This window comes from Thermoanaerobacter brockii subsp. finnii Ako-1 (genome assembly GCF_000175295.2).
Taxonomy (GTDB): domain Bacteria; phylum Bacillota; class Thermoanaerobacteria; order Thermoanaerobacterales; family Thermoanaerobacteraceae; genus Thermoanaerobacter; species Thermoanaerobacter pseudethanolicus.
In genome coordinates, this window is record NC_014964.1 from 1071886 (window position 1) to 1129556 (window position 57671).

Consider the following 57671-nt stretch of genomic DNA (forward strand, 5'->3'; position numbering starts at 1 on the left):
TATTAGAAAAAATAAGGCAAATGGGAGTAAAAACTGTTTTTATTACTCTTCACGTAGGGTTAGGTACTTTTAGACCTGTAAAGGAAGAAGTAATTGAAAATCATAAAATGCATGAAGAATTTTACATTGTTACAAAAGAAGCAGCTGAGGAAATAAATGAGACTAGGAAAAGTGGAGGAAGAATCATAGCAGTCGGTACGACTTCTACTCGAACTCTTGAAACAGTTGCTGATGAAGATGGTTATATAAAAGAAAAAAGTGGTTGGACTGATATTTTTATATATCCTGGTTACAAATTTAAAGCTATTGACGGCATGATAACAAATTTTCACTTACCTGAGTCTACTCTAATTATGATGGTGTCAGCTTTTGCTGGTAAGGAAAACATAATGAGGGCTTATAAAATAGCCGTTGAAAAGAAATATAGATTTTTTAGCTTTGGAGATGCAATGCTTATAATTTGAGCAGAATAGGAGGATATAATGGCAGCGATTAAATATCGGCTCATCAAAAAAGATAGCAGAACAAATGCGAGATTAGGAATATTAGAGACTCCACATGGAATTATAGAAACGCCTGTGTTTATGCCAGTAGGAACACAAGCAACTGTAAAATCTATGACTCCTGAAGAATTAAAGGAAATTGGAGCGACGATTATTTTAAGCAACACTTATCATCTTTATCTAAGGCCGGGGCATAAGATTATAGAAAAAGCTGGTGGCCTTCATAAATTTATGAATTGGGATAGAGCAATTTTAACAGACAGTGGAGGATTTCAAGTTTTTAGCTTGAATTCTTTAAGAAAAATTACAGAAGACGGTGTAGAATTTAGGTCTCATATAGATGGCTCTAGGCACTTTTTTACTCCCGAAAAAGTAATAGAAATACAAAATGCTTTAGGTTCGGATATAATGATGTCTTTTGACGAGTGTGCACCTTATCCTGCAGATTACGATTATGTAAAAAAATCTATGGAACTTACTATTAAATGGGCTGAAAGGGGAAAAAGAGCCCACAAAAATACTGAAAAACAAGCTCTTTTTGGAATTGTCCAAGGAGGGACCTATGAAGATTTAAGAAAAGAGTGTGCTCAAAGATTAGTAGATATGGATTTTCCTGGATACTCTATAGGTGGATTAAGCGTAGGAGAACCAAAGAATGTAATGTACGACATTGTAGATTTAACTACAGAATATTTACCTGAAGACAAACCGAGATATCTTATGGGGGTGGGAAGTCCTGATGACCTTATAGAGGGAGTAATACGAGGAGTTGATATGTTTGACTGCGTGCTTCCGACGAGAATTGCTAGAAATGGGACAGTTTTTACCAGCAAGGGCAAATTAATAGTAAGAGATGCTCCTTATGCGGAGGACTTTTCTCCTTTAGACGAAGAATGTGATTGTTATACTTGTAGAAATTATTCAAGAGCCTATATAAGACATTTATTTAAGGCTAACGAAATTTTAGCAGCAAGGCTTGCAACTATACACAACCTATATTTCCTTATTAAATTGATGGAGAGGATAAGGGAAGCTATAAGGCAAGACCGGCTGCTTGAATTTAAAAAACAATTTTTTAAAAAATATGGTTATAAGGAGGAGTATTGATGAATCCCGAAACGACTTACGTAATTGTTCAGATGCTTATTTTTGTTGCAATCTTTTACTTTTTATTGATTTTACCTCAACAAAGGCGACAAAAGAAAGAGAGAGAAATGCTGGATTCTTTAAAACCAGGTGATGAGATTATTACAAAAAGTGGTTTTTATGGTAAAATTCTAAACATAAAAGATGATGTGATAACATTAGAAATGGGTGCAGATAAGGTAAGGCTCAAGATTGCAAAGTGGGCAGTAGGTGGAGTTGTAAGTTCTGCCAGTGACAAAAGCGATAAAGAAGAGAAATGATAAGATGCGGTTTGCCGCATCTTTTTTATGTACTATGTTTAAGATAAAAAGCATACATATTAGTAAGAAAACTGTGGGGGTGAGACTTTGAAAGGAAGGTTTGGTGTGGAAAAGGGAACTGGCATAAATATTACTGGAATTTTTACAGGGGTTTTAATAGCATACATTATCACTCTTAGTTTTTTCATAATTTACGCTTTGCTTTTGACTTTTACAGCCGTATCTGAACTAACTTTACCTACCCTTACTTTGTTGATAACTATAACAGGCATAGTTTTATCAGGTGCTTTATCAGCAAGGCATACTACTAGCAAAGGATGGTTAAATGGAGGAATTGCTGGTATTTTATATGTAACTGTTATGTTGATTTTGGGAGCATTTTTTGTAAAAGAATTAGAGCCTACTTCTTCTTGGGCAGTAAAATACGCTTGGGGAGCTATTTTAGGAGCTTTAGGTGGTATGATAGGTATCAATTTATAGCTTTAATTCCTTCTCTTTATGTGTTATAATAAATCAGGAAGAGGAGGGAAGAAAAATGAAGCGTGTTATAACAATTAACAGGCCAACGTTAAAAAATAGCTTAAAAAAGCCAGGTTGCGGCGAATGCCAGGCATCCTGTCAGTCTGCTTGTAAAACCTCTTGTACTGTAGCAAACCAAGAGTGTCAATATTAATACATATTACTCAAATGGCAGTAAAGTGTAATTACTGCCATTTAAACTTGCAATGGAGGTTAAAAAATGTCAGAGCTAATGCATAAATTTAAAAGACTGGGAATGAATATTGTAGTAGATCCGGTAAGTGGCTCTATCCATGTGGTAGACGATATTATTTATGATATTTTGGACTTTTATGAAAATCACTCAAAAGAAGAAATTGTAAATTTACTTCAGCATAAATATAAAAAAGAAGATATACTGGAAGCTATTGCAGAAATTGATGAATTAAAAGAAAAAGGGTTATTATTTTCAGAAGATATATATAAAGATATTCCAGTGTCGAGAAATGATTCTGTTATAAAAGCGATGTGTTTAAATGTTGCTCACGATTGCAATTTAAGGTGCAAATATTGTTTTGCTTCTACTGGGGATTTTAAAGGTAGCCGCAAGTTGATGGATTTTGAGACGGGCAAAAAAGCAATTGATTTTTTAATAAAAAGTTCTGGGAAAAGGCGAAACATTGAAGTTGATTTTTTTGGCGGTGAACCCCTTTTAAATTTTGAGGTAGTCAAGCAGTTAGTAGAATATGGAAAAGAAAAGGCGAAAGAAAATAAAAAAGTAATTAAATTTACCATAACAACCAATGCGGTTTTGCTGGATGATGAGAAAATAAAGTATTTTAATAAAAATTTTTCTAATGTGGTACTTAGTTTGGATGGAAGAAAAGAAGTAAATGACAGCATGAGGATACGTGTAGACAGCAGTGGAAGTTATGATACAATAGTTCCAAAAATAAAAAAATTCGTTGAATCAAGAGGGAAAAAAGAATACTATGTGAGAGGGACTTTTACAGCAAAAAATTTGGATTTTGCTAATGATGTGTTGCATATTGCTGATTTGGGAGTTTATGAAATATCTGTAGAGCCGGTAGTTGAAAAAGAAGATAAAGACTATACATTAAAGGAAGAGCATTTAGAGAGAATTTTAAATGAATATGACAGATTAGCAGAAGAATATGTAAAGAGATACGAAGAAGGAAGGCCTTTTTCTTTTTATCATTTTAAAATAGATTTAGAAGGAGGGCCTTGCATTAAAAAAAGACTTCAAGGCTGTGGTGCTGGTTTTGAGTATATAGCGGTGACTCCCGATGGGGATATTTATCCTTGCCATCAATTTGTGGGTATTGAGGAATTTAAATTAGGGAATCTTGAAGAAGGTATAACTAATAAAGAATTACAGCAAAAATTTATGGAAAGCGATATTTACAAAAAAGAAGAATGTACGAAATGTTGGGCGAGGTTCTATTGCAGTGGAGGTTGCTTTGCAAATAACTACAACATAAATGGAGATATTAATAAACCTTACGAGCTGGCTTGTGAAATGCAAAAAAGGCGTTTTGAAAATGCGATTGCCATAAAAGCATATCAAATGCTAAAGGGTGAGGAAAATGATAATAAAGGAATATAAAAGTATGAAGCCCAAAATAGATGATGAGGCGTATATAGCGGAAACAGCAGAGGTTATTGGAGATGTAGAAATAAAAAAAGATGCAAATATATGGTATGGGGCTGTGCTGAGAGGAGATATAGATAAAATAGTTGTTGGAGAAGGAACTAATATACAAGATAATTGTGTTGTACATGTTACAGAGGGACATCCCTGTTATATAGGAAATTACTGTACAATAGGACATGGGGCGATAGTTCATGCTTGTAAGATAGGAGATAATGTACTAATAGGTATGGGAACGATTATATTAGATGATGCAGAGATAGGAGATGATTGTATAATTGGAGCTGGTTCATTGGTAACAGGAGGTAAAAAGATTCCAGAGGGCAGTCTTGCTTTTGGAAATCCTGCAAAAGTTATAAGGAAACTTACTCAAGAGGAAATTGAAAATATTCATCGCTCCTATGAACATTATGTAGAATTAGCAAAATTACATTTTTCCAACTTTGGGAAATTGACCGTTTACAATAAAAGTAATATAATAGAAAATAGTTGAATTATGAAGGAGGATTCGAATGAGAAGTAGAGGTTTTATCAAATTTTTTTCTGTTGTTCTTATTGCAGCAATAGTTGCATATGTAGCATTTTTTGGAATAAATGTGGGTAATTACTCTATAAGTCCTGTGCAAAAGCACATAAGATTAGGGCTAGATTTAAGAGGTGGCGTTTATGTATTATTAGAAGCTCAGGGGGATGTTACACAAGACGCGATAGATAAAGCGATTGCGGTTATAAAAAACAGGGTGGATGCCCTGGGTGTAACACAACCTGTGATAGCTCAACAGGGTTCAAATAGAATTCGTGTAGAATTACCTGGTATGAAAGACCCTGACAAAGCAATAGAAATAATAGGTAAAACTGCTCAATTAAAATTTGTAGGTCCAGATGGACAAGTAATACTAACTGGTGCCAATGTTAAAGACTCTAAAGCAGTATATGGTCAGAGTCAAACAGGTGTGCAACAACCAGAAGTTACACTTGTACTTGATGCGGAAGGTACAAAAAAATTTGCAGAAGCAACACAAAAGTTTATAGAGCAACCAATCGCAATACTTTTAGATGATAAGGTAATTTCCGCTCCAACTGTGCAAAACGTTATCACAAATGGAAATGCAGTCATTACAGGCTTGAAGGATTTCCAAGAAGCATCTGAATTAGCTACTCTTATAAGAGCTGGTTCTCTACCTGTTACATTAAAACCAATAGCCTATAGTTCTGTAGGTGCAACTTTAGGCCCTAGTGCCTATAATGCTAGTGTAAAAGCTGGTATATATGGTGTACTACTTATTTTACTATTTATGGCAGTTTTTTATAGATTGCCAGGAGTAATGGCAGATATAGCCCTTTTAATATATATATTGATAGATTTAATAATTTATGCTTTATTTAATATAACCTTAGATTTACCAGGGATTGCAGGCTTCCTATTGTCAATTGGTATGGCTGTTGATGCTAATGTTTTAATTTTTGAAAGATTTAAAGAAGAACTATGGGCTGGTAAAAGCATAAGAGCTGCTTTAGAGGCAGGTTTTGCAAGGGCCTTCAGAGCCATTTTTGATGCTAATATGACTACTATTATCGGTGCTATTATACTTTTTTACATGGGCTCTGGAAATGTGAAAGGTTTTGCTTTAACACTTCTAATAGGTGTCATATCCAGCTTGTTTACAGCTATAACTGTAACGAGATTTTTGTTGCTTGCACTTGTCGATTTGGATTTGACAAGAAATATAAAATTTTACGGAGCGTAGGAGGGAAATTGAGTGAATCAACACAGATTTCATATAGACGTCATTGGTAAAACTAAGATTTGGTTTGCGATATCAGGAATTGTAATCTTAATTGGTGTAATAGCAATGTTTGTAAATGGATTTAATTGGGGTATAGATTTTACTGGTGGAACAATAATGGAATTCCAAATTGGCAAATCTTTTGATACTGCTGACATCATAAAAATATTAAACAATTATAAAGTCAAAGACTTTCAAGTGCAGAAAATAGGCACAAAGGGAGATACTGTTTCAATAAAGACAAGCCCAATATCTAATGAAACTCGACTTTCTATAATAAAAGATATAGAGTCAAAATATAATTTAACGGAAAACGATCTGATAATGTCACAACAAGTAGGACCTTCTTTAGGCGCAGAAATAAAATTTGGAATGATACGTGCTCTATTGCTGGCTTCTGCTGTAATGTTTATCTATTTAGGATTTAGGTTTGAATTTGAAATGAGTGGGGCTGCAGTTATTGCTTTACTCCACGATGTGATTATATTAATTTCTATATATGCTATTTTTCACATAACAGTTAACGCTCCTTTTATAGCAGCAGTTTTAACTGTATTTGGCTATTCTGTGAATGCTACTGTCGTAATTTTTGACAGAATAAGGGATAACTTAAAAATCATGAGAAGATCGGATTATGCAAAAATTGCAAATGTTAGTGTAAATCAGACTCTTACAAGGTCAATAAATACAACTTTGACTACGTTGATTATCCTTGTTTTAATGTATTTCTTAGGACCCAAGGCATTGAAAGATTTCGCATTGCCTTTGCTTATTGGGATAATTTCGGGAACATATTCTTCGATATTTATCTCTACTCCTCTTTGGGTATTAATTAAGAATAGAGAAAAGAGAAGAAAAACCTCTAATAAACCTATAAAAGCCTAAGTTTTAAATAAATACAAAAAATCTAGTGGCATAATATCTCTTTTTAGAGATAATGCTACTAGATTTTTATTGAGGTGAAAAAATGAATTTGCCTTTTATTTTTAGAAATAAAAATATTACCAGAAGATATAAAGAGATATTAAAGATTTTAACTAAAAATGGTTTTGGTTTTATTTCTGATATTTTATTAAAAGGTGGACATATACCTTTTCATATACTGAAAAGTCATGATTACATGGGAGCAGGAGAGAGGATTCGGAAAACATTAGAGGAATTAGGTCCTACTTTTATAAAAATGGGACAGCTTTTAAGTACAAGAGGGGACCTTATTCCCCATGATATTTTATTGGAACTTGCTAAACTTCAAGATGATGTAGAACCAGAAGACTTTGTAACTATAAAGAATATTTTAGAAAGTGAATTAAAAGGCAAAATATCGGATTTTTTCATTTATTTTGATGAAACTCCTATTGCTTCAGCTTCTATTGGACAAGTTTATAGGGCAAAAATTAAAGAAGGGAAAGATGTCGTTGTTAAAGTACAGCGTCCAGAAGTATCCCAAAAGATAAATGCTGATATAATAATTCTAAAGAATATTGCTAAAATTTTGAATGAGCGTATAGTTGATGCTCCTTTGGATTTTGTAGAAATTGTTGATGAATTAGCCGAATCTCTTCTCAATGAATTGGATTACACACAAGAAGGGAATAATGCCGAACGCTTTAGAGAAAATTTTGAAAAGGAAAGTTATATCTACATACCTAAAGTATATTGGGGATACACTACAAAGCGCGTTCTTACAATGGAGTACGTAGAAGGTATAAGTGTAAAAAATAGAGATTTACTTGTTAAAAAAGGCTTTGATTTAAAGAAAATTGCAAGAGAGGGAGCATGGGCTATATTTTTACAAGTTTATGAATTTGGTCTTTTCCACGGAGATCCCCATCCTGGCAATATCTTAATTACAAATGATGGCAAAATTTCATATATAGATTTTGGAATTGTAGGCTACCTTGATAAATCCTCAAGGGAAATGATAATTGACCTTTTTAAAGCTTTTGCTGAGAATGATATTGAGGAAGTAATAGAAGTTTTGTCGGACATGGGTGCCATAAGGCCTGATACTAACCTTAGAACTCTTAAGTCTGATTTGAGCCATATAATAAATTATTTTTACAATACTCCTCTAAAAAATATCAGTGTGAATGATTCAATGAGGAAAATAATGTCAACTGTTTATAAGCATAAGCTGATTTTACCTCCAGGGTTTACTTTACTTCTCAAGTCCTTAGCTACAGTAGAAGGTGTAGGCAGAAGCTTAGATCCCGATTTTAGCATTTCTAGTGTGGCAAAAGATTTTATAAAAGAGGTATATTTGAGAAACATCAGTTTAACTAAAATATTAAAAGAAAACTCGAAAGATTTACATAAGGCAATAATAGTATTGAGAAAGCTTCCTTTTAAAATCCAAAGTATAATGACAAAGCTTATAAAAGACGATATAAAAGTTAGAATAAACCTTGATGAAAGTGAAAGCTTACGTTATGACTTAAATATTATGGTGAATAAAGTTATTATAAGTATCATAGCATCAGCATTAATTGTAGCTTCTTCATTGGTTTTGACATTTCAAGGGGGATATAAAATTTTCGGCTACAATGCATTGGGGCTTTTTGGCTATGTGGTTGCTTTACTTCTGTGCTTATGGGTCTTTTATCGAATCTTTATAATTGAGAGGAGAAAAAAATAGGAGAATTTGTGGGTGATTTGATGTCCAAAATTTACAGGTGGATTTTGAAGGAGAATAAAGATTCTCGATTGTCTGAAGAAGTACAAAAAACTTATGGGTTACCCAAAATAATTGCTGATATGCTTTCAGCAAGATTAAACCTCCAAGAAGTTAAGAGTTTTTTAAATCCTGATTTGAAAGATTTGTACTCTCCTTATCTTCTAAGGGGAATAAAAGAGGCAAAAGATTTGATACAACAACATATTGCCTCGAAGGATCTAATCACCATTTATGGGGATTACGATGTAGATGGAATTACTGCTACCTCTATCCTATATTTAACCTTAAAAAAATTAGGGGCAAAAGTGGATTATTACATACCAGAAAGATTAGTTGAAGGATATGGTATAAATGAAGAAGCGATAGACAAAATTGCACAGAGAGGAACAAAACTTATAATTAGTGTAGACTGTGGTATAACCTCTGTTAAGGAAGTGGAAAAAGCTAAATTTTTGGGAATAGATGTAATTATAACTGACCACCACAGTATCCCTAAGGAGATACCACAAGCAGACGTTGTGATAAATCCTCATTTACCTGATAGTGAATACCCTTTTTGTGACCTGGCAGGGGTGGGAGTTGCTTTTAAACTGTCACAAGCTCTTATTGGAGAAGAAGCTTATGAACTTTTGGATATTGTTTCAATAGGAACTATTGCAGATATTGTTCCTTTATTAGGAGAAAACAGAATAATTGTAAAAGAAGGGCTAAAAAGACTAAATGAAACACAAAATATAGGTTTAAAAGCCATCATAAAAGCTTCTGGATTGGAAAATATTGAAATTGATGAATATCATGTGGGATTTATCTTAGCTCCTCGCCTCAATGCTGCAGGGCGATTAAGAAGTGCAGAAGCGGCTGTGAGGTTATTGATAAGCCAAGATGAAAAAGAAGTAGAAGAGATAGCAGAATATTTAAATCAAGAAAATTTAAATAGGCAACAAATAGAAAATCAAATACTTCAGGAAGCAATCAAAAAAATAAAAGAGACGGTTGATTTAAATAAGGAAAAAGTAATTGTACTGTGGGATAAAAATTGGCATCCAGGTGTTATTGGAATTGTGGCATCCCGGATAACAGAAAGGTTTCATAGACCTTCTATACTTATAAGTTTAGGAGAAGGGGAAGGAAAAGGTTCAGGGCGAAGCATAGAAGGCTTTAATTTGTATAAAGCATTAGAATACTGTAAAGATTATTTGATAAAATATGGCGGTCATGAAATGGCTGCTGGAATAAATATTGAAAAAAACAATTTGGAGATTTTTAAAACTAAGATAAATGAATACGCTGATACGGTGCTTAGTGATCTTGATTTAATTCCAAGTTTAAGAATAGATGCAAAGGTTAAAAATGAAAAGATAGATATAGAAATAGCTAAACAAGTTCAAAGGTTTAAACCTTTTGGCAGCAATAATCCTCGGCCTAATTTTTTATTTGAGGGTTTGACAGTTACAAAAGTATTTGACTTAAATGGTGGAAAATACAAAAAAATCATCGTCCAAAAAGACAAGTTTGTGTATGAGCTTATGCTATTTGATGCATCAGAAAAAGGAAACGATGTAAAAATAGGAGATGTAATAGATGTTGTGGGAAGCATTGAAATAAATAGCTGGAACGGTATAGAGTTAGTAGTGATAAATGTAAAAGATTTAAGAATTAAGTTGCCTTTGTTTTCCTACTATAAAAACTTGAGCAAAATCATGGTAGAGTATAAGCCCGACAAAAAAGAGATAGACAAAAAAGTTGATTATATAATTGACCAAAGAGGAATTAATAATAAGTGGGAATATGTGCTGAAACTTTTTAAAGGAGAAAGCAAAACAGTTGTCATAGTAAATACAATTGTAGAACTTAGGTCATTACTTAGATATCTCAAAAAAGAAAAGTTTTTGGATTTTTCTTTATGCAATGTGGATTGTAAAAAAGAAAATGGTATACTATTTTTCCCAAATTCTTTAAAACCATTAAAATACTACGATGATATAATTATTTATGATATACCCTTTAAAAAAGAAATCTTTTACCACATTCTTTCTCATTCACAAGGAAAGAGGATTCATTTAGTTTTTAAAGAAGCAGATATATATTATAACTTAAAATCCTTTGACGAAATTTTTCCTCAAAGAAAGGACTTTATTAAACTTTACAAATTTATAGAAGAAGGAAACAACATTTTATTTAAAGATCATTTGCATCCACAACTGAATTTAAATCCAATAAAATTTTCATTTTGCATAAAAGCAATGAAAGAAATAGGATTGATAAATGTAAAAGAACGTGATAATATTTTTATGTTAAGTAAAAATTCTGTGTCACAAAAGGTTAATATTGAACAAACTCAAATAATGCAACAGATATTTTCAGCTAAAAAAGAGTTTATTGAATTTGCCAAGTTCATTGTCAGCCAGAAAATTTAAGGAGGTTTTTGTAATGACGCTGGAAGAAATTAAAATGATGATTAGAGAAATACCTGATTTTCCTAAAAAAGGAATAAAATTTAAAGATATTACACCTGTTTTAAAAGATGCGAAAGCTTTTAATTATTCTATAGAAATGCTGGCTAAGGCATTGGAAGGGAGAAAATTTGATCTCATTGCTGCTCCGGAAGCAAGAGGCTTTTTGTTTGGAGCGCCACTGGCTTACAGATTAGGAGTAGGATTTGTTCCTGTAAGAAAACCGGGTAAATTGCCGGCAGAGACTTTAAGCTATGAATATGAACTGGAATATGGGACAGATTCTCTTGAAATACACAAAGATGCTGTTTTAGAGGGACAAAGAGTAGTGATAGTCGACGATTTGTTGGCGACAGGAGGCACAATTTACGCTTCTGCAAAATTGGTGGAAAGCTTAGGGGGAATTGTAGATTCTATTATTTTCTTGACTGAATTAACTTTTTTAGATGGTAGAAAAAAGCTTGACGGATATGATATAATTTCATTAATAAAGTTTTAATCAAAAGTGGCTTTGAGCCACTTTAATTATAAGGTGTGATAACTATGTTGGACAAAGTGATAAATAGGATAAAAAAATACATGGGTGATGATGCAAATTTAGAGTTAATATACAAAGCTTATGACTTTGCTGTAAATGCCCATGAGGGCCAAATGAGAAACTCAGGAGAGCCATATATTGTTCATCCCATAGAAGTTGCATTTATTTTGGCTGACCTGGAATTAGATATTACCACTATTGCAGCAGGCCTTTTACATGATGTAATAGAAGACACAGATGTAACTTATGACCAATTAATGGAAAATTTTGGAAAAGAAATTGCTGATTTGGTTGATGGAGTTACAAAACTTGGTAAAATAGAATACAAGAGCAAAGTAGAGCAACAGGCAGAAAATATGAGAAAAATGCTTATAGCAATGGCAAAAGACATTAGAGTGATACTCATAAAACTGGCTGACAGGCTTCACAACATGAGAACTCTCAAATATTTACCTCTTGACAAACAAAAAGAAAAAGCGGAAGAGACTTTAGAGATTTATGCCCCTATTGCTCATCGCTTAGGAATATCTAAGATAAAATGGGAATTAGAAGACTTGTGTTTGAGATATTTGCATCCGGAGGAGTATTATGACCTCGTAGAAAAGGTTGCTGCCAAAAGAAAAGAAAGAGAAGAGTTTATACAAAATATCATAACTACAATTAAAGAGAAATTAAAAGAAATGGGAATACAAGCAGAAGTAGATGGGCGACCTAAACATTTTTACAGTATCTACAAAAAGATGAAAACGCAAAATAAAACTTTCGAGCAAATTTACGATTTGTTAGCAGTGAGGATAATTGTTAACACCGTAAAAGACTGTTATGGCGTATTAGGAATTGTGCATACTTTATGGAAGCCAATTCCTGGAAGATTTAAAGATTATATCGCTATGCCAAAACCTAATATGTATCAATCCCTTCATACTACAGTAATAGGTCCTAAAGGAGAACCTTTTGAAATACAAATAAGAACATGGGAGATGCACAAAACGGCAGAATACGGTATTGCAGCCCATTGGAAATATAAAGAGGGTAAGACTACAGAGGACGAATTTGACCAAAAGCTTTCTTGGCTTAGGCAGCTTTTAGAATGGCAGAAAGAGTTAAAAGATGCAAAAGAGTTTATGGAAACATTAAAAATTGATCTTTTTACAGATGAGGTTTTTGTCTTTACTCCTAAAGGGGATGTCATAAATCTTCCAGCGGGGTCTACTCCTATTGACTTTGCGTACAGCATACACACTGAAATAGGTCATCGATTAAATGGTGCTAAAGTAAACGGTAAAATAGTCCCTATAAATTATCAATTAAAAAACGGTGATATTGTTGAGATATTAGTAAGTCCAAATAAAGACAGAGGTCCAAGTAGAGACTGGCTCCAGATTGTCAAAAGTTCTCAAGCGAGAAACAAAATCAGACAGTGGTTTAAAAAAGAAAAAAGAGAAGAAAATATCGCTCGCGGCGAGGAAATGTTAGAAAGAGACCTCAGGCGTCATGGAATACAACCTGCTATGATAAAAAGTGAGATATGGGAGGAAGTGCTTAAAAAACTCAACATTCACACAATAGAGGATTTATATGCAACAATTGGTTATGGAGGGTTAACTTTAAATCAGGTAATACCGAGAATTAAAGAAGAAATCAAAAAATCTCAGAAAGAAATAGGTTTAAAGTCCGTTCCAATTGATAAGGCTGGAAAGAAAAAAGAGAAAACAGGCGGAACGGGGGTCATTGTAAAAGGTGTAGACAATGTAATGGTCAGGTTTGCAAAATGTTGTTCTCCTGTTCCAGGGGATGAAATAATAGGTTATGTTACTAAAGGAAGGGGAATTTCTATTCACAGAAAAGATTGTCCCAATGTAAAAGAATATCTTTTTGATAGAAACAAAATTGTAGAGGTTGAGTGGGATCAAGATAGAAATATCCTTTATCAAGCTGATATACAGATTATGGCTAGTGATAGATTTGGACTTTTGACAGATGTTACTAGTGTTCTTGCAGATGTAAAAATTGCTGTAAAGGCTGTCAATGCTAGAACAACAAAAGACAATATTGCAATTATTAACTTAACTTTAGAGATTATTTCAAAAGACCAACTGGAAAGAGTTATGAATAAGTTGAAAGCTTTGGAAGGGGTAATGGACGTTTACAGATTAAGTGCATAGAGGTGATTTTTTTGAGAGCTGTTGTTCAAAGGGTGAGTCGCGGAGAAGTAAGTGTAGGTGGAGAAATGGTAAGTTCAATAGGTAAAGGATTTGTTGTTTTGGTTGGTATATCTATTGATGATAATGAAAATGATGTAATGTACATGGCAGATAAAATAGTGAATTTGCGGGTCTTTGAAGATGAAGAAGGAAAAATGAATTTGTCTCTTTTAGATATAGGAGGAGAAGTCCTTCTTGTCTCTCAATTTACTTTGCTTGGAGATGTGAGAAAAGGCAGAAGACCTAACTTTATGATGGCTCAAAAACCACAAGAAGCTTTGAAGTATTTTAATTTATTAGTCAAAGAGATTGAAAAAAGAGGCGTAAGTGTCAAAACAGGTATATTTCAGGCAATGATGAAAGTATTAATTGAAAATGACGGACCAGTTACAATTCTCATTGATTCTAAAAAAGTGTTTTAATGGAGTGATTTTATGAAAATACAAAGGTATGTGGTAGGACTTTATAAAGCCAATTGTTATATTGTTTCTGACGAGGAAACTAGGGAGACAATTGTAATAGACCCAGGGGAATATTTATCTGAAATACAAGATTATATTGGTGTTAACAAATTAAGAGTAAAATATATTTTACTCACTCATGGTCATTTTGACCACATAGGTGGAGTAGAGGAGCTGAGGAAAGTTACTCAAGCAGAAGTTGCTATTTCAAAAGAAGATGCTCCCATGCTTTTAGATCCCAGTTTAAATCTATCTAAAATGGTCTATAAAAAAATACAGTGCAGTGCCGCAGATATTTTATTAAATGGTGGCGATATTTTATATTTTGGGAAATACGCAATAGAAGTCCTACACACTCCAGGTCATACAAAAGGCGGAGTGTGTTTTAAAATTGACAATGTCTGCTTTACAGGAGATACTGTTTTCAAAGGCTCGATAGGAAGATATGATTTTCCTGGTGGAGATTTTGATACTTTAATGGATTCTATAAAGAACAAGCTTTTGGTATTGGAAGATGACGTAGTGATATATCCGGGTCATGGCGAGTCTTCAACAATTGGAAAAGAAAAGAGAATTAATTTGTTTTTGAGGGAATAAAAGCAAGAGGTGATTTACCTCTTGCTTTTATTCGTATCTGAGTGCTACGATTGGGTCGAGTCTAGCTGCTTTTTGTGCAGGGTATATTCCAAAGAATATTCCTACTGCTGAGGAGAAAAGAAAAGCGATTAATATTGTGTTTATAGAGATGATGGGGGTTATATTTATAAAAGGACCAATGATGTTTGATAAAATATAACCGAAGAAAATACCTATAGCACCCCCTAAGAGAGAAATTGCGACAGCCTCAATTAAGAATTGCATTAAAATGTCTTTTTGCCTTGCGCCTATGGCTTTTCTTATTCCAATTTCTCTGGTGCGTTCAGTTACAGAAACCAACATTATGTTCATGATTCCGATTCCACCTACTATAAGCGATATACCAGCAATTGCTCCTATGATTGCCGTAAATATGCTTAATATTCTGTTGAATTCTTCTAGGAAACCGATGAGGTTTTCTGCTTCGTATTTATCTTTGTTGTGATGAAGTGCTTCTATTAAGCGCACAGCCTGAGAGGAGGCTTCATCTAATTGGTTTTGGTTGTAGGTCATTACGTAAATTTGTGAAATATCTACGTCTTGGAAGATTTTTTGCGCGTAAGTTATTGGAATTGCAACTATTACAGGTATTTGGTCAGCTATTGAGCCTCCTAAACTTTTTAAATTACCACTGTCAATAACGCCAATTATCTTTGCTGTGTCAAAGGAAGAAGAACTGCCTATTTTAATAGTTTTTCCTACGCAATCTTCATAACCGAAAAGTTCTTTTGCAGAGTCTTTATCAATAAGTACCACATTTCTACCCATGAGAATGTCTTTTTCATTTAAAAAGCGGCCATAGATTATTTTTATGTTAGAGACATTTCCATAATCAAAATCTGTTGCTATAAAAATAGCCCTCTTGGTAAGTTTATCTGTTTTAGCGAGTCCAAATTTTTCTGTAATTGGCGCCGCATATTTTACCGAAGAAAGTCTTTTTCTGATCATTTCTACATCTTTGAGAGTCAGTTTATCGCTTTCTCTTATTTCAACATTATTTTTCGTCTTGATAGAAAATACACTAACGCCGATTTTTTCGAATTCGCCTAAAATAGCTTTTTGACCGCCTGCTCCTAAAGACACTATTGTTATAACTGAAGCAATTCCGATTATAATCCCCAACATCGTAAGAAGGGCTCTTAATTTGTTACTTAATATACTGTCAATTGCTACTTTTATGGCTTCTAAAATATACATCCTTTATCACCTGCTAATAAGTTATTCTGTTTGCGATAGGGGTATCTTCTATAATGTTTCCATCTCTTAAGCGAAGTATCCTTTTTGCGTGATTTGCTATGTCCTGTTCGTGGGTAACCATCACTATTGTAGTACCCGATTCATTTAGTTGATAAAAAATTCTCATTATCTCAATACTGGAGTTTGTGTCGAGATTTCCTGTTGGCTCGTCAGCTAATAGAAAAGAAGGATTCATTACAATTGCACGAGCGATTGCTACTCTTTGTTGCTGCCCCCCTGAAAGTTCATTAGGTTTGTGGTGTATTCTTTCACTTAATCCCACTATTTCTAAAGCTTTTATTGCTCTTTTTCTACGCTCTTTTGCTGGTATTTTGGCGTACAACATTGGCAGTTCTACATTTGACAGTGCGTCTAATTTACTCAAAAGGTTAAAAGACTGAAAAACAAAACCTATCTGGCGATTTCTTAAATAAGCTAATTGGTCATCATTTAACGTTGATATTTCGGTTCCATTGAGCTTATAACTTCCAGATGTGGGTTTATCCAAAAGACCAATTATATTCATTAAAGTAGATTTACCAGAGCCAGAGGGACCAACAATTGCTACATATTCACCTTTATTTATTTTTAAAGAGACGCCTTTTAATGCATTCACTTGGACTTTTCCAAGATTGTACACCTTTCTTACATTGCTCAATTCAATCATCAGTCTTTCCCGCCCTTTATTGTGATTTTTGTACCATCTTCGATAGAACTGGTGGGATTTAGTATGACTTTTTCGCCGACATTTACTCCCTTTATGATTTCTGTCTCCAAATCAGAAACGAGTCCGCTTTTTACTTTCCTTTGTTTTGCTATACCATTTTCTACTACATACACAAATTCGTTACCATATTTGTCACTTACGATTGCTTCTGATGGAACTTTTATTACATCTTTTTTTTCGGCAATTTTTATGTCGACATCTACATTAAAACCTGGTTTTATTGTGCCATCATTGCTTAAAAGGTCCACATAAACTTTTACGACATTATCTCCACCTGTTTGAGTGATTACTTTTGTCGCAGTTGGACTTACTTTACTTACTACTCCTTCAAAAGTTTTATCTGCAAAATGTATGTAGGCTTTTTGCCCTTCTTTTAAATTTACCGCATCATAAGGTTTTACATCAAGTGCAATTTGCAAGTTGTTTAAGTCTTCTACTGCAATTGCAGGAAATTGAGAGGAGGTAAAATAGCTATTATCTTTGGCATTTACTATGGTTACTGTCCCATCAAATTCAGCAATAACATATTTTTGCTGTTTATACATATTTTGCTTTATATTTTTGAGATTTAATTCTGCAATTTCTACTTGTTTTTGTTGGAGTTTTATTTGGTCGTCAAGGCTAAGAGAAGAAGTTTGTATCTGTGAAGTGGAGGGTTGTTGTACTGTACTTTCTCCCGAAGGGAGTTGTTGTGGCAAAGAGGTATTTGGAATTTGAGCTGCGACTTGGGATTGTTGTGACTGTTTTTCTTTTAATTTTTTTAATGCATCCAGTTGCATTTGCGCCATTTCCAGTTGTTTTTGTGCAATTTGATATTGTATAGATAAATCTTGTGTTTCTAATTCTAGAAGTTTATCTCCTTTTTTTACATTATCTCCAACGGATACATAGACTTTTAAAACTTTAGTAGGAGATAATATGTAATATTCTTGTTTGGACTTTGATTCTACTACTCCTGTGGTAGAGAATAAAGAAACTATATCACCTTTTTCAACTTTAGCAGCATTTACCTCTACAGTGGAAGCAGAGTTTTTGTTTTTTATAGAGATTGCATAAACGGTAGAAGCTACAATTGCTAAAATTACTGTGACTATTGTTAATGTTTTAACAGTATTTTTCATAAACACCACCCTCAAAATTTATAGTTCTTCTTTGATTTTTTGTAATATGTTTTTTAATGTTTCTAATTCTTGAGGAGAGAGTTTTTCAAAAATTGGCTGCAAAATTTTTTCCCTAAACATTGCTAAGTGTTTATAAAGATCTTGGCCTTTTTTTGTCAAAGAAATTTCTATTTTTCTTCTGTCTTCCAAATCAAAGTTCCTTTGAACTAACCCTTTCTCTACAAGTTTGTCTACTATGCTTGTAAGGGTGCTGGGGGAAATACCTAATTCTAAAGCAATATCTTTCATATACATTGGATTGCTTTTATTTTCGCTTAAAATTATTATTACTTGTTGTTCTCCAATTGTGAGGTCTTTTTGAAACTCAGAGAGGTCATTTGCTTTCAGTTGATTATTGAGTTTTTGTCTAATTATACGAAACAGGTCATATAAAAGCTTAATATCACAATCTTTGTTCATAAATTTTCACCTCAAAAATTTTTAATACAAAATATTTTATACATCAAAATATTAACTCATTAATATTTTTTTGTCAATAGGTGGATAAATTATTATGAAAGTAGATTAAAGATAATTGTGATTGACAGCTAATAATAGTATAATGTATAATAACAAGTAAAATGATGGATAAATGCGATGACCAGGAGAGTAGCAATAGCAGGTATACAGGGAGAAGATACCGTGATTGAGAGTATCTTCATACTTATGCTATTGCGAAAGACACCTGTGAGCAGACCAGTCGATAATGTAGGCTGGCTCCGTGAACCTGCGTTAAGGGAATGAGTCCAAATCAGGGTGGCACCACGGGATTTAACCTCTCGTCCCTGCAAATTGTTGCAGACGAGGGGTTTTTAAATGTATAAAGTTTTTACAAAATGTAAAAGGAGTTGGTAAAATGCTTACAAAAGCGCCAAGAGGGACAAAGGACATTCTCCCTTCAGAATCATATAAATGGCAATATATAGAAGGACTCATAAGGGAGATATGTGATGTTTACGGTTTTAAAGAGATAAGAACGCCTGGCTTTGAACATACTGAGTTGTTTTTAAGGGGAGTAGGGGAATCGACTGACATTGTGAGAAAAGAGATGTATACTTTTACGGATAAGGGAGGGCGAAGCATTACTCTGAAGCCTGAAGGTACTTCTCCAGCTGTAAGAGCATTTATAGAGCACAATTTGTATGCAGAGACGCAGCCTACTAAATTGTATTATATAACTCCTGTTTACAGATATGAAAGGCCTCAATCGGGAAGGCTAAGAGAACATCACCAATTTGGAGTCGAAATATTTGGTGCTAAAAGCGCTTCTGCAGATGCAGAAGTTATAAGTGTTGCTATGACACTTTTAAAAAAATTGGGGCTTAATAATTTGGAGCTTAGAATAAATAGTGTAGGATGTCCTGTTTGTAGAAAAAATTATAATAAAGTGCTTAAAGAGTTTTTGAAGAACAATTTGGAGTATTTGTGTGACGACTGTAAAGTCAGATATGAGATAAATCCTTTGAGGGTGTTGGATTGCAAAGTAGAAAGTTGTCAGAGGATAACCAAAGATGCCCCTCTCATTACAGATTATTTGTGTGATGATTGCAAAAGTCATTTTGAAGAGCTACAAAAGTATTTAGATATAATGGGCTATGATTATATAATTGACCCCAGAATTGTGAGAGGACTTGATTATTATACCAAAACTGCTTTTGAAATAATTTCAAAAGACATCGGAGCTCAGGGGACTGTATGCGGTGGAGGAAGGTATGATGGCCTTATAGAAGAATGCGGAGGGCCTTCTATGCCGGGAGTAGGTTTTGGAATGGGGTTAGAGAGGCTCCTTATTACATTAGAGCAAAATGGCATTGAGATTCCTAAACCTGAAGGTGTAGACTTGTTTATAGCTTATGTTGGGGAAGAAGCAAAATTATTTACTTTTGCCCTTGCTAATAAACTGCGATTTAATGGATTAAAAGTAGAAAGAGATAACATGGATAGAAGTTTAAAAGCACAAATGAAGTACGCAAATAAGCTTAATGCGAAATTTGCTATTGTAATAGGAGAAGAAGAGATGAAGGAAAACAAAGTTAAATTAAAGGATATGAGAGTTGGAAGCGAAGTAGAAATATCCATTGATGAGATAGAACAAAGGATAAAAAATATATAAACGGAGGGAGTTAAATGGGAGAACAATTAAATGGCCTTAAAAGAACTCACATGTGTGGAGAATTGACAGTTGAAGACGTAGATAAGTCAGTTGTAGTAATGGGATGGGTGCAAAGGAGAAGAGACCATGGAGGATTAGTATTTATAGATTTAAGAGATAGAACAGGCATTGTGCAGGTGGTTTTTAGCAATGAGGTTTCTTCTGAAGCCTTTGAAAAAGTGCAAAGCGTAAGAAGTGAATATGTACTGGCAATAGAGGGAAAAGTGGTAAAAAGGGCTCCGGAAAATGTAAATCCTAAAATTTCTACAGGAGAAATTGAAATATATGCTAATACTTTAAAAATTTTAAGCAAATCAGAGACTCCGCCTTTTCCAATAGAGGATAGGAGCAATGTATCAGAAGCTATAAGGTTGAAATACAGATACTTAGATTTGAGAAGGCCTTCAATGCAACAAAATTTGATGACTCGGTTTAAAATAACTAAAGTTGTCCGCGATTTTTTAAACAGAAATGGTTTTATAGAAATAGAAACTCCTCTTTTAATTAAAAGTACTCCAGAAGGGGCAAGGGACTATCTTGTACCGAGTAGAATTTATCCAGGAAAATTTTATGCTTTGCCTCAATCTCCTCAAATATTCAAACAACTTCTTATGATTTCTGGATTTGATAAGTATTACCAAATAGCCAAATGTTTAAGAGATGAGGATTTAAGAGCAGATAGGCAACCAGAGTTTACACAAATAGATATAGAAATGTCTTTTGTAGAAGTAGAAGATGTTTTGAAAATTAACGAAAAAATGATTGCAGAGATATTTAAAGAGACTTTAGGCATTGATGTACCAATTCCTTTTAAAAGATTATCTTATCAAGAATCTATGGAAAGATTTGGGACAGATAAACCAGACTTGAGGTTTGGAATGGAACTTAAGGATTTATCTGATATAGTGGCACAATCAGAATTTAATGTGTTTAAGACTGCTTTAAAAAATAACGGTTCTGTGAGAGGTATAAATGTAAAAGGTGCTGCTTCTATGCCAAGAAGACAGTTGGACGAACTGGTAGAGTTTGCAAAAACTTATGGCGCTAAAGGACTTTTGTGGATACAAGTTTTTGAAAAGGAAGTGAAATCTCCTGCTACTAAATTTTTAAGTGAAGAAGAAATGAAGAAAATACTCGAAAGACTTGAGGCAGAAGCCGGAGATTTGCTACTAATTGTGGCAGACAAAGATGAAATAGTTTTTGATACTTTAGCTCATTTGAGGCTAGAGCTTGGCAAGAGATTTAATTTAATTGATGAGAATAAATATGAGTTTGTTTGGATAGTAGATTTTCCACTTTTAGAGTACGACGAAGGAGAAAAAAGGTATGTAGCAAAGCACCATCCTTTTACTGCTCCTAAAGATGAAGATATAGAGCTACTGGAAAAGGAACCTTTAAAAGTCAGGGCAAAGGCTTATGACATAGTTTTAAATGGTACAGAGATTGGTGGAGGAAGTATAAGGATACACGATACTGAGCTTCAAAAAAGAATGTTTAAAGTTTTGGGATTTAGCGAAGAAAAAGCGTGGGAAAGATTTGGATTTTTGATGGAGGCTTTCAAATACGGTGCTCCTCCCCATGGAGGTATAGCTTATGGGTTGGATAGGCTTGCAATGATTATAACGGGAAGCGACACCATAAGGGATGTAATTGCATTTCCAAAGACTCAAAATGCAGTGTGCTTGATGACAGATGCTCCTTCTGAGGTTTCAGAAGAGCAGTTAAAGGAATTGCACATAAAGGTAGACCTATAAACGTTTACCAGTTGAAAAATAGAGGCTTTTGTGCTATTATTTATATAGAAAGATGAATAAAGCTGAAAAGCCCTGTGGTGTACGTGAGGTCCGGTGAAAGTTTGAGCCAACACCAATAATAAGGGAGCCTGGGCTTTGGCAGTGGAATATAGGCCGTCTTCGAACGGAAATATGAAGCTGCCAAGAGGGCACCCACTTTGTGAGTCCGGGTTCAAAAACTACCGGGAGGCACGGCACTATGGGGTTTTTTTATGGAGGGAAGAGTGTGGACATTTTTTCGCGAACAGAGCTTTTAATAGGGAAAGAAGGGCTTTTAAAACTTAAAAACAGTACTGTTGCTGTTTTTGGAATAGGAGGAGTAGGCTCTTTTGCTGTTGAAGCTTTAGTAAGAGCAGGAATTGGAAAATTGGTTTTAATAGATGGAGACGATGTATGTGTTACAAATGTAAACAGGCAAATACACGCTACCACTCGTACGATAGGTAAACCTAAAGTTGATGTAATGAAAGACAGGATATTAGAGATAAATCCAGAAGCCCAGGTTTTAACTTTTAAAGAGTTTTATTCCAGTGAAAATAGTGATAAACTATTATCAAAAGAATACGATTATGTAATTGATGCAATTGACAGAGTGTCTTCAAAAGTGGATTTAATAGTGAAATGCACTTTATTAGGTATACCTATAATTAGCAGTATGGGAGCAGGAAATAAATTAGACCCTACAAAATTTGAAGTTGCAGATATTTATCAAACAAGTGTATGTCCTTTGGCAAAAGTAATGAGGAGAGAACTTAAGAAAAGAGGTATTAAATCTTTAAAAGTGGTGTATTCTAAAGAAGAACCTATAAAAAATTTTTATGAAAACGAAAAGAGAAAAATATCGAAACCAGTACCTGGCAGTATTTCTTTTGTGCCTTCTGCTGTCGGCCTCATACTTGCTGCAGAGGTAGTTAAGGATTTATTAAAAAAATAACAAAAGGCTATTGACATATCTGTGAAAAACTTTTATACTATTCATTGGATACCCCGATGGGGTTGGGAGGTATAGTATGTACCAAGATAGCAAAGGAGATTTATTGAGAAGATTAAGAAAAATTGAAGGACAAGTAAAAGGCATACAAAAAATGATTGAAAATGACGCCCATTGCGTAGATGTACTGGTACAAGTAGCTGCTGTTAGGTCTGCGATAAACAGCGTTGGTAAAATTCTTCTTAAAAGCTATACTACCAGCTGTGTAAAGGGAGCAATGTGCACTGAAAAGCAGGATGACATGATAGAGGAATTAGTTGAGACATTTATAAAATTTATGAAGTGATTTTAAAAGTTAGGTTTTGTGAGCAATTTGTTTTATAATAAATGTATAAAGCAATTGCTTTGTATAAAAATAAAAATGAAATAAGAGTATAGGAGTGGTTTTATGGCAGAATTAGTTATTACACTTGAAAATTTCGAACAAGAAGTTGTAAATTCAGATGTACCAGTCTTAATAGACTTTTGGGCTGAGTGGTGTATGCCTTGTAGAATGGTGGCTCCAATAATTGACGAATTGGCGAAAGAATATGAAGGAAAAATCAAAGTAGGTAAAATTAATGTTGATGAAGAAAATGAATTGGCAATGAAATTTAGAATAATGAGTATACCTACAATTGGACTTTTCAAAAATGGTAAAATGGTAGATAAGATAATAGGAGCAAGACCTAAAGCAGATTTTGTAAGATTTATAGAAAAACATCTCAATGGTGGTGCTACACAATCAGAAGAGTCTGACGAGGTAGAAATTACATACGATAATTTCGAAGAAGAAGTTGTAAACTCTGATGTACCAGTATTGATAGACTTTTGGGCTGAATGGTGTGCACCTTGTAGATTAGTTGCTCCCATAATAGATGAACTAGCAAAAGAGTATAAAGGAAAGATTAAAGTAGGAAAAGTTAATGTAGACGAAGAAAATGAGCTGGCAATGCAATTTAGAATAATGAGCATACCTACAATAGGACTTTTCAAAAATGGCAAGATGGTAGATAAAATAATAGGAGCAAGACCTAAAGCAGACTTTGTAAAGTTTATAGAAAAGCATTTAAACAATTAAAAATCCTGCATTATGCAGGATTTTTAATTTTATTCCTTGAATAAATATAAAAAGAATTGTTTAATTTTCCAAAAAATTACGAAAATCGAAACATACTAAGGCATACTTTTGTAACACGAAGAAAACCCAATATTAAATTGGGTTTTCTTCGTGTTTTAAGGAATGGAAAAGCTTTTATTTAGCCTAAGTAAATGTATACAATATAGATGTAGAGAAAATTCTTAGAGGTGATAGAATGGAAAACATAAAAGTGGTAGTATGGGGACTTGGTGCAATGGGAAGCGGCATTGCTAAAATGATACTTTCTAAAAAAGGCATGGAAATAGTCGGAGCTATTGATACTGACCCTAACAAAGTAGGAAAGGATTTAAATGAAATCTTAGGGACAAATTCTAAACCTGTTTACATCACTTCTGAGCCTCAAGATGTTATAAAAAAAGGAAGTGCCGATATAGCGGTTATTGCTACATCCTCCTATGTAGAAAAGGTTTTCCCGCTCATTAAATTGGCTGTAGAAAGCGGAATCAATGTCATTACAACTGCTGAAGAGATGGCTTATCCTTCTGCTCAACATCCGGAATTAGCCAAAGAAATTGACAGGCTTGCGAAGGAAAATGGCGTATCTGCCTTGGGTACAGGAATAAATCCGGGATTTGTATTAGACTATTTAATCATTGCACTGACGGGAGCCTGCGTAGATGTTGAGTCCATTAAAGCAGCAAGGATTAATGACTTATCACCTTTTGGAAAAGCTGTTATGGAAGAGCAAGGGGTGGGTCTTACTCCGGAAGAATTTGAAGAAGGCGTAAAAAAAGGAACTGTTGCAGGGCATATAGGTTTTCCTGAGTCTATTTCAATGATTTGTGATGCTTTAGGCTGGAAACTTTCAGGGATTGAGCAGATAAGAGAGCCTATAATTTCTAAAACTTATAGAGAGACCCCTTATGCAAAAGTTGAGCCGGGTTACGTTGCTGGATGTCGCCAAATAGGGTTTGGAAAAGTAGATGGAGAGGTGAAAATAGAATTAGAACATCCTCAACAGATATTACCTCAAAAAGAAGGAGTAGAGACTGGAGACTATATTGAGATTAAAGGAACTCCGACTATAAAGGTGTCTATAAAGCCTGAAATACCTGGAGGCTTAGGTACTATTGCACTTTGTGTCAATACGATACCTCACGTCATAAATGCGCAGCCAGGTCTTGTTACTATGCTGGATTTGCCTGTACCTAGAGCTATTATGGGCGATGCAAGAGATATGATCAGGAGGAGATAAAATGGCTCAAAAAGGCGATTGGGTAAAAATTAAACAGGTTATTTTAGAACCATCGGAAAGATCTGAAAATACACCTCAAGATACCAAAGGGACTCCTTTGACGATGTGGGTTAAAGGTTTACTTTTACAAGATGGAGAGATTGGCGACACAGTCAAAATTAAGACTTTGACGGGTAGAGTAGTGGAAGGAATTTTAGTAGAAATCAATCCACGGCATATTCACGATTTTGGCAATCCAATTCCTGAGCTCATAAAAGCAGGTATAAAAGCAAGAGAGATATTGTATGGCGGTGAAGAAGAATGAGTAGGTATAAGGATGTAATGGCTAGGAAAAACGAAATAATGAAAAGATCTTTGGGAATAGATTATGAAAAATTTGAATCAGGTGGAATTGCTTTTGAATATGAAAAAATGATGAAAGAAACAGGTTACACCTTAGAAGAAATTGTTAAAATACAAAGGGAAGCAAATGTAGGAAATACTCCTCTTATAGAGTTAAAAAACTTGACAGAATTAGCGAGAAAAGTTTCGCCAACAGGAAAAGCTGCCAGAATCTTTATAAAAGATGAAGCTTGTAACCCTTCAGGAAGCTTTAAAGAAAGGCGGGCTAGTGTTTCTCTATATCACGCAAAACAAAAGGGATATAAGGGAGTCATAGCTGCCACTAGTGGTAATTACGGAGCAGCAGTGGCTTCACAAGCTGCCATGAAAGGTTTAAAATGCATCGTAGTGCAAGAAGCTTATGATAGTAGAGGTATAGGGCAGCCAGAGATATTGGAAAAAGGAAGAAAGTGTGAAACATTTGGAGCGGAAGTCATACAACTAACTGTTGGACCGGAATTATTTTATGTAAACTTGATGCTATTAGAAGAGACGGGATATTTTAATGCTTCTTTGTACACTCCTTTTGGAGTTGCTGGTATTGAAACATTGGGATATGAAATAGCTCAGCAAGTAAAAGAGAGGACTGGTAAGTTTCCTGATGTTGTTGTAGCCACCCATGCTGGTGGAGGCAATTTGACGGGTACTGCAAGAGGACTTATGAAAGCGGGAGCAGTAAACACAAAAATATACGGCGTGAGCGTTGATTTAACAGGGCTTCATATGGCTTCAGACAAGGATTTTAACAGAAAATCTTTTACAACAGGACATACAGGATTTGGAATCCCATTTGCAACTTGGCCGGACAGAGCAGATGTGCCTCGAAATGCTGCAAGGCCTTTAAGGTACATGGATGGGTATTACCTTGTCAAGCAAGGGGAAGTCTTTTACATGACAGAGCTTTTAGCTCAATTAGAAGGTTTAGAAAGAGGACCAGCGGGAAATACCTCTTTAGCGGCAGCTTTCAGTTTGGCACAGCAAATGGAAAACGACCAGATAATAGTGGTGCAGGAGACAGAATATACAGGGGCAGGTAAAAATCCAACGGCTCAGCTTACTTTTGCTATGCAAAATGGTATAAAAATTCTAGTAGGAAATCCTGATGATGAGATACCAGGACAAAACATAATTTTACCTGAACATCCTTCTATGATAAAGGCGAGAGAAGTTTATCTTTTGAATTTGAAAAAGTCTTACATTAAAAACTGCATTCAACACTTTGGATTGCCTAAAGATGATAGAGACATTAAATTTTTGGCTGAAGATACCAAGTCCAGTCAGGAATTTGTAAGAGAAATAATTTCAGAATTATAGGATGGGGTGATAATGTGAAAAGAGTAGACGATTTTGAAACGAGGAGTAAACATCTTCAACACATGACAGATGAAGAATTAGACGCATATTTCTGGGAATTGGCAGAAAAAATTGTAGACCCCTTGATAGAGTCGGCATATTATCACACATCTCCATCTATTGAGCGTTCTGTGCTTTTACGAATGGGTTTTTCTGGTATTGAGGCAAAGGAGATTGTAAACAGAATTGAGGAAAGAGGGCTTTTGCCAAAAGGAGCAGGAAATATTGTGTTAAAAGTTGCAGAAAGACTCAAAAAAAGATTACCTTGCTGCTGGAAAAGCCATAGCTAACGGAGAGTACTTGGAGGTGCTTGATGATATAGCAAGGGAGGCTAGGAAAAATGAAGCTTGAAAAGGATAAAAAAATAGATATTGAAGAGATTTTAAAAGATTTAGATAAATATGTGCCGAGAAGAAGAGGATGGCACTGGAGAGAGGATGTAGGCAAACACAAAATTGGCGATTTTGAGTATTATCAGGTTTCAAAACCACTTAAAAACAGTATTCCACTTCCTGCTGCAAAACACTTTGGAAACATTGATCCTCAGCCAGATTGTGTGATAACTACAGAAATAGCTTCAGGAAGGTTTGAAGATGATATAAGGCGCATGAGGATGGCAGCATGGCATGGAGCAGACCACATAATGGTAATCAGAACTTTAGGACAAAGTCATTTTGATGGACTTATTGAAGGAACACCTGAGGGTGTAGGAGGAGTTCCTATTTCGAGAAAACAAATAAGAGCGACGAGAAAAGCATTGGATTTAATTGAAGATGAAGTCGGTAGGCCTATAAACTTTCACTCTTATGTAAGTGGAATAGCTGGACCTGAAGTAGCTGTTATGTTCGCTGAAGAAGGGGTAAATGGTGCCCATCAAGACCCTCAGTACAATGTCCTTTATAGAAATATAAACATGGTAAGGTCTTTTGTAGATGCAGCAGTTGCTAAGAAAATAATGGCAGATGCTAATATACTTCAAATTGATGGTGCTCATAACGCCAATGCAACAGCAAAATATGGATGGAAAGTTATGCCTGAACTTTTAGTACAGCATGCCATAAATACACTTTATTCGAGAAAAGTAGGAATGAAACCAGAAAACATAGCCTTATCTACAGTGCCACCAAATGCTCCACCAACTCCTTCTATACGTTTGGATTTGCCTTATGCAGTGGCTTTAAGACAACTTTTTAAAGATTATAAAATGAGGGCACAGATGAACACAAAATATATTGAGCACGATACAAGAGAAGCAACTGTGACACATGTGCTTAACCTTTTAATATCTCGATTGACATCTGCAGACATACAAAGTACTATTACTCCTGATGAGGGAAGAAATGTACCATGGCATTACAACAATATAAACGCGATAAACACTGCTAAACAAGCCCTTATAGGCATGGATGGCCTTAAAGAGATGGTAAAACTCAATTTTGATGGAGAGTTAGGCAAAAAAGTAAGAGAATTAAAGATGAGAGCCATTCTCTTTATGGAAGAAATTTTAGAAGTTGGAGGATACTTTAAGGCAGTAGAAGAAGGTTTCTTTGTGGATTCAGGCTATTATCCAGAGAGAAATGGAGATGGCATAGTAAGAACTATAAATGGTGGTATTGGCGCCGGTACTGTTTACAAAAGAGATAAAGACTATATGGCGCCGGTATGCTCTCACTTTGGATATAACAATTTGCCAGAAGGGCTTAATAAACCTTGCGATTTAATAAATGGATGTACTCTTTGCAAGCATGAGAAAATTCAATATATAGACGAATTAGATGAAAGTGACAATGTAGAAAATAGATTGAAAGAAACTGTTGAGTATAGAAAAGGAGATAAAATAAAACCAGAAGTGGAGTGGGCAGGAGACGGCATAATAAGCATGAACCTATTTTTGCCTGTAGATGAAAGGACTGCTGAATACGCGGCTATTAAATACGCAGAAAAGCTGGGGCTTACTGATGTAGTCGTTTTAGGTAAACTTCCAATGCATCCTGCAGAGGGAACGTACGTGGAAGTAAGAGGACGTGTTCAATTTTCTATTGACAAAAATGAATTAGAAATACCGCCGCAAGAGGAAATACTTTCAGATGAGGAAATAGAAGGAGATATCAAGAGAAAGCCTATGAAGGTGGTTGCTGCAACTGTAGGAAATGATGAACATTCTGTGGGCTTAAGAGAGATTTTGGATATAAAACACGGCGGAATTGAAAAATACGGCATAAAATTTACTTACCTTGGTACTTCTTGCCCTGCAGAAAAGTTAGTTGATGCAGCTATAGAGGAAAATGCTGATGCTATTTTAGTTAGCACTATAATAACCCATGATGATGTCCATATAAAGAATATGAAAAAAATTCACGACTTTTGTGTAGAAAAGGGAATAAGAGATAAAGTAATTTTAGTAGGTGGAGGTACGCAAATTACAATCGACCTTGCTAAAAGTGTTGGCTTTGATGCAGGATTTGGAAGGGGTACAAAAGGAAATCAAGTGGCAAGTTTTTTAGTTAAAAAAAGAAGGGAAAAGGAAAATGAAGAAAACAATTGACATATTTGTAGCTGAGGTTGGAAGTACTACGACAACTGTAAATGCCTTTATTCTCGGAAACAACCCTGTTTTTATAGGTCAGGGGGTGGCTCCTACCACAGTCTTAGATGGGGATGTGAATATTGGCCTTGAGGGGGCTATTGAGGATTTAAAAGATAAAATTGGAGATTTTGTATATAGTGAGATGCTTGCTTGTAGCAGTGCTGCTGGTGGCCTCAAAATGACTGTACATGGCTTAGTCTACGACATGACTGTAAGGGCAGCTAAAGAGGCTGCCCTTGGGGCAGGAGCCAATATAAAACTTATAACAGCAGGAAAACTGAGAAGAACGGATTTAGAAAAAATAAAACAAATAAAACCAAACATAATACTTTTAGCAGGTGGAGTGGATTTCGGAGATAGAGAAACTGCTCTTTATAATGCAGAAAAGTTAGCAGAAATGAAACTAAATGTTCCTGTCATTTATGCAGGCAATATAGAGAACAGAGAAGAAATTTCCTACATTTTTCAAGAAGCCAGTCAGGAAGTATACATTGTAGACAATGTTTATCCATCAATTGACAATTTAAATGTAGAACCGACAAGAAAAATGATTCAAAAAGTTTTTGAAAAGCATATTGTAACAGCGCCAGGTATGAGTAAAGTAAAAGAATTGGTGACAGGAAATATAATCCCAACGCCAGGTGCTGTCATGGAATGTGCTATACTTCTTTACAATGACATAGGTGATTTGATGGTAGTGGATATAGGTGGAGCTACTACAGATGTTCATTCTGTTACTGAAGGAAGCGATGAAATACAAAAAATAACTGTAAATCCAGAGCCTTTGGCTAAACGCACAGTAGAGGGGGATTTGGGGGTTTTTGTTAATTCAAGAAATTTATTTGATTTGTGCGGAGAGGATATATATAAAAAATTCAGTAATGCAGAGGAACTAATAAACAATATAAAGCCAATACCACAAACAGAAGAAGAAAAAGAATTTGTGATATATCTTGCAAGCAAGGCATTAGAAGTGGCAGTAAAGCGTCACGCAGGTAAATTAAGCAGTTATTTTGGACCTACAGGAAGAACCTTTTATGCGGAAGGAAGAGATTTGACAAATGTTAAATGGATAATAGGTACCGGTGGAATATTTTCAAGACTTGAAGGAGGAGAAAAATTATTAGAAAATATAAATGATGGAGGAAGTGGAAAAGAGCTTTATCCTCCTTCATCGGCAAAAGTTTTAATTGACAGAGATTATATCATGGCGGTTTGTGGTGTTTTGTCTAAGAAATATCCTGACGAAGCTTTGAAATTAATAAAAAATAGCTTTGGCATTTAGAAATGGGGGAGATTAAATGTATCCCTTGTTGAGAATAAACTTAGTAAAACTTCGAGAAAATACACAAACTATCGTTAATTTGTGTGAAAAGAAAAATATAAAGGTAGTAGGTGTTACAAAAGTTTTTTGTGCTATTCCAGAAGTAGCACAGACGATGGTAAAAGGTGGAGTAGAAATTTTAGGAGATTCTCGAATCAAAAATTTAAAAAAATTACAACACATACCGGTACCTAAAATGCTTCTTCGAATTCCCATGAAAAGTGAAGTGGAAGAAGTTATAAAATATGCAGATATAAGCCTAAACTCAGAAATAGATACAATAAAAAGCCTGTCAGAAGAGGCAAAAAAACAAAGGAAAATTCATGAAATAATCCTAATGGTAGACTTAGGGGATTTGAGAGAGGGTGTATTAAAAGAGGATGTTATTCCAATAGTAGAACAAATAGTAAAACTAGAAGGCATAAGACTTCGAGGAATAGGTACTAATTTAACTTGTTATGGTTCAGTTATCCCTACCCCAGATATATTAGAAGAGCTTGTGGAAATAAAAAATTCTATCAACAAAAAATTTAACTTGAATTTGGATATAGTCTCAGGAGGAAACTCAAGCAGTCTGTACTTAGTTCAAAATGGTCTCATACCAAGAGAAATAACGCAACTTAGAATAGGAGAAGCTATTGTCTTAGGTAGGGAAACAGCTTTTGGAGACAGAATTCCCCATACTTATGACGATGTATTTACTTTAGAAGCACAGATAGTCGAATTAAAAGAAAAACCTTCTTATCCACGAGGTATATTAGGAATGGATGCTTTTGGAGAAAGACAAGTATATGTGGATAGGGGGATAATGAAAAGAGCAATTTTGGCTATAGGAAGACAGGATGTCAATATGAATGACCTAATTCCTATAGACAGCTCTATTGAATTAATAGGTTCAAGCAGTGACCATTTAATTGTAAATGTTACAAATTCCACATATCCATATAAAGTTGGAGATATAATAAAGTTCAAACTGAGATATGGAGGGATTTTATCCTGTTCTACCTCTGAATATGTAGAAAAAGTCATTGAAGAGGCGTAAAAATGCGCCTCTTTTTGCATTATGAAAAATTTGAAGGGATTGCTATAATAGAGTGAGGAATAATATTTTTTAGGAGGGTTTTAAAATGATAATAGGTTTAGGGCATGTAGCCTACAAAGTCACAGATATTGACAGAAGCATAGAGTTTTATTGTGAAAAATTAGGTCTAAAAGAAGCATTTAGGTTAAACCATGAAAATGGAGAATTAATGCTTGTATATCTAAAAGTGGCGGAGGGACAATTCATTGAACTTTTTCCCGGAGGAATCGACAAGGGAAAAGATGAAGATGAAAGGGCAGGCTTTAAACATTTGTGTCTAGAATAGAACTAATGCAAATAATGCCGGGTTCTTTGCAAGATAAAGCAAAAGAATTATAGAAAATTAAGTGTTGACAACCACTTTTTTAAGTGGTATTCTTTTTGTTGAAATCCGGGTAAAATAGTAGGAATTCAGGGGTGGATAATCGTGAAACTATCTACAAAAGGTCGATATGGGATACAAGCTATGTTTGAATTAGCCCTTTACTACGGGGAAGGCCCCATTTCTTTAAAGACAATTGCCGAAAATGAAGGACTTTCTGAGCATTATCTAGAACAGCTTATAGCAATCCTTAGAAAAGCTGACCTTGTGAAAAGTGTCAGAGGAGCACAAGGGGGATATATGCTAGCGGCTCCTCCTGATAAGATAACTGTTGGAGATGTGATAAGAACGTTGGAAGGTTCATTGGCTCCTGCAGATTGCGTTTTGGAAGATACTCCTTTTGAATGCAGCAGAGCAGGAGGTTGTCCGACGAAGTTGGTGATGGAAAGAATAAGAGACAGTATAAATAAAGTGATAGACTCTATTACTTTACAGGATATGGTGGATGATTACAGGCGATTAAATCAAAAAAGTGCTTTTATGTATTACATTTAGGGAAATAATAATTTTAGGACTTTTATAGGACTTTTAAAGGAGGATTTTATATATAACATGGAGATAAACAATAGAGTAGCAATTGGAATGAGTGGAGGAGTAGATAGCTCTGTAGCTGCATATCTTTTAAAAAAGCAAGGATTTGATGTTATAGGTCTTACAATGAGAGTATGGGTAGACCATGAAGCTAAAGCTTTTGATAGCGATAAGAGTTGTTGTTCTTTAAAAGCTACACAAGATGCAAAGAAAGTTGCAGAGATATTGGGAATACCTCATTACACAGTTGATTTGAGTAAAATCTTTTATGATAAAATAGTAAATTATTTTGTCAATGAATATTTAAAAGGAAGGACTCCTAATCCTTGTGTATTGTGTAATAGGCAAATAAAATTTGGAGAGCTTTTAGAGAAAGCATTTGAGTTGGGAGCTTATTACATTGCTACAGGCCATTATGTCAGAAAAGAGTATGATGAAAAAACAAAAAGATATTTATTAAAAAAAGGTATAGATTCTTCTAAGGATCAAAGCTATGTCTTATATCGTTTGACACAGAAGCAGTTAGAACATGCTCTTTTCCCTTTAGGAAATTACAAAAAAGAAGAAATAAGAGCTTTAGCAGAGGAGTTAAAGCTACCTGTTGCTAAAAAGCCAGAGAGTCAAGAAATTTGTTTTATCCCAGATAATGATTACAGCGGATTGATAAAAAGGCAAGTTAAAGATGAAATAAAGCCAGGAGAATTTAGAGATGTTCACGGTAAATTTTTAGGGTATCATAAAGGAATAATACATTATACAATTGGTCAGAGAAGAGGATTAGGTTTATCTTCTGATAGGCCTTTATACGTCGTGGATATAGATGTGAAAAACAATGTAGTTGTTGTTGGACATCAAGAAGATGTGTGGGGAGAAGAGCTAATATCCTCAAATAACAATTTTATTTCCATTGAAAAACTTGAAAAGGAAATGAAGGTAACTGCAAAAATACGCTACACAGCTAAAGAAGAAGAGGCTATTATAAAGCCATATGAAGAAGATAAAGTATTAGTGAAATTTTTAAAACCTCAAAGAGCTATAACTCCAGGACAATCAGTTGTCTTTTACGATAAGGATGTAGTAGTAGGAGGAGGAATAATTGAAAGGAAGCTTAAATAAGTGCACACAAAAAGTGTGCATTTTTTATTTTAAAAAGGGAAATCTATAAAAAGCAGAAATTTTTTTAGATTTCAAAGGAGGGCTTTTATGAATAGAGACAAATATATAAAGGGATTTTTAGCAGGAATAGTAACTGCAGCATATATAATACCTAAGATAGACATGAAAAAATATAGACGTTATAGAGATATGATAGAAAAAAATATGACAAAAATATGGCGTACAATGAACAAAATAAAAATCAAATAGATTTTTCAGGTGATAAAATGCAAATTAAAAAAACGTATCTACTTTTTTTAATCATTGGTGCCACAGGTTTATTATATTTTTTTATAAAGAATTGGGTGAGTATTAAAAATATACTTTCCCCATTTTTTGTTTCTGCTTTAATAGCCTATTTATTAAATCCAATGGTAAAATTTTTTAATTCAAAAGGTTTTTCTATCTTCTTATCAATTCTTTTAGTGTTTTTAATAGTGGCGTCAGGAATATTATTTTTTTCTTTTTACATAGTTCCTTTGTTGATAAATGAATTCATCGCTCTTTTACAAATGATACCCTTTTATGCAGAAGAAATTCAAAAGCTTTTAATACAACTAAAATTTAACTATTTATCTTATCTTCCGCCTCAAGTTGAAAAGGTGTTAGATAAAAATTTGGGTAGTTTAAACAATGCTTTTACATACCACATTGATTCTGCCTTTAAATCTGTTATTACCATATTAAAAGATGCAGTAGATATAATAATCATACCAATTGTGACTTTTTATTTTTTAAAAGATAAAAAAGTTTTTAAAGAAGAAATAGAACGAATACTGCCGCAAAAATATTCTACTAAATTTTTTAACATACTTAAAAAAATAGATAAAATTTTAAGCAAATACCTAAGAGCACAAATTTATATTTCCACTTTTGTAGCGATTTTCACAATGATAGGACTTTCTTTAATTAAAGTTAAATATGCCTTTTTAATAGGAGTATTAGCTGGTATATTAAATATAATACCTTACGTAGGACCGATATTATCTATTATTCCCACAGTTTTGATAGGTTTATTAGATTCTTTGACAAAAGGGTTTTGGGCATTAATTATATGTCTTTTAGTTCAACAGGTAGAAAATGCTTTTATTACTCCAAAAATAATGAGTGACAGTGTAGGGCTTCACCCTGTTACTGTAATTTTCTCATTAATTGCAGGAGGAGAGCTTTTTGGCATTTGGGGACTTTTACTTTCTGTCCCTATCGTGGCAATGATTAAAGCTATTGTAATAGAGATTTTTATTGAGAAATAAACCAGTTATTGACTTGTTATATTCAATCTTGTATAATATACTCAAAAAAGAGCGGGTAAAAGCCCGTCCCCAAATTTGGGACGGTTTTTATTGTATCAAAAAGGAGGATTTTTATGGAAAAACTCGGGATGAACGAAATTAGAGAAAAATTTTTAAGCTTTTTTGAAAGCAAAGGGCACCTGAGACTACCAAGTTTTTCTCTAATTCCTAAGAATGATAAAAGCTTATTGTTAATTAATTCTGGAATGGCTCCTTTAAAACCTTATTTTACAGGAAAAGAAACTCCCCCTAGCAAACGAGTAACTACTTGCCAAAGATGCATAAGAACTCCTGATATTGAAAGAGTAGGTAAAACAGCACGTCACGGTACCTTTTTTGAAATGCTAGGTAACTTTTCTTTTGGTGATTATTTTAAAAAAGAAGCTATTCCATGGGCATGGGAATTTGTCACAGAAGTTTTGGGATTGCCAGTTAACAGGTTATGGGTATCAATTTATGAGGAAGACGATGAAGCATTTGAGATTTGGAACAAAATAGTTGGGTTACCTCCTGAAAGAATTGTGAGAATGGGTAAGGAAGATAATTTCTGGGAGATTGGCACAGGACCTTGTGGCCCTTCTTCAGAGATTTATTTTGACAGAGGTGAAGAAAAAGGCTGTGGGAAGCCTACTTGTGGAGTTGGATGTGATTGCGATAGGTTTATTGAATTTTGGAATTTAGTTTTTACTCAGTTTAATAAGGACGAACAAGGAAATTATCATAGGCTGCCTAATCCAAATATTGATACAGGCATGGGGCTTGAGAGAATAGCCACAATAATGCAGGGAGTCGACAGCATATTTGATGTAGATGTAATAAGAGGTATAACTAATTTTGTATCCCAGATTGCGGAGGTAGAGTATGGAAAAGATGCAGAAAAAGATGTGTCTTTGAGAGTTATTACTGACCATATAAGAGGAATAACTTTCATGATATCAGATGGAATTTTGCCTTCTAATGAGGGAAGAGGCTATGTTTTGAGAAGGCTTTTAAGAAGAGCGGCAAGGCATGGTAAGTTGCTGGGTATAAATGATACTTTCTTGTATAGGGTAGTAGATTCAGTTGTAGAAAATTATGGAGAGGCATATCCTGAAATAATTGATAGGAAGGACTATATAAAGCGAATAGTCAAACTGGAAGAGGAAAGATTTAAGGAAACAATAGACCAAGGGCTCACAATTTTACAAGATTATATAAATGAACTAAAAGTCCAAGGTAAAACCGTATTAGAAGGTTCCAAGGCTTTTAAACTATACGATACCTATGGGTTCCCACTGGATTTAACAAAAGAAATCTTGCAAGAAGCCGGCATTACTGTTGATGAAGAAGGATATACAAAGGAGTTGGAGAAACAAAGGATAAGAGCGAGAAGCAGCAGAAAAGAAGATAATAGTTTGTGGGAACAAGACATATATTCTACTTTAGGAGATATTAAAACAAAGTTTGTGGGATATGATACTTATGAAAGCAATTCAAAAGTTTTAGCTATTGTAAAAGATGAAGAGCTTGTTGAGGAAGCAGAAGCTGGAGATGATGTGAGTATCATATTAGATGTTACTCCTTTCTATGCTGAAAGTGGTGGGCAGATAGGAGACAATGGAATTTTAGAGAATGAAAATGTTTTGATAAAAGTGAAAGACTGTAAAAAAGTAGGAGATAGGTTTATACACATTGGAACAATTGAAAGAGGTTTAATTTCAGTAAGAGATGAAGTAAAAGCTCAAATTGATGTGGTAAGTCGAAGGAATGCTGCAAGAAACCACACTGCAACTCATCTTCTTCATAAAGCCCTAAAGGAGATATTAGGAGACCATGTGCATCAAGCTGGTTCTCTTGTGGCTGATGATCGATTAAGATTTGATTTTTCACATTATCAAGCCGTGACTAAAGAAGAGTTAAAGCAAATAGAAAATAGGGTTAATGAAAAGATATACCAAAGTTTAAATGTGCATATTGAAGAAAAAACTTATGATGAGGCAGTGAAAGAAGGGGCTGTTGCGTTATTTACAGAAAAGTACGGGGATAAAGTAAGGGTTGTAAAAATTGATGATTACAGCATGGAACTTTGTGGTGGAACTCATGTTAAAAATACTAACGAAATAGGGATTTTTAAGATTGTATCTGAAAGTGCAGTTGGTGCAGGTTTAAGAAGAATTGAAGCTTTAACAGGACTTGCCGCAATAAAATATTTAGAGGAAAAAGAAGAGATATTAAAAGAGGCTTCTGATTTATTAAAAGCCCAAGATAAAGAGATAGTTTCAAAAATTGAGAGTTTACAGCAAGTTTTAAAGACAAAAGATAAAGAGATAGAACAATTAAAAATAAAAATGGCTTCTATTTTGGCAAATAGTTTAATCAATTCTGCTATTTCATTAGATGGTATAAAAGTAGTGGTTTCAAAGGTTGAAGATTATGATAGTGAGGCTTTGAAGGCATTGGGAGATATTTTAAAAGATAAATTAAAAACTGCTGCAATAGTATTAGCATCTTCTACCCCAGAAAAAGCTATATTTGTCGGTATGGCTACTAAAGATGTTGTTCAAAAAGGGATAAATATGGGAGCTGTTATTAAAGAGGTGTGCAAAGTATCTGAAGGAAATGGTGGTGGAAGACCGGACATGGCTCAAGGAACAGGCAAAAATCCATCTAAGGTGGAGGAAGCGTTAAACAAAGCTATAGATATTGTAAAAGAACAGTTAAAAAATTGAGAAAAGCTTGACTGGCCAAGTAAATATAGGTTATTATAAAGTTGATGGTAGTTAAATGTATCTAGAGGTGATATATTATGGTAGATAAAAACGAACAGACTCTGAGGTATCACGTTACAACTGATAGAAAAACTGTTAGAGAAATATTGACAGCAGTGTATGAAGCTCTTTCTGAAAAAGGTTATAATCCAATTAATCAAATAGTAGGTTATATATTGTCTGGGGACCCTACTTATATAACCAGCCATAAAAATGCGAGAAATTTGATAAGAAAAATTGAAAGAGATGAATTAGTAGAAGAACTTTTGAGAGAGTATTTGTCTTCCCAAAAATAAGAAAAATGAAATTGCCTCACTTTGTGTGAGGCAATTTTAGAATGGAGAGGTTTCTTTGAGGATTATGGGTTTAGATGTGGGGGATAAAACAATCGGGGTAGCTATAAGTGACTTATCAGGCACAATTGCACAGGGACTTACTACTATTAAAAGAAGTAGTAACAAAAAAGATTTTGAGAGAATAAAACAAATAATAAATGAATATGAAGTGGGAATGATAATTGTAGGATTGCCTAAGAATATGAATGGCACTTTGGGGCCACAGGGACAAAAAGTTATGAGATTTGTTGAACACTTGAAGGAAGCTTTTAGTATACCAATAATCTTGTGGGATGAAAGGCTTACTACAGTAGAAGCACAAAGGGTTTTAATAGAAAAAGCTGATATAAGTAGGGCAAAGAGAAAAGAAGTAATTGATAAGCTGGCTGCAGTTCTTATACTTCAGAACTACTTAGATTCACAAAAAAATAAATAAATAAATAAATTTTTATTAAAAACTTGACAGTCTTTTTGGTATGTTATACAATTACATTATCTTGAAGTAGAATTGAGGTGAAATAGTATGGAACCAGAAATCATTCAGCTAATCGACGAGCACGGCCATGAAGTAGACTTCGAACTTGTAGCATCATTTGACCTTGACGATACCAGGTATGCAGTTGTGGTCCCTGTCGATGGTGATGGAGAAGATGCTTACATCCTGAGAGTGGAACAAGATGAAAATGGCAATGATATTTTTGTAGGGATCGAAGACGAAGATGAGTTCAATGATGCTGTCGAAGCATACAATGAGCTGATGGAAGAGTATGAAGAATATTATGATGATGAAGATTTTGACGATGAAGAGTAAATTAAAATTAGAATGAAATTAATTAAGATATACCGTTTTGGTATATCTTAATTTTATATACCCACAAAATTTAATTTCTATGTAAAATGGAAATTGGATTCTCAATTGAAATATCTCTGTCCACTATAAAATTTGATATTTACTAAAAAATCGAAAAAAAATATTTGACAATTGAAAATGAATATCATAAACTAATATTAGTTGATATTATTTGGCGGTGATTTAGATGAATGAAATTGAAAAATTTAAAGAAAAATTAAAAGATAAGGGATATAAGTTGACAACTCAAAGGCGTGTGATATTGGACGTCATTATGGAAAATAGGGATAAACATCTTTCCTCTGAGGAAATATATGACCTTGTAAGGCTAAAATATCCTGAAATAGGGCTTGCTACAGTTTATAGGACCCTTCAGTTATTTGAGGAATTAGGTATTGTCTATAAATTAAATTTTGACGATGGTCGAAATAGATACGAGCTATATCATAATGAAAACCATCAGCATCATCATTTGATTTGTTTAAAATGCGGAGCAGTTATAGAAATGGAAGGAGACCTTTTGGAGAATTTAGAAGAGGCAATAGAAAAAACTAAAGATTTTGAAATAATAGACCATAATGTAAAATTTTTTGGTTATTGTAGCAAATGTAGGAAGAGTTATAATTAAATTTGGGTTTTTGTTTGAGAAATAATTTACATTAACAGGGTTGAAGTATTTTTTTAAATAAAGTATAATTTATATTAACTGGTGTAAGGTACGGGTAAGTGTTTTTGGTTTTTTGGAAAAATAAAATTAAAGCTAAAAATTTCTAATGAAAGGAGATAAGTATTTGGCACACAAGGCAAAACTCAAAATAATACCGTTGGGCGGGTTAAATGAGATCGGCAAAAACATGACGGTTTTTGAATTCGGAAATGACATTATAGTTGTGGATTGCGGTCTCGCTTTTCCAGATGATGAAATGTTGGGAATAGACCTTGTCATTCCCGACATTACTTATTTATTGAAAAATCGGGAAAAAGTGAGAGCAATTGTTTTAACTCATGGTCACGAAGACCATATTGGGGCATTACCCTATATTTTAAAACAACTTAATGTTCCTGTGTATGGGACTCGTTTGACTATTGGTTTAGTAGAATATAAGTTAAAAGAGCAGGGTATTTTAAAAGATAGTAAATTGATAACTGTGAAGCCAAGAGAGATTGTCGAAATTGGTCAGTTTAAAGTGGAGTTTCTAAGGACCTCTCATAGCATTGCAGATTCTGCTGCTCTGGCGATTCACACTCCTGTAGGGACTGTATTTCATTCGGGAGACTTTAAAATAGATTTTACTCCTATAGGAGGAGAAATTGCAGACTTACACCGCTTTGCCCAGTTAGGGGAAAAAGGGGTACTTGTGATGTTGTGCGATAGTACCAATATTGAAAGACCTGGTTATACCATGTCAGAAAGGACAGTAGGAGAGACTTTTGACAATCTATTCAGAAAAGCGGAACAGCGAATTATAGTTACGACTTTTGCTTCTAATATCCACAGAGTGCAACAAATTATAGATTCTGCTCACAAGTATGGAAGAAAGGTTGCTATTTCAGGCAGAAGCATGTTAAATGTAGTTAATGTAGCGATGGAATTAGGCTATTTAATTGTTCCTGATGGCCTTTTGATTGATATTGATGAAGCCAATAAATTGCCCCATGATAAAGTTGCCATTATAACGACAGGCAGCCAAGGGGAACCTATGTCAGCTCTTACCAGAATGGCTTCTTCTGAGCATAAAAAAGTAGAGATTGTACCGGGAGATACAGTGATAATTTCTGCTTCTGCTATTCCGGGAAATGAAAAACTTATTTCTCGCGTTATCAACCAATTATTTAAAAAGGGTGCCAATGTAATTTATGAAGCATTGGCAGATATTCACGTATCGGGTCACGCTTGTCAAGAAGAGATTAAGCTACTTCATACATTAATAAAACCTAAATTTTTCATTCCTGTTCATGGGGAATACAGACATTTAGTTCAGCATGCTAAACTTGCAGAGACTTTGGGAATGCCTCCCCAAAATATCTTTATAGTAGATAACGGGACAGTGTTAGAGTTTACAAAAAATTCTGGAAGAATTGCAGGAACAGTAACAGCAGGGAAAGTGTTAGTAGATGGCTTGGGTGTTGGAGACGTAGGAAATATTGTTTTAAGAGATAGAAAACATTTGGCTCAAGATGGTTTGTTAGTAGTAGTGGTTACTATTTCTAAAGAAACGGGAGGAATTATAGCGGGTCCCGACATAATTTCCAGAGGATTTGTATATGTGAGAGAATCAGAGGATTTAATGGAGGAATCCAAAAATGTTGTCAGAGATGTGTTATCAAAGTGTAAGAAAGAGGGAATTAGCGAATGGGCTACTATAAAATCAATGATAAAAGATGATTTAAGCAGTTTCTTATATGAAAAAACTAAGAGAAATCCTATGATATTGCCAATCATAATGGAAATTTAACCAGGAGGAGCTTAAATATGAACGTCTACGACAAAGCTTATGAACTGGCTAATGCTATAAGACAGTTGCCAGAATACAAAGCTTTTAAAGGGGCGTATCAAAAAATAAATGAAAATGAGCAAAATAAGAAAATGTTAGAGGATTTTAGAAAAAAGCAATTAGAGATTCAAGCTAAAGAGTTGTCGGGTGAAAAAGTGGATCCTAAAGAAAAAGAAGTGTTAGAAAAGCTATGGGAGATATTGAATCTTAATCCTGAGATAAGTTCTTACTTGTCTTTAGAATACGCTCTTGGCAAGATAATGGATGATATACTAAAAATAATCATGGAACCAATGGAGATGAAGTAGATGAAAACAATAGATACTAAGTACATTGTAAAAGCAGGAGCCATTGCAGCCATTTACTTTGTTGTTACTATTCTTTTGGGCAGTGTTTCTTATGGCCCTATTCAATTTAGAATATCTGAATCTTTAGTTGTATTACCCATGGTAGAGCCGGCAGCAATATGGGGGGTTTTTATAGGATGTTTATTAGCCAATATAGGAAGCCCCTTTGGACTTCTCGATATTTTGGGTGGAAGTTTAGTGACATTACTTGCTGCGTACCTTACATCAAAGACTAAAACTTTTTACAAAGGTATATTGCCTCCTATAATATTAAATGCTCTTATTGTTTCAATATGGGTAAGTTATTTCACGAAAATGCCCTATTATCTTGTAGTTTTGTATATTGCTTTAAGTGAAGCTATTGTGACAGGTGTATTTGGGTATGTAGTGATTGCAGTATACAAAAGATTAAAAGATAAGTATACTTTATAAAAACAGGTAAGCGGAAGGCTTACTTGTTTTCATTTTTAATTAATTATATAATTTAGGTATACCTACAAAAGGGAGAGAAATGTAATGAATAATGTCGAATACAAAAGAAAAAGTAGATTTGTGGTAATTGTAGTTGTCATAATTTTTTTGTTTTTTTCTGCTTTTATATATTACCAAAGCCTTTTTCAACCTGTAACTACAAAGAGTGATGTAGCTGAAAAAATAATATACATCCCTAATGGCTATTCTACTTCCCAGATAGCTAAGTTGTTAAAAGAAAATAATTTAATTAGAAACGAACGATTTTTTATATGGAGAGCAAAAGTTTTAGGTGCTGATGGAAAATTACAAGCCGGAAAATATCTCTTAAGTCCTAACATGACTACTGACCAAATAATAAAAAAAATATTTGCTGGTAAGGCTCAAATTGATACTGTGAAAGTTACGATTCCTGAAGGGTATACATTAAAAGACATAGCCACCAAATTATCCCGATTAGGTTTAGTAAATAAAGACAAATTTTTAGAAATAGCTCAAAATGACACATTTGACTATGACTTTTTAAAAGATGTTCCTAAAGATAGGCCAAACAGGTTAGAGGGATATCTTTTTCCTGACACCTATTTTATACCTGTAAATGCAGATGAAAAAGAAATAATAAATATCATGCTTAAGAGATTTCAAGAAGTTTATAATAGTACTATAAAAAATAATGCAAAAAATGTAGGAATGACTCCTGATCAGATTGTAATAATAGCTTCTATAGTGGAGAAAGAGGCAGCTATTGACAGTGATAGACCTATGATTGCGGGTGTAATATATAATAGACTGAAAAAAAATATGAAACTTCAATTATGTCCTACTGTTGTATACGCATTAGGAATTCATAAAGATGTGCTTTCTTACAAGGATTTGCAGGTAGATTCCCCTTATAATACCTACCAACATTATGGGTTGCCTATAGGTCCCATTTGCAATCCTGGACTTAAATCGATTGAAGCAGCTCTTTTTCCAACAAAGCATGACTTTTACTATTATGTTGCAAAGAAAGATGGGTCCCATATTTTTAGTATAACTTATGAAGAGCATTTAAAAGCTCAGAAAGAAATTGAAGCAATTGAAAATAATAATACTAAATGAAAGGGTTGAGTTATGGAAATAACTCCAAATGATATGAAATTTATAAGAGGGATAGCTCATAAATTTGGATATCCTTTAGATGAGATGGAGAAATATGCCTACGAAAATTATATCCCTATTGCAAAACCGGAAGTTGCTGATTTTTTAAGTTTTATTGTGAAGCTAAAAAAGCCTAACAATATATTAGAGATAGGTACTGCTATTGGCTATTCTACTATAATAATGGCAAAAGCTTATTCAGAAGTTAGTGTAGTCACTATTGAAAGGGATATAAATTTGGCTGAAATAGCTAAAGAAAATTTTAAGAAAGCAAAAGTAGAAGATAGAATCGAGCTTATTTGTGGAGAAGCACAGCAAGTTCTTCCAAATTTAACTAAGATGTACGATTTGATTTTTGTAGATGCGGCGAAAGGGCAATATATAGAATTTTACAAAGAACTGAAAAGACTTTTAAGCAAAGAGGGCGTAATCTTGTGGGACAATATTTTGTATAAGGGATATGTTGTAAATGAGAAAAATGTAAAACATAAGAGAAGAACTATTGTGTACAGAATGAGAGAATTTATAGAAATATTATATCAAGATAAAACTTTGTACACGGTAATTTTGCCTTTAGGAGACGGATTGGCTTTAAGTTTTAAGGAGGAATAGAATAATCATGTTAGAGCTTTTGGCACCAGTTGGAGATTTGGAAAGATTAAAAATAGCTATAAATTACGGAGCAGATGCGGTATATTTTGGAGGGAAACACTATAGTTTAAGGGCTTCTGTTGGTTTGACTCTTGAAGAGATAAAAGAAGCAATAAAATATGTGAGGAAAAGTGGAAAAAAAGCATATATTACTATAAATATCTTTCCCCACAATGAGGATTTGGAAGGATTGCCTGAATACATTAAATCAGTCGTTGACCTTGGCATAGATGCTATTATTCTTTCTGACCCAGGGATTTTTTCTATTGTAAAAGAAGTAGCTCCTGAAGTAGATGTTCATATAAGTACGCAAGCAAATAATGTGAATTATAAAAGTGCTCTGTTTTGGCATAATTTAGGGGCAAAAAGAATAATTTTGGCAAGGGAACTATCTTTAAAGGAGATAAAAGAAATAAGAGAGAAGACACCAAAAACTTTAGAATTAGAGGCATTTGTCCACGGGGCTATGTGCATTTCTTACTCAGGAAGGTGCCTTTTAAGCAATTACCTTACAGGAAGAGATTCTAATAAAGGTGAATGTGCACAACCTTGCCGGTGGAAATATTATCTTGTAGAAGAAAAAAGGCCAGGAGAGTATATGCCCATATTCGAAGATGAAAGGGGCACATATATTATGAATTCTAAAGACCTATGCATGATAGAGTACATTCCAGAACTTGTTGAGGCTGGAGTTACAAGCTTTAAAATTGAGGGAAGAAACAAAAGTGCCTACTATGTTGCTGTAGTGACAAGGGCTTACAGAAAGGCGATTGACGATTACCTTGAAAAAGGAAAAGATTATGTTTTTGACAAAAAACTTCTTGAAGAGGTTTCTAAAGCAAGTCACAGAGGATTTACCACAGGGTTTTATTTTGGCAAGCCAGGTCCTGACGCTCAAAATTATGAGTCTTCTAAGTATATACGTACTCATGATTTTGTAGGAATTGTAAAAGAATATGACCCCAATACAGAAATTGCTGTTGTAGAGCAAAGAAACAGGATGTTTGTGGGAGATAAAATTGAGATTATGGGTCCTAAAGTAGAGTTTGAGCAGCAAATTGAAAAAATGTGGGATGAAGAAGGAAATGAGATTGAAGTAGCTCCCCATCCTCAAATGATAGTGAAAATTCCTGTAAAGTATCCTGTAGAAGAATTTTTTATACTGCGTCGAGAAATTAAAAATTAGGTTAAAACTTGCTCCTTTTGGGAATACTTTTTCCTGAAAGGAGCAAAGTTTTATGGAAAATAGAAATTATAGGATTGTTTTTTTGAGGGTAGTTTTGTCAATTTTAATGTTAACATTGATTTTTAGGCTTTTTTACATTCAGGTAATCAAAGGAGATTTTTATTCTCAAAAAGCGGTGGAACAAAAAATTAGAAGCTTTAAAATTTTGGAGAGAAGAGGAGAAATATACGACAGGAATATGATTCCTTTTACGGATAGAGAATACAAAGAATATATATTTGCTATACCTAAAATGTTAACTGACAAAGAAAAAGCCGCTAAGGTTATAAGTGAAATTGCTGCAGTAGACTATGAGGATGTGCTAAAATCCCTTCGAAGTGCAAAAGATTATGTGAAATATGAAGTTAAATTTAATTTAAACAACAAATTACCTATAGGCATTTTTAAGTTAGCTTTGCCTCAAAGGTATTCGCAAAATTCTTTAGCAAAACATGTAATAGGGTATATAGGAGATAAAAAAATGGGTTTAGAAGATGCTTTTGATGGAATTTTAAATAGCAAAAGGGAAGATAGCATTGCAGTGTTTACTGATGGGAATAATACTGATTATATAAAAGGGTTAGGAGTAAGGTTAAAAACTTCTGGAAAAGAAGTTTTGGGGGTAAAAACTACTCTTGATTATCACATACAAAAGGCAGTAGAGAATGTTCTTGACAAGAATATGGTAGATGGAGCAGCAGTGGTATTAGATATAAAAACAGGTGATATACTTGCAATGGCAAGTAGACCTAATTTTGACCAAAATAATATTCAAGCTTATTTAAATAGCTCTAACGAAGAATTTATAAACAAAGCTGTCTCAATGTATCCCCCTGGCTCTATTTTTAAAATTGTAGTAGCTGCTGCAGCATTAGAATATAATAAAGTGAATTTACAAGATACTTTTTATTGTAGTGGTAGTTATGATATAAATGGAATAGTATTTCACGATTACAAAGGAGAAAGTCATGGAGTAATAAACATGGTAAAAGGTTTTGCAGTTTCCTGCAATACTACTTTTATAAAGATTGGGCAAATAACAGGGGCCAAAAATATTTTGGAGATGGCGAGAAATTTTGGAATAGAAAATGATGATGGTCTGCCAATACCTGAGCAAATAGGGAGATTGCCTAAATTGTCTGATACTTATGGAGCAGGAATTGGGAATTTGTCAATAGGGCAAGGGGATGTGCTGATGACGCCTCTTCAAGCAGCTGATATCGCAGCGACAATAGCTAATAACGGTGTTAGGAATGTTCCACGTTTAGTGACTGCAATAGTTGATGAAGAAGGGAAAGAAATTGAAAAATTGTCTCAGAAAAAGTCTTACAGGGTGATAAGCGAAAAAAACGCTAAAATTTTAAAAGAGATGATGAGAGAAGTGGTTATTGACCCAGAAGGGACAGGGAAAAGGGCTGAGACTACGTATGGCAGTGCTGGTAAAACAGGTTCTGCTGAAGTCAGTAAAGAGCTAAATATATATCATGCTTGGTTTACAGGTTTTGTTCCTTTTGATAAACCTAAATATGCAATTTCGATTTTTGTAAAAAACGGAGATACTGGAGGAACTAAAGCTGCTCCTCTTTTTAAAGAAATAGCGGAGGAAATAATGAAATATTGATGTACGTGCACCATTTTAAATAAAGCACATATAATAGATGTGTAATGTTGAAAAAAGGGGTGGCGGCAATGTGGGAAGTTGTTGTTGCAATTTTGGCTTCAATTGTAAAGGAAATCTTAAATCTTGGTTACTTGACAAACACCAACTCTTTTCCCAATCCACTTACTCCAGAAGAAGAAAAGAAATATTTAGAAGCTTATAAAAACGGTGATGAGGAAGCGAGGAATATTTTAATAGAAAGAAACTTAAGGTTGGTAGCTCATGTTGTTAAAAAGTACAGTGGCACAGGTAAAGATATAGATGATTTAATATCTATTGGGACAATAGGGCTTATAAAAGCAATTTCCACCTTTGATTCTTCTAAAGGAACACATCTTGCCACATATGCAGCCAGATGTATAGAAAACGAAATACTTATGTCTATACGAACGGAAAAAAAGATGAAAGGAGAGGTTTTTCTCCAAGACCCTATTGGTGTCGATAAAGAGGGCAATGAGATATCTTTAATGGATGTCCTTGGCACAGAGGAAGATGAAATATCAGAGCAAGTGGAGAAAAAACTTCAAATTAAAAAGCTGTACAGTAAAATGAACAGCGTTTTAAAAAATAGAGAAAAGTTAATTATAGAAATGAGATACGGGTTATATAATGGTAAAGTGAGAACTCAAAGAGAAATAGCAAAAATGCTGGGTATATCTCGATCATATGTTTCAAGGATTGAGAAGAAGGCTTTAAATAAGCTTTTTAAAGAGCTTTCCATGTAAAACTGTTTGTATTGACAGTTTATTTTTTTTTATTATATAATTTTAACTAAATGAGGTGAAGATATGTATAAAAAGTTAATTCCTGATATTATAGTGGAAAATATCTATGATATCAATTTAGACTTTTTAAAAGAAAAAGGAATTACCAGTCTTGTCTTAGATATTGACAATACTTTAGTGCCTCAAAAATCAAAATTTCCCGATAAAATGACTATTGAATGGCTTGAAAAAGTAAAAAAAGAGGGGTTTAAAATTTGTCTCATTTCAAATAACACTAAAAGAAGAGTGAATGAATTTAAAGAAAAAGTTGGTGTACCTGGAATAGCTTGGGCCATTAAGCCGAGAAAAGGAGCTTTTAAAAAGGCTTTAAAGATTTTAAATGCTAAGCCTAATGAAACAGCTTTAATAGGAGATCAAATATTTACTGATATTTTTGGTGGCAAAAGAGCAGGTTTATATACTATTTTGGTAAAACCTCTATCAGAAGAGGAATTAGGATGGACTAAACTTATGAGAAAAGCGGAAAAACATGTACTTAAAAGGATTGAGAGATATGGAGATTAATTCAAATACTAAACTGTATGGTCTTATAGGCCATCCTGTAGAACATAGTTTATCCCCTTTAATACATAACTATGCTTTTAAGTCTTTAAATTTAAATTGTGTCTACACTGTTTTTGATGTTTTGCCAGAAAAGCTTGAAGATGCAGTAAATGGAGTAAAATCTTTGGGAATAAAAGGAGTTAATGTGACTGTGCCACATAAAGAGAAGATAATTAAATACTTAGATGTGGTTTCAGAAGAAGCTTTAAAAATTGGCGCAGTCAATACTGTAGTCAATGAAGAAGGAATATTAAAAGGCTATAATACGGATGTCTATGGCTTTATAGACTCATTAACAGAAGTAGGAAAAAAAATTGAAGGAAGAAAAGCTGTTGTCTTAGGAGCTGGTGGAGCTTCTAAAGCTGTTTGTGTCGCCCTTGCTCTAAAAGGGATAGATTCGATAATAATTGCCAATAGAAGTGTTGAGAGAGCAAAAGATTTGTCAGAGTACATTAAAAAAGAATTTAAGATTCAGTGTGATTACTGCAGTATAAATGAAGTAAAAGAACTACCAGAAATAGATATACTTGTTAATACTACAAGCGTAGGAATGTATCCAAATACAGAAGATTCTCCTGCTGATGAAAAAGTGGTTTTGAAAGCTAAATTTGTCTATGACCTTATTTACAATCCTTTTGAAACTGCTCTTTTAAAACATGCGAAAAAGAATGGAATAAAGTATTCTAATGGACTTTCTATGTTGGTAAATCAAGCTAATTATTCTTTCAAATTATGGACAGGGGGATTTTTCGACAAAAATTTGGTATACAGGTATTTAAAAGAAGGAATTACGCATAATTTGTAGAATATTTTATAAAGAGTAGATGAAGTGAGGCTATATGTGGGCACTTTATGCCTCACGGATACAGTGGTGCAACCGGCTTTATGTCGGCTTTATTATTTTTGGAGGTATATTTTATGGCCAAGAAAAAGCTAGGGGAGCTTTTACTTGAGGTAGGGCTTATAACAGAAGAACAATTAAAGCACGCAATAGAAGTTCAAAACAAAACAGGAGAAAAGTTAGGAAAAGTTCTTATTAAATTGGGGTATGTTACAGAAAGCCAAATACTAGAGGCTTTAGAATTTCAATTAGGTATTCCACATGTAGATTTGCAAAAATACTATATTGATCCCGATGTAGCAAAATTAATTCCTGAAGCCGTTGCTAAAAGACATACTATTATTCCTATAAAAAAAGATGAAGATGGTATATTGGTAGCAATGGCAGACCCTCTGAATATTTTTGCACTAGATGATGTGAGAATCATTACGAAACAAAATGTAAAGCCTTTAATTGCTTCTGAAGGAAGCATCTTAAAAGCCATAGATAGAATTTACGGAAGAGAACAGGCAGAAAAAGCAGTACAGGATTTTAAAAAGGAGTTTCAAAGTGAAAGTCAAGAAGAGCTGCCAGATGAGATTCTTGAAGAAGTACAAAACGCGCCTGCTGTACGCTTTGTAAATTCTATAATTGAGCAGGCAATAAAAAATAGGGCTTCAGATATTCACATTGAACCTACTGAAAAAGACCTTAGAATTCGATTTAGGATAGATGGACAATTAACAGAAGCTATGAGGACTATAAAAAGTACCCATGCCCCTGTTGTGACAAGAGTAAAAATTATGGCTAATATGAACATCGCTGAAAGAAGACTTCCTCAAGATGGCAGATTTGATTTTACTACAGGTGGTAAAAATATTGACATAAGAGTTTCTTCGTTGCCCACTGTTTTTGGAGAGAAATTGGTATTGAGGCTTTTAGACAAGGAAAATTTTATAATGACAAAGGAGCAATTAGGTTTTGAAGAAGAGGATCTGGTGCTCTTTGATAAACTTATCAAAAGGCCTAATGGCATTGTGCTTTTGACTGGTCCTACAGGTAGTGGGAAAACCACCACTCTTTATGCAATGCTGAGAGAGCTTAACAAACCCAATATTAATATAATAACTGTTGAGGACCCTGTTGAGTATTCCCTTGAGGGAATAAACCAGGTACAAGTTAATGAAAAGGCAGGCCTTACCTTTGCGACTGCTCTTAGGTCAATTTTGAGGCAAGACCCTGATATAATTATGATTGGAGAAATTAGAGATACTGAAACTGCTGAGATAGCTATTCGCTCTGCCATAACAGGGCACTTAGTCCTTTCCACTTTGCATACAAATGATGCGGCGGGAGCGGTGACTAGGCTTGTAGATATGGGTATAGAGCCTTATCTTGTGTCTTCTTCTGTAGTAGGGGTTATTGCTCAGAGATTGGCGAGAAAAATATGTGATAACTGTAGAATTTCTTATAAAGCTTCCAAAGGCGAAAAAGAGCTATTGGGAATTTCAGAAAATGAAGACATTACTTTATACAAGGGGAGAGGGTGCCCTGTTTGTAATAAAACAGGCTATAGGGGAAGAATTCCTATATATGAGATAATGACTGTTACTTCTGATATTAGAGAGCTTATAAATGCTAAGGTTTCCTCTGATGTTATTGGAGCTCAGGCTGTAAAAAATGGCATGAAAACTTTACGAGAAAGTGCTAAAAGACTTGTATTACAAGGAAAAACTACAATTGATGAAATGATAAGACTAACTTACGAGGAATGAGGGATATGGATACAAAGGAACTTTTAAAATTAGTAGTTGAAAGAAAAGCTTCAGACTTGCATATAACGGTTGGAGTACCTCCAGTTCTTAGAATTAATGGCTATTTAGAAAAATTAGAAGGGGAACCTTTTACCCCTGGGCAGACTGAAGAAATAGTTAAGGATTTATTGACAAGTGAGCAATTGAAAAAGTTAGAACAAAATGGAGATATTGATTTGTCCTATTCAGTTACAGGATTAGGAAGGTTTAGAATAAATGTATACAAACAAAGGGGAAGTTATAGCCTTGCAATAAGGTCTGTAGCTTTGAGAATACCTACAATAGAGGAATTGGGACTTCCTCCAATACTTAAAGACTTAGCTTTAAAGGCAAGAGGGCTTATATTGGTAACAGGACCTACTGGCAGTGGTAAATCTACTACACTGGCTGCGATGGTGGATTGGATAAACTCTAAAAGGACTTGTCATATTCTCACATTGGAAGACCCTATAGAATATTTACATAAACACAACAAAAGCATAGTAAATCAAAGAGAGATTGGGCATGATGCGGCATCTTACGCTTCAGCTTTAAGGGCTGCTTTAAGGGAGGACCCGGATGTTATATTAGTGGGAGAGATGAGGGATTTAGAAACCATCCAAATTGCTATAACTGCTGCTGAGACAGGCCATCTTGTTTTGTCCACTCTTCACACAATAGGAGCCGTTAAGACGATCGATAGGATTATTGATGTTTTTCCTCCCCATCAGCAGCAGCAGATAAAAATTCAGCTTTCAAATGTTTTAGAGGGAATTATTTCTCAACAGCTTATACCTAAAAAGGACAACAGCGGCAGAGTAGTTGCGACAGAAGTGATGATTGCTACTCCTGCTATAAGAAATCTCATAAGAGAAGGGAAGACTTTCCAGATACAGTCGGCAGTTCAAACAGGTAGCAAGTTTGGAATGATGACAATGGATATGTCTATTTTACATCTGTTAAAAAGAGGAGTTATATCATTAGAGGATGCTTTGACATATTGCGTAGACCAAGAGAATTTTTCTCGCATGATATAGAGGTGATTATATGCCGTTGTATGCTTATAGGGCAAGGGATATGGGAGGAAATCTCGTTACAGGGACTTTGGAAGTTGACTCAAAATCTCAGTGTATTGACATTTTAAAACAGAGAAATTATTATATAATCGACATACAAGAAGAGATAGTCAAACAAGACATACTCGATTTTAGTTCTTTTAAAAAGGTCAAAGTAAAAGATATTGCGGTCTTCTGTCGGCAGTTTGCCACTCTGATAAATGCAGGGATTCCTATAGTGACCTCTTTGGTTACTATGAGAGAACAAGTGGAGAATAAAAGACTGAAAAATGCTTTGAGAGAGGTGTACGAAGAAGTTCAAAAAGGAAGGACTCTTTCTGATGCTATGAAAAGGCACAGTGATGTTTTTCCTATGCTTTTATATAATATGGTGGAAGTGGGGGAAGTAAGCGGTACTTTAGATAAAGTGATGAATGAAATGGCAGAACACTATGAAAAAGAGAATGAATTAAATCAGAAAATAAAGTCTGCCCTTACATATCCTGTAATTGTGTCAATCGTAGCGATTTTGGTGGTTATATTTCTCTTGACAAATGTTTTGCCTATTTTTGTGGGGATGTTTGAAAATGCAGGTGTACAGCTGCCACTGCCTACAAGGATTCTCCTCGCTATAAGCGGTTCTATATCTAAATATTGGTATTTTTACATAGGAGTAATTTTGGTGATTTCTTATTCGATTTCGAGTTTTTTAAAGACACCTCAAGGAAGGTGCATTTATGACAGAATGCTTTTAAACATGCCAATCTTTGCCCCTTTAAACAAAAAGATTTTAATTTCCAGGTTTACAAGGACTTTAGGAACATTGATAAGTGCTGGTGTACCGCTTATGAAGGCAATGGAAGTAGTAGAAAAAGTTGTGGGTAATACAGTAGTAGCAGAGGGACTTAAAAAAGCGCAAGACGATATAAAAAAAGGCTTACCCCTTTCAGAACCTCTAAAAAGAATTGGCATTTTCCCGCCAATGGTGATTCAGATGATAGGTATTGGTGAAAGTTCAGGTTCATTGGACAGCATATTAAATAAAACTGCTGATTTTTATGACGGAGAAGTGGATACAGCCGTGTCACAAATGACAACTCTATTAGAACCATTAATAATTGTTATGCTGGCAACAGTAGTGGGATTTATAGTTATCTCAATAATTATGCCACTCTTTGAATTATACAATTTTATAGGCCAGTGATATTGGGAAAGGGGGTGAAAAAGGATGGAATGGTTTGTAAAAGCATTAAACAAGGATGAAAGAGGTTTTACATTAATTGAATTGATTGTTGTCATTGCAATTTTAGGTATATTGGCAGCCATTGCAGTGCCAAGAGTGACAACTTCATTGTCAAATGCTAAGGCTAATGCCGATATAGCGAACGCACAAATTATTGGGCAAGCGGCTGAGAGATACTACATAGAAACAGGTAACACAACCACTGATATACAAGATCTAGTCGATGCAGGATATTTGAATAAAGTACCAAAGACGTCAAGTGGGGGTGATTTTACACTTACTATGGATAGTAACGGTAAAGCAATAGTTAAAGATTCTAATGGTAAACAGCTTTATCCAGAAGTAAAATAGCTTTTGCTAAATAATACATTTTGGGCACATTTTTGTGCCCTCCTTAATATCTTTTTAGGAGGTCACTATGAAAATACTACTTTACACACTCATATTTTTATTTGGTACAATTATAGGAAGTTTTTTAAATGTGGTCATACACAGAGTACCTAAAAAAGAATCAATAGTCTATCCGCCTTCTCACTGCCCTAGTTGTGGTCATGAATTAAATGCTGTTGATTTAATACCTATATTGAGTTATATTTTACTTAAAGGAAGATGCAGGTATTGTGGAGAAAAGATTTCAATAAGGTACCCTATTGTGGAACTATTGACAGGAATTGTGTTTTTGATAATTTACTATAAATTCGGTTTAGATTTTAAAGCTTTTTCTTACATGTTTTTGGCTTCTATTTTGATAGCTGTAAGTTTTATTGATATAGAACACAGGATTGTGCCAAATAAAATCATTTTAGTAGGCTTTATAGGTGGAATAATATTTAGAGTTTTGATGTACAATTATGGCTTTATAGATTACATAATGGGATTGGTCTTGGGTGGGGGTATTCTCCTTCTCATCTCCTTAATTTCAGGAGGAGAGATGGGAGGAGGAGACATAAAACTTATGGCCTTAATTGGATTTTTTATAGGGTGGAAGCTTACAATTTTAGTACTTTTTCTTTCTGTAATCATTGGAGCATTGGGTGGCGTTATATTAGTAGCTTTGAAAATTAAAGGAAGAAAAGATTACATTCCTTTTGCACCCTACATTTCCATTGCATGGCTCATCTCGATTTTGTATGGCTATGAGATGTTAAATTATTATATAAAATTTATAAGAGGCTAAGCTTATGAAAAAGGAAGAAGGATTAACTTTAATAGAGCTGGTAACAGTTTTGGCTATCTTGTCCATTATAGTTCTTATAGTTATTCCTTCGACTGACTTTTTTGATACGACAAGGTCAAATATAAGGCTTACTCTTATTGCACGTGAGGTTGTAAATGACTTAAGGTACATACAGCAAAAAAGTATTTTTGAAGGAGAAATTTTACGTTTTGAAAGCGATGACACTAAGACGAGGTATTACATAAAGAGAAAAGATGACAATGAAAATATCAAGATAAAAAATTTACCTGAGGGAATTAAGATAAGTAAAAAAGATGGGGGAAAGGTAGAAATATACTTTAATCAGATGGGGACTCCTATTGGAGCATGTACAATAACTTTAAAAAATGATAAAGGAAGCGAGATTTACATAAGTGTGGCGGTAGTAACAGGGCGCATTATGATAAGTGGGAAGAACTATTAGGGGTGATTTTATGAAGATTTTAAAAGATAATAAAGGCATGACTTTAATAGAGGTTCTTGTCTCAATAGCTATGTTTGCAATAGTGGCAATACCTCTTTTAGGCATTTTTAGTCAATCTGTTATTACTTCTGCTGATTCTAAGATAAAGACAAAAGAAGCCACTATTGCGCAGACAATTGCAGAAAACATAAAAGCGGGGATTATAAAAAATAATTCAGATTTGGACCAAATAGCAAATGACTTTAAAAAAGAAGGTTTTAAAATTCATGTTGAGCAAAAGGCTTCTATAGGAAATTTATCCCAATATCAGATCAAAGTAGGAAAAATTGGATCAAACACTCCTATGTACACCCTTTATATTCTGGCGCCTACAACAAATATAACTTCTTATGGTACTTGAGAAATGTCTTGACTACTTTATTTTTAGGTTTTGTGGTAGCTACATTGGGTTGGAATGAGATTACCAAAACAAAAATTTTGGCTATGGTGGTTAAAATAGTGGTGAGAAAAGAAGAGGGATTTACCCTTATTGAACTTATTGTGACATTGGCAATATTGGGGATTGTGATAGGGGTTTATTCATCTTTATATTATTCGGGGTACAAGTCATTTTCAAGCACACAAAATAGTGTAGATGTGGAACAAAATGTAAGGTTTGCTATGAATTATATTGTATCTTTATTAGAAAAAGGGCCTTCTGAAGTCGAAATTATTGATAATGGCTGTGGTCTATCGATAAAAAAAGTATTAACAGATAGAGGGTATCGTGATTATACAATAACGCTAGAAAAACCTATTCTTTATACCCGTATCAAAGAATCTGACACAGACAGTAGAGGTAGCAAGCTTCAATTAGCTGTCAATATTTATGATTTTAAGGTGACTAAAAAACCTAACAGCAACATGATAAATATCCAAATAATTGGACAAAGCGATGATAAGGGGTCAAACAGGTTTTCTCTTTCTACAGATGTTTTTTTAAGGAAGAGTGGTATAAATGTTCAATGACAGAGGTTCTGCCTTAATTTTTACTTTAATGGTAATTTTGATTCTCACAGTTTTAGCTGTAGCGATTTTAGAAGTAACTATTACCAATTACAAAATTTCTCATGCTTATGCAAATTCTATATCAGCCACTTATGCAGCAGAAGCTGGCCTTGAACGAGTAAAAAATGAATTTACTATAGCTTTATCAGATGCTTATCAAGGAAAAGGTAAAGGAAAAGGGAAAGGTGAATTTTGGATAAATGTAGTTGAGAATAAAAATACAACTAAAATTCAATATAAAAAAGATGCAAAAAATTTATTAAGTGAGTCATTTGGACTTGACATCCCAGTAGGGGAGTGGATTTCACTGGGTGATGCAGGACAAGAGTATAAAATTGACAGTATAGAAATAGATCCTCCTTCAATTGAAGTTTTTGAAAATGAAGGAGAGCAAGTTTTGACCTATAAAGTACGTGTATGGACGGAAGGTAGAATGAACAAAATCGTACGTTACGGTTATGCGGAGATTACATTTAATATTAATGTAAATATTACGAAGATGGGTTCTGATAAGAGTGCAAATTATAAGGTGATTCTTAGTGGTAATGCATCACAGTCTCCACCTATAGTAGACAAGTGGATAATTGATTCAATTCCACAAACACAATAAAAATAAGGAGAGGATTTTATGCAACTTAAAAATTACATGGAAGACGCTGTTGAGCAGATGATGGACAGGGTTTTAAAAGACCTGGACGTTTGTAAGTGTGACAGGTGTAGGATGGACATAAAAGCTTTAGCCCTTAACAATTTGCCTCCGAAATATGTTGTATCAGAAGAAGGAGAACTGTATGTAAAGACAAACGAGTTAGTCAGGCAATTTGAGGTAGACATAATAAAAGCCATAACAATGGCTGCTATTAAAGTGAATAACAATAAGCGCCATTAGGAGGTAAAAAATGCTTGGAATTGAAATAGGAAATTTTAATACAAAATTATTAATTGGAGAAAAAAAGAATAAATTTTTTGGTAAAAGGTTAATGATAAATACGCCTTCTAATGTGATAACTAATGGTAAAATTATTGATATAAATTCATTGGCAGATGTAATTAATGAGACTTTGAAAAGGAACAATATCAAAGAAAAACAAGTGTGTTTTACTATTTCCAGCTCAAATAATATAATAAGGGATTTAGAATTGCCATTAATGAAAGAAGATGAAGTCGAAAAGGCCTTATACTATGAGATTGAGCAATACATCCTTGACACTGAAAATTATGTAATAGATTATAGATATTTACCTAATATTGCAGAGAAAAATAAAACGATTAGAGTACTGATTGCCTCTTCTCCTAAGGATATAATAGAAAAATATGTTAAATTAGCAGAGATGTTAAAATTAAAAGTAGAAGCCATTGATATTTATAGCAATTCAATTTATAAAGCTTGTAAAAAGGTGAATTTAGCTGAAGGAATAGTAGCAGTTGTAGATATAGGGGCTGCTGTTACCAATGTGACAGTGATTGATAGTGGTATTTATATTTTTAGCAGAAGTATAGAGTTTGGTGGC

General features: G+C 34.1%; 61 protein-coding genes, 1 other RNA gene, 2 pseudogenes, 1 riboswitch and 1 other annotated feature (2 of these 66 only partly in view). Of the genes and pseudogenes, 60 read left to right on the forward strand and 4 right to left on the reverse strand.

Features of this window, described 5'->3' with window-relative positions; all coding sequences use genetic code 11:
* The 15 genes from queA to THEBR_RS05245 all read left to right on the forward strand — a co-directional run.
* Nucleotides 1-464 carry the end of a tRNA preQ1(34) S-adenosylmethionine ribosyltransferase-isomerase QueA gene (queA, locus tag THEBR_RS05180; protein WP_003868517.1) on the forward strand. Its footprint begins 562 nt before the window's first position, so only the last 464 of its 1026 coding nucleotides appear in the window; its start codon lies off the left edge, out of view; it ends in the stop codon at nt 462-464.
* A gap of 18 nt (nt 465-482) precedes the next feature.
* Complete coding sequence (tgt, locus tag THEBR_RS05185) at nt 483-1610, forward strand: tRNA guanosine(34) transglycosylase Tgt (protein ID WP_003868516.1); 1128 nt, start codon at nt 483-485, stop codon at nt 1608-1610.
* Nucleotides 1610-1909 carry a preprotein translocase subunit YajC gene (gene yajC / locus THEBR_RS05190; RefSeq protein ID WP_003868515.1) on the forward strand — a complete coding sequence of 100 codons (300 nt, stop codon included), beginning with the start codon at nt 1610-1612 and terminating at the stop codon, nt 1907-1909. The genes tgt and yajC overlap by 1 nt, the downstream gene beginning before the upstream one ends.
* An 87-nt stretch (nt 1910-1996) precedes the next feature.
* Entirely contained in the window at nt 1997-2389 is a 393-nt protein-coding gene (locus THEBR_RS05195; protein ID WP_003868514.1) for a TIGR04086 family membrane protein, read from the forward strand.
* Nucleotides 2390-2444: 55 nt separating this feature from the next.
* Nucleotides 2445-2582, forward strand: coding sequence for a six-cysteine ranthipeptide SCIFF (gene scfA / locus THEBR_RS11775; RefSeq protein WP_009052293.1), 138 nt, complete (start codon nt 2445-2447; stop codon nt 2580-2582).
* Nucleotides 2583-2648: 66 nt separating this feature from the next.
* On the forward strand, nt 2649-4034 hold the full coding sequence (gene scfB, locus THEBR_RS05200; RefSeq protein ID WP_012269273.1) for a thioether cross-link-forming SCIFF peptide maturase: 1386 nt from the start codon (nt 2649-2651) through the stop codon (nt 4032-4034).
* Nucleotides 4015-4572, forward strand: a complete 558-nt coding sequence (locus tag THEBR_RS05205) for a gamma carbonic anhydrase family protein (protein WP_012269274.1) — start codon at nt 4015-4017, stop codon at nt 4570-4572. The genes scfB and THEBR_RS05205 overlap by 20 nt, the downstream gene beginning before the upstream one ends.
* Before the next feature lie 19 nt (nt 4573-4591).
* The gene (gene secD, locus THEBR_RS05210) at nt 4592-5827 is read left to right on the forward strand and encodes a protein translocase subunit SecD (RefSeq protein ID WP_003868511.1); all 1236 of its coding nucleotides are present in this window, start codon (nt 4592-4594) and stop codon (nt 5825-5827) included.
* Nucleotides 5828-5839: 12 nt separating this feature from the next.
* On the forward strand, nt 5840-6751 hold the full coding sequence (gene secF / locus THEBR_RS05215) for a protein translocase subunit SecF (protein WP_003868510.1): 912 nt from the start codon (nt 5840-5842) through the stop codon (nt 6749-6751).
* 82 nt (nt 6752-6833) lie between these two features.
* Nucleotides 6834-8501 (forward strand): 2-polyprenylphenol 6-hydroxylase, encoded by a 1668-nt coding sequence (ubiB, locus tag THEBR_RS05220; protein ID WP_012269275.1) that lies wholly within the window; start codon nt 6834-6836, stop codon nt 8499-8501.
* Between the two features lie 8 nt (nt 8502-8509).
* The gene (gene recJ / locus THEBR_RS05225; RefSeq protein WP_013570804.1) at nt 8510-10957 is read left to right on the forward strand and encodes a single-stranded-DNA-specific exonuclease RecJ; all 2448 of its coding nucleotides are present in this window, start codon (nt 8510-8512) and stop codon (nt 10955-10957) included.
* A gap of 13 nt (nt 10958-10970) precedes the next feature.
* Nucleotides 10971-11492: an adenine phosphoribosyltransferase gene (locus THEBR_RS05230; protein ID WP_003869770.1), complete on the forward strand. Its 522-nt coding sequence runs from the start codon at nt 10971-10973 to the stop codon at nt 11490-11492.
* Between the two features lie 44 nt (nt 11493-11536).
* On the forward strand, nt 11537-13696 hold the full coding sequence (locus THEBR_RS05235; RefSeq protein ID WP_012269277.1) for a RelA/SpoT family protein: 2160 nt from the start codon (nt 11537-11539) through the stop codon (nt 13694-13696).
* An 11-nt stretch (nt 13697-13707) separates the two neighbouring features.
* Complete coding sequence (gene dtd, locus THEBR_RS05240) at nt 13708-14157, forward strand: D-aminoacyl-tRNA deacylase (protein ID WP_012269278.1); 450 nt, start codon at nt 13708-13710, stop codon at nt 14155-14157.
* Nucleotides 14158-14169: 12 nt separating this feature from the next.
* The gene (locus THEBR_RS05245) at nt 14170-14793 is read left to right on the forward strand and encodes an MBL fold metallo-hydrolase (RefSeq protein ID WP_012269279.1); all 624 of its coding nucleotides are present in this window, start codon (nt 14170-14172) and stop codon (nt 14791-14793) included.
* 27 nt (nt 14794-14820) lie between these two features.
* Here the strand turns inward: THEBR_RS05245 and THEBR_RS05250 are convergent, their stop codons facing one another.
* The 4 genes from THEBR_RS05250 to THEBR_RS05265 are packed head-to-tail and all read right to left on the reverse strand — an operon-like array spanning nt 14821 to nt 18375.
* On the reverse strand, nt 14821-16029 hold the full coding sequence (locus tag THEBR_RS05250) for an ABC transporter permease (protein WP_012269280.1): 1209 nt from the start codon (nt 16027-16029) through the stop codon (nt 14821-14823).
* Between the two features lie 13 nt (nt 16030-16042).
* Nucleotides 16043-16735, reverse strand: coding sequence for an ABC transporter ATP-binding protein (locus tag THEBR_RS05255; protein ID WP_012269281.1), 693 nt, complete (start codon nt 16733-16735; stop codon nt 16043-16045).
* Nucleotides 16735-17916, reverse strand: coding sequence for an efflux RND transporter periplasmic adaptor subunit (locus THEBR_RS05260; protein ID WP_012269282.1), 1182 nt, complete (start codon nt 17914-17916; stop codon nt 16735-16737). The genes THEBR_RS05255 and THEBR_RS05260 overlap by 1 nt, the downstream gene beginning before the upstream one ends.
* A gap of 18 nt (nt 17917-17934) precedes the next feature.
* On the reverse strand, nt 17935-18375 hold the full coding sequence (locus THEBR_RS05265) for a MarR family winged helix-turn-helix transcriptional regulator (RefSeq protein WP_012269283.1): 441 nt from the start codon (nt 18373-18375) through the stop codon (nt 17935-17937).
* 168 nt (nt 18376-18543) lie between these two features.
* Nucleotides 18544-18745: a binding site (T-box leader), on the forward strand.
* 66 nt (nt 18746-18811) lie between these two features.
* On the opposite strand from THEBR_RS05265, the gene hisS reads away from it, so the two are divergent.
* The 45 genes and pseudogenes from hisS to pilM all read left to right on the forward strand — a co-directional run.
* Complete coding sequence (hisS, locus tag THEBR_RS05270; protein WP_012269284.1) at nt 18812-20068, forward strand: histidine--tRNA ligase; 1257 nt, start codon at nt 18812-18814, stop codon at nt 20066-20068.
* A gap of 14 nt (nt 20069-20082) precedes the next feature.
* Complete coding sequence (gene aspS / locus THEBR_RS05275) at nt 20083-21861, forward strand: aspartate--tRNA ligase (protein WP_012269285.1); 1779 nt, start codon at nt 20083-20085, stop codon at nt 21859-21861.
* Nucleotides 21862-21927: 66 nt separating this feature from the next.
* A non-coding RNA gene (gene ssrS, locus THEBR_RS11780) (6S RNA) lies at nt 21928-22110 on the forward strand.
* The gene (locus THEBR_RS05280) at nt 22100-22834 is read left to right on the forward strand and encodes a tRNA threonylcarbamoyladenosine dehydratase (RefSeq protein ID WP_003868847.1); all 735 of its coding nucleotides are present in this window, start codon (nt 22100-22102) and stop codon (nt 22832-22834) included. Before ssrS ends, THEBR_RS05280 begins: the two co-directional genes overlap by 11 nt.
* Nucleotides 22835-22910: 76 nt before the next feature.
* Entirely contained in the window at nt 22911-23177 is a 267-nt protein-coding gene (locus THEBR_RS05285; RefSeq protein WP_012269286.1) for a metal-sensitive transcriptional regulator, read from the forward strand.
* Between the two features lie 102 nt (nt 23178-23279).
* Nucleotides 23280-23582 (forward strand): annotated as a pseudogene (gene trxA / locus THEBR_RS12390) (thioredoxin); the annotation flags it as partial.
* Nucleotides 23583-23951, forward strand: a complete 369-nt coding sequence (gene trxA, locus THEBR_RS12395; protein ID WP_049753480.1) for a thioredoxin — start codon at nt 23583-23585, stop codon at nt 23949-23951. It begins immediately after the preceding pseudogene.
* Between the two features lie 235 nt (nt 23952-24186).
* Nucleotides 24187-25227 carry a 2,4-diaminopentanoate dehydrogenase gene (gene ord, locus THEBR_RS05300; protein WP_012269287.1) on the forward strand — a complete coding sequence of 347 codons (1041 nt, stop codon included), beginning with the start codon at nt 24187-24189 and terminating at the stop codon, nt 25225-25227.
* 1 nt (nt 25228) lies between these two features.
* Nucleotides 25229-25531, forward strand: coding sequence for a 2-amino-4-oxopentanoate thiolase subunit OrtA (ortA, locus tag THEBR_RS05305; RefSeq protein WP_003868890.1), 303 nt, complete (start codon nt 25229-25231; stop codon nt 25529-25531).
* Entirely contained in the window at nt 25528-26922 is a 1395-nt protein-coding gene (gene ortB, locus THEBR_RS05310) for a 2-amino-4-oxopentanoate thiolase subunit OrtB (RefSeq protein ID WP_012269288.1), read from the forward strand. The genes ortA and ortB overlap by 4 nt, the downstream gene beginning before the upstream one ends.
* Nucleotides 26923-26936: 14 nt before the next feature.
* Nucleotides 26937-27251, forward strand: coding sequence for an ornithine aminomutase subunit alpha (locus tag THEBR_RS05315; protein ID WP_012269289.1), 315 nt, complete (start codon nt 26937-26939; stop codon nt 27249-27251).
* A gap of 50 nt (nt 27252-27301) precedes the next feature.
* Nucleotides 27302-29506, forward strand: coding sequence for a D-ornithine 4,5-aminomutase subunit OraE (oraE, locus tag THEBR_RS05320; RefSeq protein ID WP_012269290.1), 2205 nt, complete (start codon nt 27302-27304; stop codon nt 29504-29506).
* Nucleotides 29490-30833, forward strand: a complete 1344-nt coding sequence (locus THEBR_RS05325) for a GlmL-related ornithine degradation protein (RefSeq protein ID WP_012269291.1) — start codon at nt 29490-29492, stop codon at nt 30831-30833. The genes oraE and THEBR_RS05325 overlap by 17 nt, the downstream gene beginning before the upstream one ends.
* Nucleotides 30834-30849: 16 nt before the next feature.
* A complete protein-coding gene (gene orr, locus THEBR_RS05330; protein ID WP_012269292.1) occupies nt 30850-31914 on the forward strand; it encodes an ornithine racemase Orr in 1065 nt (354 codons plus the stop codon).
* An 85-nt stretch (nt 31915-31999) separates the two neighbouring features.
* Nucleotides 32000-32239: a VOC family protein gene (locus THEBR_RS05335; protein ID WP_012269293.1), complete on the forward strand. Its 240-nt coding sequence runs from the start codon at nt 32000-32002 to the stop codon at nt 32237-32239.
* 141 nt (nt 32240-32380) lie between these two features.
* Nucleotides 32381-32830, forward strand: a complete 450-nt coding sequence (locus THEBR_RS05340) for an RrF2 family transcriptional regulator (RefSeq protein WP_003868830.1) — start codon at nt 32381-32383, stop codon at nt 32828-32830.
* Nucleotides 32831-32887: 57 nt separating this feature from the next.
* Nucleotides 32888-33982 (forward strand): tRNA 2-thiouridine(34) synthase MnmA, encoded by a 1095-nt coding sequence (gene mnmA, locus THEBR_RS05345; protein WP_009052309.1) that lies wholly within the window; start codon nt 32888-32890, stop codon nt 33980-33982.
* A gap of 87 nt (nt 33983-34069) precedes the next feature.
* A complete protein-coding gene (locus tag THEBR_RS12235) occupies nt 34070-34231 on the forward strand; it encodes a hypothetical protein (protein ID WP_003868827.1) in 162 nt (53 codons plus the stop codon).
* Nucleotides 34232-34248: 17 nt separating this feature from the next.
* Nucleotides 34249-35274, forward strand: a complete 1026-nt coding sequence (locus THEBR_RS05350; protein WP_012269294.1) for an AI-2E family transporter — start codon at nt 34249-34251, stop codon at nt 35272-35274.
* A gap of 113 nt (nt 35275-35387) precedes the next feature.
* Nucleotides 35388-38021 carry an alanine--tRNA ligase gene (alaS, locus tag THEBR_RS05355; protein ID WP_009052311.1) on the forward strand — a complete coding sequence of 878 codons (2634 nt, stop codon included), beginning with the start codon at nt 35388-35390 and terminating at the stop codon, nt 38019-38021.
* 77 nt (nt 38022-38098) lie between these two features.
* Nucleotides 38099-38356 (forward strand): IreB family regulatory phosphoprotein, encoded by a 258-nt coding sequence (locus THEBR_RS05360; protein WP_003868475.1) that lies wholly within the window; start codon nt 38099-38101, stop codon nt 38354-38356.
* Between the two features lie 55 nt (nt 38357-38411).
* The gene (gene ruvX, locus THEBR_RS05365; protein ID WP_012269295.1) at nt 38412-38831 is read left to right on the forward strand and encodes a Holliday junction resolvase RuvX; all 420 of its coding nucleotides are present in this window, start codon (nt 38412-38414) and stop codon (nt 38829-38831) included.
* An 87-nt stretch (nt 38832-38918) separates the two neighbouring features.
* Entirely contained in the window at nt 38919-39206 is a 288-nt protein-coding gene (locus tag THEBR_RS05370) for a DUF1292 domain-containing protein (RefSeq protein ID WP_003869798.1), read from the forward strand.
* 226 nt (nt 39207-39432) lie between these two features.
* Nucleotides 39433-39873 (forward strand): Fur family transcriptional regulator, encoded by a 441-nt coding sequence (locus THEBR_RS05375; RefSeq protein ID WP_003868472.1) that lies wholly within the window; start codon nt 39433-39435, stop codon nt 39871-39873.
* A 163-nt stretch (nt 39874-40036) separates the two neighbouring features.
* On the forward strand, nt 40037-41701 hold the full coding sequence (locus THEBR_RS05380) for a ribonuclease J (protein ID WP_003868471.1): 1665 nt from the start codon (nt 40037-40039) through the stop codon (nt 41699-41701).
* Nucleotides 41702-41718: 17 nt separating this feature from the next.
* Nucleotides 41719-42048, forward strand: a complete 330-nt coding sequence (locus THEBR_RS05385) for a YlbF family regulator (protein WP_003868470.1) — start codon at nt 41719-41721, stop codon at nt 42046-42048.
* Nucleotides 42049-42519, forward strand: a complete 471-nt coding sequence (locus THEBR_RS05390) for a QueT transporter family protein (RefSeq protein ID WP_003868469.1) — start codon at nt 42049-42051, stop codon at nt 42517-42519.
* A gap of 84 nt (nt 42520-42603) precedes the next feature.
* Nucleotides 42604-43659 (forward strand): endolytic transglycosylase MltG, encoded by a 1056-nt coding sequence (mltG, locus tag THEBR_RS05395; protein WP_012269296.1) that lies wholly within the window; start codon nt 42604-42606, stop codon nt 43657-43659.
* Nucleotides 43660-43671: 12 nt separating this feature from the next.
* Complete coding sequence (locus THEBR_RS05400) at nt 43672-44310, forward strand: O-methyltransferase (RefSeq protein ID WP_012269297.1); 639 nt, start codon at nt 43672-43674, stop codon at nt 44308-44310.
* A 7-nt stretch (nt 44311-44317) separates the two neighbouring features.
* Nucleotides 44318-45535, forward strand: coding sequence for a peptidase U32 family protein (locus THEBR_RS05405; protein ID WP_003868465.1), 1218 nt, complete (start codon nt 44318-44320; stop codon nt 45533-45535).
* A 52-nt stretch (nt 45536-45587) separates the two neighbouring features.
* Nucleotides 45588-47195 (forward strand): peptidoglycan D,D-transpeptidase FtsI family protein, encoded by a 1608-nt coding sequence (locus tag THEBR_RS05410; protein ID WP_009052314.1) that lies wholly within the window; start codon nt 45588-45590, stop codon nt 47193-47195.
* A 68-nt stretch (nt 47196-47263) separates the two neighbouring features.
* Nucleotides 47264-47959 (forward strand): RNA polymerase sporulation sigma factor SigK, encoded by a 696-nt coding sequence (sigK, locus tag THEBR_RS05415; RefSeq protein WP_003868463.1) that lies wholly within the window; start codon nt 47264-47266, stop codon nt 47957-47959.
* A gap of 63 nt (nt 47960-48022) precedes the next feature.
* Nucleotides 48023-48523, forward strand: a complete 501-nt coding sequence (locus tag THEBR_RS05420) for a YqeG family HAD IIIA-type phosphatase (RefSeq protein ID WP_009052315.1) — start codon at nt 48023-48025, stop codon at nt 48521-48523.
* Nucleotides 48513-49367, forward strand: a complete 855-nt coding sequence (gene aroE / locus THEBR_RS05425) for a shikimate dehydrogenase (RefSeq protein WP_012269298.1) — start codon at nt 48513-48515, stop codon at nt 49365-49367. The genes THEBR_RS05420 and aroE overlap by 11 nt, the downstream gene beginning before the upstream one ends.
* Before the next feature lie 3 nt (nt 49368-49370).
* Nucleotides 49371-49454, forward strand: a riboswitch (cyclic di-GMP riboswitch).
* A 26-nt stretch (nt 49455-49480) separates the two neighbouring features.
* Nucleotides 49481-51157 carry a type II secretion system ATPase GspE gene (gene gspE, locus THEBR_RS05430; RefSeq protein ID WP_009052317.1) on the forward strand — a complete coding sequence of 559 codons (1677 nt, stop codon included), beginning with the start codon at nt 49481-49483 and terminating at the stop codon, nt 51155-51157.
* 5 nt (nt 51158-51162) lie between these two features.
* Entirely contained in the window at nt 51163-52212 is a 1050-nt protein-coding gene (locus tag THEBR_RS05435) for a type IV pilus twitching motility protein PilT (protein ID WP_012269299.1), read from the forward strand.
* A gap of 10 nt (nt 52213-52222) precedes the next feature.
* Complete coding sequence (locus THEBR_RS05440) at nt 52223-53434, forward strand: type II secretion system F family protein (RefSeq protein WP_012268712.1); 1212 nt, start codon at nt 52223-52225, stop codon at nt 53432-53434.
* Between the two features lie 24 nt (nt 53435-53458).
* Nucleotides 53459-53824 (forward strand): competence type IV pilus major pilin ComGC, encoded by a 366-nt coding sequence (locus THEBR_RS05445; RefSeq protein WP_003868457.1) that lies wholly within the window; start codon nt 53459-53461, stop codon nt 53822-53824.
* Nucleotides 53825-53891: 67 nt separating this feature from the next.
* Nucleotides 53892-54650: a prepilin peptidase gene (locus THEBR_RS05450; RefSeq protein ID WP_003868456.1), complete on the forward strand. Its 759-nt coding sequence runs from the start codon at nt 53892-53894 to the stop codon at nt 54648-54650.
* Nucleotides 54651-54654: 4 nt separating this feature from the next.
* Complete coding sequence (locus THEBR_RS05455; protein ID WP_003868455.1) at nt 54655-55113, forward strand: prepilin-type N-terminal cleavage/methylation domain-containing protein; 459 nt, start codon at nt 54655-54657, stop codon at nt 55111-55113.
* A gap of 10 nt (nt 55114-55123) precedes the next feature.
* Nucleotides 55124-55504 (forward strand): annotated as a pseudogene (locus tag THEBR_RS05460) (type IV pilus modification PilV family protein); the annotation flags it as partial.
* Nucleotides 55505-55608: 104 nt separating this feature from the next.
* A complete protein-coding gene (locus tag THEBR_RS05465; RefSeq protein ID WP_039913350.1) occupies nt 55609-56121 on the forward strand; it encodes a PilW family protein in 513 nt (170 codons plus the stop codon).
* Nucleotides 56111-56770: a pilus assembly PilX N-terminal domain-containing protein gene (locus THEBR_RS05470; protein WP_009052323.1), complete on the forward strand. Its 660-nt coding sequence runs from the start codon at nt 56111-56113 to the stop codon at nt 56768-56770. Before THEBR_RS05465 ends, THEBR_RS05470 begins: the two co-directional genes overlap by 11 nt.
* Before the next feature lie 18 nt (nt 56771-56788).
* Entirely contained in the window at nt 56789-57049 is a 261-nt protein-coding gene (locus tag THEBR_RS05475; protein WP_003868451.1) for a late competence development ComFB family protein, read from the forward strand.
* Between the two features lie 10 nt (nt 57050-57059).
* On the forward strand, nt 57060-57671 hold the 5' portion of the coding sequence (gene pilM, locus THEBR_RS05480; RefSeq protein WP_012269301.1) for a type IV pilus assembly protein PilM. Its footprint extends 348 nt past the window's final position; only the first 612 of its 960 coding nucleotides appear in the window; it begins with the start codon at nt 57060-57062; its stop codon lies off the right edge, out of view.

Bases quoted from the DNA above. Each gene is read 5' to 3' on its own strand.
- aspS (WP_012269285.1), top strand. From the start codon at position 20,083: ATGGGAGAACAATTAAATGGCCTTAAAAGAACTCACATGTGTGGAGAA.
- THEBR_RS05450 (WP_003868456.1), top strand. From the start codon at position 53,892: ATGAAAATACTACTTTACACACTCATATTTTTATTTGGTACAATTATA.
- THEBR_RS05250 (WP_012269280.1), bottom strand. From the start codon at position 16,029: ATGTATATTTTAGAAGCCATAAAAGTAGCAATTGACAGTATATTAAGT.
- hisS (WP_012269284.1), top strand. From the start codon at position 18,812: ATGCTTACAAAAGCGCCAAGAGGGACAAAGGACATTCTCCCTTCAGAA.
- THEBR_RS05245 (WP_012269279.1), top strand. From the start codon at position 14,170: ATGAAAATACAAAGGTATGTGGTAGGACTTTATAAAGCCAATTGTTAT.
- THEBR_RS05230 (WP_003869770.1), top strand. From the start codon at position 10,971: ATGACGCTGGAAGAAATTAAAATGATGATTAGAGAAATACCTGATTTT.
- THEBR_RS05260 (WP_012269282.1), bottom strand. From the start codon at position 17,916: ATGAAAAATACTGTTAAAACATTAACAATAGTCACAGTAATTTTAGCA.
- yajC (WP_003868515.1), top strand. From the start codon at position 1,610: ATGAATCCCGAAACGACTTACGTAATTGTTCAGATGCTTATTTTTGTT.
- THEBR_RS05410 (WP_009052314.1), top strand. From the start codon at position 45,588: ATGGAAAATAGAAATTATAGGATTGTTTTTTTGAGGGTAGTTTTGTCA.
- THEBR_RS05375 (WP_003868472.1), top strand. From the start codon at position 39,433: ATGAATGAAATTGAAAAATTTAAAGAAAAATTAAAAGATAAGGGATAT.
- THEBR_RS05235 (WP_012269277.1), top strand. From the start codon at position 11,537: ATGTTGGACAAAGTGATAAATAGGATAAAAAAATACATGGGTGATGAT.
- mltG (WP_012269296.1), top strand. From the start codon at position 42,604: ATGAATAATGTCGAATACAAAAGAAAAAGTAGATTTGTGGTAATTGTA.
- THEBR_RS05445 (WP_003868457.1), top strand. From the start codon at position 53,459: ATGGAATGGTTTGTAAAAGCATTAAACAAGGATGAAAGAGGTTTTACA.
- ortA (WP_003868890.1), top strand. From the start codon at position 25,229: ATGGCTCAAAAAGGCGATTGGGTAAAAATTAAACAGGTTATTTTAGAA.
- tgt (WP_003868516.1), top strand. From the start codon at position 483: ATGGCAGCGATTAAATATCGGCTCATCAAAAAAGATAGCAGAACAAAT.
- THEBR_RS05455 (WP_003868455.1), top strand. From the start codon at position 54,655: ATGAAAAAGGAAGAAGGATTAACTTTAATAGAGCTGGTAACAGTTTTG.
- THEBR_RS12235 (WP_003868827.1), top strand. From the start codon at position 34,070: ATGAATAGAGACAAATATATAAAGGGATTTTTAGCAGGAATAGTAACT.
- sigK (WP_003868463.1), top strand. From the start codon at position 47,264: ATGTGGGAAGTTGTTGTTGCAATTTTGGCTTCAATTGTAAAGGAAATC.
- THEBR_RS05370 (WP_003869798.1), top strand. From the start codon at position 38,919: ATGGAACCAGAAATCATTCAGCTAATCGACGAGCACGGCCATGAAGTA.
- THEBR_RS05400 (WP_012269297.1), top strand. From the start codon at position 43,672: ATGGAAATAACTCCAAATGATATGAAATTTATAAGAGGGATAGCTCAT.
- THEBR_RS05335 (WP_012269293.1), top strand. From the start codon at position 32,000: ATGATAATAGGTTTAGGGCATGTAGCCTACAAAGTCACAGATATTGAC.
- ord (WP_012269287.1), top strand. From the start codon at position 24,187: ATGGAAAACATAAAAGTGGTAGTATGGGGACTTGGTGCAATGGGAAGC.
- THEBR_RS05360 (WP_003868475.1), top strand. From the start codon at position 38,099: ATGGTAGATAAAAACGAACAGACTCTGAGGTATCACGTTACAACTGAT.
- orr (WP_012269292.1), top strand. From the start codon at position 30,850: ATGTATCCCTTGTTGAGAATAAACTTAGTAAAACTTCGAGAAAATACA.
- scfB (WP_012269273.1), top strand. From the start codon at position 2,649: ATGTCAGAGCTAATGCATAAATTTAAAAGACTGGGAATGAATATTGTA.
- THEBR_RS05390 (WP_003868469.1), top strand. From the start codon at position 42,049: ATGAAAACAATAGATACTAAGTACATTGTAAAAGCAGGAGCCATTGCA.
- THEBR_RS05285 (WP_012269286.1), top strand. From the start codon at position 22,911: ATGTACCAAGATAGCAAAGGAGATTTATTGAGAAGATTAAGAAAAATT.
- THEBR_RS05280 (WP_003868847.1), top strand. From the start codon at position 22,100: ATGGGGTTTTTTTATGGAGGGAAGAGTGTGGACATTTTTTCGCGAACA.
- THEBR_RS05405 (WP_003868465.1), top strand. From the start codon at position 44,318: ATGTTAGAGCTTTTGGCACCAGTTGGAGATTTGGAAAGATTAAAAATA.
- THEBR_RS05350 (WP_012269294.1), top strand. From the start codon at position 34,249: ATGCAAATTAAAAAAACGTATCTACTTTTTTTAATCATTGGTGCCACA.
- THEBR_RS05265 (WP_012269283.1), bottom strand. From the start codon at position 18,375: ATGAACAAAGATTGTGATATTAAGCTTTTATATGACCTGTTTCGTATA.
- alaS (WP_009052311.1), top strand. From the start codon at position 35,388: ATGGAAAAACTCGGGATGAACGAAATTAGAGAAAAATTTTTAAGCTTT.
- THEBR_RS05475 (WP_003868451.1), top strand. From the start codon at position 56,789: ATGCAACTTAAAAATTACATGGAAGACGCTGTTGAGCAGATGATGGAC.
- gspE (WP_009052317.1), top strand. From the start codon at position 49,481: ATGGCCAAGAAAAAGCTAGGGGAGCTTTTACTTGAGGTAGGGCTTATA.
- THEBR_RS05385 (WP_003868470.1), top strand. From the start codon at position 41,719: ATGAACGTCTACGACAAAGCTTATGAACTGGCTAATGCTATAAGACAG.
- ortB (WP_012269288.1), top strand. From the start codon at position 25,528: ATGAGTAGGTATAAGGATGTAATGGCTAGGAAAAACGAAATAATGAAA.
- oraE (WP_012269290.1), top strand. From the start codon at position 27,302: ATGAAGCTTGAAAAGGATAAAAAAATAGATATTGAAGAGATTTTAAAA.
- THEBR_RS05205 (WP_012269274.1), top strand. From the start codon at position 4,015: ATGATAATAAAGGAATATAAAAGTATGAAGCCCAAAATAGATGATGAG.
- mnmA (WP_009052309.1), top strand. From the start codon at position 32,888: ATGGAGATAAACAATAGAGTAGCAATTGGAATGAGTGGAGGAGTAGAT.
- THEBR_RS05325 (WP_012269291.1), top strand. From the start codon at position 29,490: ATGAAGAAAACAATTGACATATTTGTAGCTGAGGTTGGAAGTACTACG.
- THEBR_RS05470 (WP_009052323.1), top strand. From the start codon at position 56,111: ATGTTCAATGACAGAGGTTCTGCCTTAATTTTTACTTTAATGGTAATT.
- aroE (WP_012269298.1), top strand. From the start codon at position 48,513: ATGGAGATTAATTCAAATACTAAACTGTATGGTCTTATAGGCCATCCT.
- THEBR_RS05420 (WP_009052315.1), top strand. From the start codon at position 48,023: ATGTATAAAAAGTTAATTCCTGATATTATAGTGGAAAATATCTATGAT.
- THEBR_RS05435 (WP_012269299.1), top strand. From the start codon at position 51,163: ATGGATACAAAGGAACTTTTAAAATTAGTAGTTGAAAGAAAAGCTTCA.
- THEBR_RS05440 (WP_012268712.1), top strand. From the start codon at position 52,223: ATGCCGTTGTATGCTTATAGGGCAAGGGATATGGGAGGAAATCTCGTT.
- THEBR_RS05255 (WP_012269281.1), bottom strand. From the start codon at position 16,735: ATGATTGAATTGAGCAATGTAAGAAAGGTGTACAATCTTGGAAAAGTC.
- scfA (WP_009052293.1), top strand. From the start codon at position 2,445: ATGAAGCGTGTTATAACAATTAACAGGCCAACGTTAAAAAATAGCTTA.
- secD (WP_003868511.1), top strand. From the start codon at position 4,592: ATGAGAAGTAGAGGTTTTATCAAATTTTTTTCTGTTGTTCTTATTGCA.
- ubiB (WP_012269275.1), top strand. From the start codon at position 6,834: ATGAATTTGCCTTTTATTTTTAGAAATAAAAATATTACCAGAAGATAT.